This is a genomic window from Oscillibacter sp. UBA6647 (assembly GCA_002455655.1).
Taxonomy (GTDB): domain Bacteria; phylum Bacillota; class Clostridia; order Oscillospirales; family Oscillospiraceae; genus Oscillibacter.
This window is the reverse complement of the sequence record DKLF01000044.1, coordinates 1-57,671: the sequence shown is the minus strand read 5'-3', so window position 1 is coordinate 57,671 and position 57,671 is coordinate 1. Positions and strand designations below refer to the sequence as shown.

Here is a 57,671-nt window from a genome sequence, read left to right as displayed (position 1 = left end):
AGTGCCGATAAGAAAATATGTGCCGCTTGTCGAGAGGTTTTGAAGGTGGACTTGGTCAATATGGTGTTAGACCTTGAGCCTGTTTACCTGTCAGAGAGTAACCGAAATAAAAACGGGCGAAAGCAGAAGCTGACAGCGACACAGAAAAATGATATATATCACGAATACAGGCAGGGGCACGTTTCAATGAATCAGCTTGCCAAGAAATATGGGGTATCCAAGACCACAATCTATAACGCGGTTCATAATAAAGCTTAAAATCAACCGGAATAATCAAAACTTTATTAAAAAGGGATTGAGGAGATATCCTCAATCCCTTCCCCTTCATGGAACGCTGTAAGGCCCGTGGTTTGGCAATCTCTGCGGGCGAGGCTTTTGGCTTTGGGGTATCTGAACCTTCTCCAACATTCTCTTTGGGTGTATTGCTGGCAATGGGGACTGTACACAAACTGCTCCGATAATTGTTAGCAGGGTCAACTTAAACATTATTGCGGAAGTATAATTGACTGAAAACACCAGTGAAATTGATTTGCTCAAAAATAACGGCTACTATTGGCGTAAAAACGCCATGGAGGTAGGCCGGATACTAAGGAGTGAAACAATTCTCATGATACAGGAGTACAGGGCTGGAAAAGCGTCTACGCCATCGGCAAGGAACTCGGAATATCCAAGAAAACCGCCCGCAAATGCATAGAGGGGAGGGAAAACTCGTCGCCGAAAACAGACTACTTTTTCAAGCTGGACACATAAAAAGAAAAGTCCAACTTCATTTTACAATCGACCGAAATTTTATATAATTTAAGTAGCCGCAAATCAGGTTGCGCGGTCTCCCTGCATTTTAGGAGACAAGGGTGTCAAGAACGCTCTTGAGATCGGCGATAATATCGTCAGGGTCTTCCAATCCGACGGAGATGCGGACCAAACCCTCGGAGATCCCGGCGGCCGCCAGTTCCTCCGGCGTATATGTTGAGTGGGTCATGGTTGCGGCATGTTCCACCAGCGTCTCGGCGTCGCCCAGAGATACCGCGATGCTGCACAGCCCCAAATTATTGAGGGCATTGGCAACCTCCTCACGGCTGGCCTTGAGTTCAATGGACAGCATGCCGCCAAAGTCCTTCATCTGCTTCTGGGCGACCTCGGAGCCTTTGAAATCGGGAAGGCCAGGATAGTAGACCTTGTCCACCGCGGGGTGACTGTGCAAAAACTCCGCCACCTTACGGGCGTTGGAGCAATGCCGCTCCATGCGGATATCCAGCGTCTTGAGGCCGCGGGCGATCAAAAACGCGTCAAAAGGACTCATCACCGCGCCGGTCATGTCTTTCAGGCCAAAGGTCCGACACTGACCGATAAACTCCGCCGTACCGACGATGAAGCCCGCGATCACGTCCCCGTGGCCGTTGATATATTTGGTGGCGCTGTGGACCACCACATCTGCGCCAAGCTCCAGCGGCCGCTGCAAATAGGGAGAGCAGAAGGTATTATCCACGATGACGCGGATGGAGGGGTTGTACTTATGGGCAGCCTCGGCAATGGCCTGAATGTCCAGAATCTTCAGAGTCGGGTTGCAGGGCGTCTCAAAATAGACGACCTTGGTTTTGGGCGTAAGATGCTCCTGGAAGTTCTCGAGGTTTACCATATCAATAAACTTCGTATCCACGCCGAATCTGGTCATTCCGTGGCAGAGCAGGGAAAACGTGCAGCCATACAGTGTGTCGCTGGCCAGAATCTCGTCACCCGCGACCACGCTCGTCCACAATGCCGCGGAGATAGCGCCCATGCCGGAGGCTGCGGCCAGCGCGGCCTCGCCGTTTTCCAAAGAGGCCAGCTTCTCCTCCGCCTGCGTCAAAGAGGGATTGGAAAGGCGGGAATAGATGTAGCCCGGCTCCTCGCCGGCAAAGCGGGCACCGCCCTGCTGGACGGTCTCAAATTCAAACGTGGACGTCTGATAAATCGGTGTGCACAGTGCGCCGGATGCGTCTTTGATTTTCCCAACATGAATCTGGCGGGTTGCAAACCCCAGCTTTTGTTTGTTTTCCATCATGCGCTTCCTTTCTCATATCCGCCACAGCGGGTTACTGTTCTTTAATTTTCCCGACCTGCCGCCAGCTCGTAGATATCGTAATGCGCCTGCTTGTCCAGCGCCACAAAGCCGCCGGTTTTCCCGTCGCCAATGTGATTCATCTCCACCAGCTCCGAAATACTCTCGGGGTCTGCGCCAATCTCGGCAAAGGAAAGCGGCATCCCGATTGATTTGAGAAAAATTTTGAATGCCTCGATACCCTCCAGTGCGGTATTTAACGGATTTTCATAATCCATCTGGCAGCCGAAGATGCGGGTTGCCATCTGCGCAAGGCGGGCTGGGTCATGATGATGGGCGCAGTAGGTCATCCAGGCAGGCATGACGACCGCAAGGCCCGCGCCGTGTGCGCAGTCGTATTTGGCGGAGAGCACATGCTCCAGATGGTGGCTGTTCCAGTCCTGCTGGCGGCCAACACCCATTATGTCATTGTGGCAGACCATGCCGGCCCACATGATGTTGGCCCGGGCCTCATAGTTGCTTGGGTCGGTCATTATGCGTCTGCCCTCGTGAAGCATGGTCAGCACCACGCCCTCCAGCAGTCGGTCGGTGATTTCCACATCTCTTGTATTCGTAAAATACCGCTCAAACGCGTGGGCGATAATGTCTGTCACGCCGCAGGCTGTCTGATAGGATGGCAGACTCTCCGTCAGGGCGGGATTCAACACGGAGAACTTCGGACGCAGGCAGTTTGCCTCCGCCGCGTTTTTCTCCAGCGTTTTTTCATTGGTGATAACAGAATCGGGAGAACCCTCGGAACCGGAGGCCGCAATCGTCAGCACGGTGCCGACAGGCAGTGCGTTTTCGGGGGCCCTTCCGGTAAAAAAATCCCAAAAGTCACCGTCGTAGACGGCGCCCATGGCAATGGCCTTCGCGGTATCAATGACGCTGCCGCCGCCAATCGCCAGCAGAAAATCGATTTTCTTTCTTCGGCACAGCTCGATTCCCTCATAGACAAGGCTGCCGCGGGGATTGGGACGTACCCCGCCCAGCTCCTCCGTGTGCACACCTGCATCTTCCAGCGATTCCTTCACCCGATCCAAAAGACCCGACCGCTTTGCGGACTGTCCGCCGTAAACCACCAGACAGCGGCTGCCGCCGAACTTTTTCACGTAGGTGCCTGTTTCCCGTTCCCGTTCCTTTCCGAAGATAAAGTAAGTAGGGCTGTAAAAATCAAATGAATCCATACAAAGCGCTCCTTAATAACCGGTTTTCTTTCCCGGCGTCTGGCCGTAGGTCTTGAATTTTTCAAGCACCTTGTCCATGTTCTCTTTGCTGAGGACATTCGGCGTGCCGATGCACATGGCACGATACTGCAGTTCGGCGATGTACTCCATGTTGCAGGCAAGAGAATAGGCGCTTTGGATATTGCCGCCGCAAACCACCAGACCGTGGTTGGCCAGCAAGACGGCGTTGCTGTTTCCGCAGACTTTAATAGCAGTCTCCGCCAGTTCCACAGTACCGAATGTCTGATACGGTGCGCAGGGCACGGTGTCCGTATTCGCGTCGCCGATTACATAGTGAACGGCGCGCACAGGCTGACCCAAAACGGCAAAGGTTGTGCAGTACATAGAATGCGTGTGGACCACGGAGCGTGCCTCCGGCTTGTTCTTGTAAAAAACAGTGTGCAGCGCCCATTCGCTGGAGGGCTTGCGCACGCCGTCCACCACATGCGCATCCAAATCCGTGATGACAACATCCTCGGGCTGCGTAGAGAAATAATCCATGCCCGACGGACTGATGGCCATGAGCCCTTTCTCAGCGTTATAGATACTGATATTTCCGCTGGTGCCGGTACTCAGGCGCGCCGCGCTCATCTTTTTTCCGTACTCGACGACCAGTTCTCTTTCTTCCTGCATTAACATGGGAGGTCCTCCTGATTTCTGTAAGTATTACGTATGATGCTTAGTTTGCCTTGTTTCGATTTTCAAGCCACTCCGGGTAATACTGATGGATCAACTGCCCTTCACGGGGACGATAGACGATTTTCGGCTGCTGTGTCAAAATATTCGCTTCTCCCAAGCATTCGTTGCAGACCTGCGTCAAGCCCTGAACAGTGGCCTGGTCGAAGCCGGCGCGAAGATGCAGCTTGCTGCCGGTCAAATCACTGAGCATCTGGCACAGCGTCCGGGACTGAAAGCCGCCGCCGCAGCCCAATACGCAGTCGGAGCGATTGCCTGTCAGCGCACGGAGATTGGTATACTGCTCATAGATGGAGCAGGCAATGTCGCCCAGTACCGACCAGAGAAAATCGGTCCGATCCACCGCGGAGTCCAGCGGGGAACGCATAAAAAACCCGCCGCGTCGCAAGCCTTTGCGCTCATAGAACAGCAACGAAGAGAAAGAAGCCGTGCACCGGAAGGCTGTCTTCTTGGAATAAGCCTCCTCCAGTGCTTCATACTCCAAGTCCCCTGCCAGCATGGAGCAGATACGCTGATAATTCAGCCCCGTAACGCCGGGGTTCATCTCGATCTGATAGGTCTGCCCGCCCAGATTGGCATCTGTCCAGACACGCTGAAGTGGGTCATAGAATTGTTCCTTCATCAGCGTGACCACCGGCGAGGTGGTGCCGGAGACGACGGCAATGTCGCCCACGCCGATGTCCGTCTGTCGAAGCGCGATCTGCGTGTCGGCGCCGCCAATCACAAAAACAGCGTCCTCCGTCATGCCCAGCAGCCTGCGGTATTTCGGGAGCACTGGGCCTGCTTTCATCCCGGCAGAGCATAGTTCCGGTAAAATCGCCATGTCGAAGCCGTAGCAGCCGCACACCTTTTCCGACCACTCGCGTGCTCCGATGTCATAGAGCTGCGTTTCACAGGCCTGAGACGGCTCGATCACAATGCGTCCCGTAAATATCTGCGCAATCCACTCGCTGAGGCTGGTGATTTTATCAATCCTGCGGTACTGCTCCGGATAGAGTTTTCGAAAGCCCAGCAGCTTTGCGGCGGCAAAGTCCTCGGTCACCCATTTGCCGGAAATGCGGTAAATTTCCTCCTGATCGGGCACCTCGCCCATATAGGCTCTGCCCCGGTTGTCGATGTTGGGCAGTCCGTAAAACGCCTTGCCAGACCGGTCCAGCAGAACAATGCTCTGCCTTGCCCCGGCTGCGGAAACTGCGCTGACGTGAATTTCAGGGTGCGCGCCGCACAGTTCCCGGCATCCGCGAAGAATGGTTTCCTCCCATTCCCCGGGCAGAAAATACTGCGCGTCCTCATACCGCTCGTCGCGATAGTAGGTATTGGTGAAAGAACGCATATCCATGATGGTTCCATCCGAGGAGGCGAGCGCCACGCGGGAATTTCCGGTTCCCAGATCCACCGCCAGATAATATCTGCTCATGATGTTCCTCCATATCCGGCGGTCATTGTTTCAGCACTTCCCGGTTATAAACGACCGTCTCCAACTGCTCTCCGGCCATCCACTTGCGGATTCCGTCCACCAGAATATCGGACTGATGATCCGTCACCTCGTAGGTAGCCCCGCAGGTGTGCGGCGTGAGCAGCACATTGGGCAGCTTCCCGATGGACGCATCCTCCGGCGTGGGCGGTTCGCTGTCCAGTACGTCCAAAATTGCGCCGCCAATTTTCTCTTCCTCCAAAACGCTGCGCAGCGCCTTGTAATCCACCAGCGCGGAGCGGGCCGCGTTGACGAATAGCGCGTCCTTTTTCATAGACCACAGCAGCGGTTCGGTGATCATGCCGCGGGTGGTGTCCAGCACCGGCAGATGCAGCGATACAATGTCGCTCTCGGAGAAAACCTCCTCAAGCGTGCGCTTGTGGTAATGCCCCTGATCGCCAGAGATAAACGGATCATAAAAGGAAATGTCGCAGTCAAAGCCGTCGAGAATTTTGGCAACGACCCGGCTGATGCGGCCAAAGCCCACAAGCCCCACTTTTTTTCGTTGCAGTTCATTGCCCATCCAGAGATAATAGGGCGTTGTACCCGCGACCCACTTGCCATCTTCCACCCATTGAACGGAGGGGAGGAGCTTGCGGTAAAATGCCAGAATCAGTCCCACCACCATCTCGGCGACCGCCTGCGTGTTGCGGCCCGGTGTGCACAGGATCGGCACACCGGCAGCAGTGCAGGCGTCCACTTGGATATTGGCGGGCGTTCCGCGGCAGTCCCCGATGAATTGTAGCCGGTCGTAGCCCTTGAGGACCTTTTCCGTCACGCGGTCCAGCTCCGTAATCAGCGCATCGGGCTGTTCTTTTAGAAGATGCTCCAGCATTTCGTCCTCATAGTAGCGCTCGCCGGTCACGGTCCACGGCTCGTAGATCACCGTGTCGAACATTCTGCGCAGCGCGTCCAAGCCCTCATCCGAAAACGGCGCTCTTACATACAGCTTCATGTTAAAACTTCCTTTGCCAGATTAATAAAACGCCTTGACCTGCCGGTCAAAGTAGTGGTTGAGCACATAGGGCGCGTAAACTCCCTGATCGGTGACGACGCCGGAAATGAGATGGGGAGGAACCACGTCGAAGGACGGGTAGACGGCCTTGACCTCCGGTACGGTATTGGGAATCCCGCGATAGCTCAAAACCTGAGCGGGGTCCCGCATCTCGATCACGATGTCCTGCTTGCTCATCTTGTCCCGATCGGGAATGCCTGTAACAAAGTAAGGAATCCCGAAATACTTGGCCAGAATGGCAATCTGAAACGTGCCGATCTTGTTGGCGATATGCCCGTCCCGGGCAATGGTGTCCGCCGCAGAGGTGAAGAGGTCGATGCCCTCATGCTGCATGGCGTAGGCCACCATATTGTCGGTGATGACGGTGGTATCAAATCCCATCTGGGCAAAGCAGCCGGAGGTCAGCCGCGCGCCCTGCAAATATGGCCGGGTCTCCGCGCAGAAAACGCGGAAGGTTTTATTTTGCTTTCTGGCGGCCCGGATTACCGTTCCGATGATGGTTTCGCCGAAGCACTGGGTTAGGATGGTTCCGCCGGACGGAATCAAATCCGCCAGATGGTCGCCCACAATCTGCATAGTGGAGTAGCGGCGGTTCAGAGATTCCACAGTGGCTTCCACGATTTTTTCAATGGGGTCTTCCCCATTTTCCAACGCCTGCGCTGCAACGTCTGCGCAGTGGTTCGTAATGATGCCGTAGCGGTTGGCGGTCGTGGGACGGGCGTGGGCCAGATCATAGGCCGCCTGCTTCATAAAGGCCGCCTGCTCCGCCTTGCCCTTGTCCCGACACTCATAGGCCGCCAGAGCCATGCCCATGCCCACCGCAGTATAAGGCCCGGCGCTCTGAGTTACCATGTCCGCAATGGCCTGTACCACCTCGTGGTAGGTAACGCACTCCACAAAGCGGACTTCGGTGGGATAAATGCGCCGATCCAAAATCCTCACCCTGCCGTTTTCATACCATGCCACATGTTCGTATTGCAGCAAAAACGGCATGTTGTCATCACAGCGATGCATGATAAGTGCCTCCTTATGCCAAAATCAGGCGGAATTGCTCGGTCAGCTCCGCGCCGGTGTGAAAAATTGCCCGCTTTTTAATCAGGGCCACGCCCTGCTTGATGAGAGCCCGTTCCATGGGAATCCGAACAGCAGGATCGGTGACGCTTGTTACCTCCATCACCTTGGAATCCCCCACAACCCGGCGGACGATCTCCGTTCCGGCATAGCCGACGGCATCCGCCATGACACTGTCCAGATACTGCTTTTTAAAACCCGTGGTGCGGTAGAACGGAAAGCTCACCAGCTCGTCGTACTTAGTCTCCAGCTTTTCGCGGGTCTTGTCATACAACTCGGCAATGGTGGTTTCCAGCGCTGCCAGCACCTCCTTTTCCACAGGCATGGTAAACGCCTTATTCGCCCACGAGAAAAAGAGATTTCCAATAATATTCCCGATATCATAGCCCATCGGGCCGTAAAACGCAAACTCCGGATCAATGACTTTCACGCCCTGCGCGTTTGCAAAAATGGAGCCGGTGTGCAGATCGCCGTGGATCAAAGCCTGCGCATTGTTCATGAAATTGTTGCGGAGTAGGGCAACCTCAGTCTTCAAGGCCTCATCCTCTGCGAGAAACTCATGGACAAACGCCTCGTTGCCGGGAGTGATGATGTTTTTGTTGTGGGGATTGTAATAGGGCTCGTAGTAGGGTTCCGTCAAAACCAAATCCTCTGTGATGTCGCACAGCTCCGGATTGATAAAGAACTTGACCTGCTTTTTCTTCTCTTGCGGGTCCATAACAAGATCGGTGGTGGGCAGCAGCACATCGGCTAAAAAGGTGGAGAGATTTTCGCCCAGATGCGAATAGACGTGATTTGCCATCAGCTCCTTGCGGAGATTGCCATAGGCGGAGATATCCTCCATAGACAGTGCCGCCATGGTTTCGTCATAGCGAAGGACCTTCGGAATGTAATCAGGCGCCAGCTCACTCTCCAGCATCAAAATCTGAGCCTCGATCTTGCTGCGGTAGATGTCCAGCGGACGTCCCGAAGATCGAAGCAGCTTGTCCGCCTGCTTGACGATGATTGATCTTCCGTCCTTTTCCGTCCAGGCCCGAAACACATAGTTGATATTTCCATCACCGATCTCAACACACTGGATGTCGTCGCCCGGTTGAAAATAATGCAGAACGTCAACGGTATAGCGCCTGATATCATTGACCTTCATTAAGAAAAACTGACCAAACTCAGACATTGGATACATCCTTCCTCTTCTGTTGAGGCGGAAAGGATAGGGGGCGATTCGATCCCCCCTATCCTCTCCGCGCCGGATCAGAAATTACGATCTGCTCTTAGCGCGCTTTGTCTATTTATTTTATATCACTTTGCAGCTTTTTTTGCATCCTTTTTCCCACTGCTGGAAGGAAGGCCCTTGGGCCAGCCGATTAAAATAAAGAAAATGCCAAAAACAAACATCAAAATGCTGTACCAGCAAAACGGAACGATGGACAGCGTGGAAACCCCGGCCAGACCTGCGGCGGCCAGAATCTGCCCCGCCCAAGGGCACACACCGTTTCCGGCTGAGGAGAACAGGTCGAGAATGCTGGCGGTACGTACGCGGGAAACGCCGAACTCATCGGAGATATCCTTGGCAATGGGGCCGGCGGTGATGATGGAGATGGTGTTGTTGGTAGTCGCCAAATCCAGCAATGTGACCAGCGCCGCAATGGATAGCTCTGCTCCGCGGCTGCTCTTAACCCGCTTGGTCAGCTTGTTCAGAAGCCAGTCGATCCCACCCAGATAGCTCATCAGCGCCACCAGGCCGCCAACCATAACAGCAATTGCAGCGGTGTCCTCCATGCATTTGATTCCATCGCCGACGGTAGAGAGCGCTGTGGCCAGTGTGAAACTGCCCTGCGCAACACCGATTACGAGACCCGCCAATATAGCGGCGCCCATGGCCAAAATGACATGCACGCCCATGAGCGACAGCACGATGACCAGCACATAGGGAAGCAATTGCACCAGATTCCAGGTTAGTGTGCTTTTATCCAGAGACGCGGCGCTGGATTGGAAGATACACAGGGCAAAGGTAATAATCACAGCGGGCAGGACCATCAGGAAGTTGGCATTAAACTTATCCTTCATCTGCACCTCCTGCGTCCGGGTGGCGGCAATCGTCGTATCGGAGATGAAAGAAAGGTTGTCGCCGAACATGGCCCCGGAAACGACAATTCCGCAAACCAGCGGCAGACTCATGCCGGTCTTGGCGGCGATGTCGATGCCAATGGGCATCAGGGCGGTGACCGTGCCCATAGAGGTTCCCATGGAAAAGCTCAGTACACAGCCAATCAGGAACAGGCCGGGCAGAACCATGTTTGCCGGCAGCAGCTTCAATCCCAGATTGGAAACGGAATCAACCGCGCCCATACCGCCGGCCACGCAGTAAAAAATACCAGCCTCCAGGAAAATGAAAAACATCAGGATTAGCGTGTCGTCGCCGCCGCCTTTGCAGAAGCTTGTAACCATGTCATCGAATTTCAGGCCGTCGGCCCTGCACTTTTTGTGGCAGAAAATAAATGCGAAAATAATTGCAATGAGAATACCAACGTTCAGAGGCATCGTTCCGGCATCGCCGGTAATCGCGGTGGAAATGATGTACAGCGCGATAAAAATGATCAGAGGCAAAAGACCGATAAAGTTTCCCTTCTTATTTCCATTGTCCATGATTTTCCCCTTTCGTTTTGCATTTTCAACAATCCGATGTCTGTAAGGCGGGCCAATTGGATATGTGCAGTGGTGCTACTCATTTGCTGCGATTTTTTGACAGCCGAAGCGAGCGACCATCTCCCTCCTTTCGCTTCGCTCTTCCACATCAAAATAATAAAACAAAAATTAACATAAATCAACATACAATTTTGCAATTTGCACATTTTATTACAATGTGTATGAATGATTATAGGTAAAGTTTTGCAATATAAACATATAAACGTTGATTTGTGTTGATATTAAGCGCAATTATCTTGCAATTCCCAAAAATATCTACTATACTTGTGGGAACTGGGGGAATGTCTGTGCTGAAAATTGATCGTCAGACCGCCATTGAGCAGGAGCTGACAAAGAACGGAAGCGTATTGATCCCAAACCTGAGTAAGAAGCTGCAATGCAGCGAAGAGACCATCCGCCGCGATTTAAAAGAGCTGGAATCCATCGGTAAACTGACCAGGACACACGGCGGCGCCTATCTGATGGATAAATACGACAAGAGCTATCCGACCAAGCTTCGCAAGGTGTATTACCCGGATTTGAAATCCCGACTGGCCCGTCAGGCACTGCGCTATGTGCGGGAAAACGACGTGATTATGCTGGACTCCAGCACGACCTGTCTTACGCTGGCGGAGCTGCTGCTGAGCAAAAAACTCAACATTACTATTATTACGAACTCTCTTTTGATCTGCGACCTATGCAACGATCAGATTTCCAACATCAATTTGATCTGTCTGGGGGGCTCTTTCCGCAGCAGAACTTCTTCCTTTGTCGGGTATCATACCACGGACACGCTCTCCGGCTACTTTGCAGACCGCTCCTTTATCAGTTGTCCGAAGGTCACGCTGGAGCAGGGTATGTCGGACAATCACTTCGACGAATCGAAGGTTCGCGCAAATATGCTGCTCCATTCGCAGCAGAAGATTCTTCTGCTGGACCACACCAAGTTCGACGCCAGCGCCAACCTTCTGTTTGGCAACCTGAAATCCGTTGACGTTATCATCACGGATGCGTATCTGCCAAACCAGTGGACAGAGTTCTGTCGGGAAAATCAAATTCATCTCGATTATGCTCTTGATACCGGCGGAGAGGTACCTGTTTGACGCAGGATTCCGCTTGAAATTTGCCATTAAATAAAGGAACGCTCCCACGGTAAACGCAAAGATGCGTTCACTGTGGGAGCTATTTTCGGGGTCAGTGCAGCGTGACAGATTTTCCTGCAAAGAAAGCCGCCCAACTCCGCATGGAGCGGCAATATTGGGTCAATGGGGATCTTGGAAATAGTCTTACTCTGCAGTCTTCCCCCTTATATATCCTTTCCCAAGCGCCGCTTGAAATCCTCATAACCAAATTCGGTCAGCCGGACAAGCTGTTTTTCCTTGTCCAGCTTCCAAATATCCGGCAGAGGCATTCCGTTGAAGGTGTTATTTTTGCAGGTTGTATAAATGGCCATATCGCCGAACAACACCATGTCCCCCGTCTTGAGACGCCGCGGAAAATGATACGCTCCGATCACATCTCCCGCAAGGCAGGTAGGCCCAGCCAAGCGGTACGGATAACCGTTGGAGGGATCGGTACTCGCGCAATAAACCGGCGGCTGGTAGGGCATCTCCAGCACATCCGGCATATGGCACGCGGCGCTGGCATCCAGAACTGCGATTTGAACGGCTCCGTTTTCGATCACGTCCAGCACACGGCTGACCAGATAGCCCGCGTTTAAGGCAACGGCCTCTCCCGGCTCCAGATAGACCGCAACGCCCCAAGTGTTTTGCGCGTAGGCGATTGTTTTTTCGAGAACTTCCATATCATAGCCCGCTTGGGTAATATGATGTCCTCCCCCCATATTCAGCCACTTCATGCGGGGTAGAAATTTTCCAAAACGTTCCTCCACGGCTTGCAGCGTGCGCGCAAGATCGTCCGCGTTTTGTTCGCAAAGCGTGTGAAAATGAAGTCCGTCCAAAAGGCAGATCAGTTCCTCGGTCATTTCCTTGTCCCAGAGCCCGCGCGTCGTCCCCAGCCGGCTTGCCGGCCCACAGGGATCATAGATGCCATGGCCTTCCTGCGTGGAGCACTCGGGATTGATTCGCAGGCCAACGCTCTTTCCCCGCCGCTTTGCCTTTCCTCCAAACCGTCTCAGCTGATTGGGAGAATTGAATACAATGTGGTCGGCATAGTCCAGCAACTCCTCAAAGCTGTCCTCCCGATAGGCAGCGCAAAACACATGGACCTCCCTGTCGCCCATCTCTTCCTTGCCCAGCCTCGCTTCGTACAGCCCGCTGGCCGCTGTCCCCGCAAGACAGCCTTCCAAAAGCGGGTAAAAATCAAAGTTGGAAAAGGCCTTTTGCGCCAAGAGTACCTTGCACCCGGTGCGTTTTGCCAGAGCCGCAAGACAGGCGCCGTTGCGCTCCAGTTGTTCTTCGTCAATGACATAGCAGGGCGTCGGCAAGGCGGAGAACAAAACGCCCGGGTCCTGCCATGCCAGCCCCGAAAAAACCTGCGCCGTGGTAATTTCCATCAGTCCACCGGCACTGGGTTGTGGCTTTCACTGTGGGGCAGTCCGTATTGATCCAATGCGGCGAGGAAGGGGTCCGGGTCAAACTCCTCCACCGTGTGCACGCCCGTCTGATTCCACTTTCCGCTCAGCAGCATCAGTGCGCCGCACATGGCGGGTACTCCGGTGGTGTAGCTGATTGCCTGACTGCCCACCTCTTTGTAGCACGCCTGATGATCGCAGACATTGTAGATATAATAGGACTTCTCCTTACCGTCCTTTTTCCCCGTAAAAATGCAGCCGATATTGGTTTTTCCGTGGGTGCGGGGGCCCAGACCGGCGGGGTCCGGCAGCAGCGCTTTCAGGAACTTGATCGGCACGATTTGCTGCCCGTTAAATTCGATGGGCGCGGTGGAGAGCAGCCCCACATTCTCGAGGCACTTCATGTGGGTCAGATAGCTCTGACCAAATGTCATGAAAAAGCGGATGCGCTTTACCTCCGGAATGTTTTCCGCCAGAGACTCGATCTCCTCATGGTGGAGCAGATACATATCCTTTTGACCAACCGCGTCAAACTCATATTCCTGCTTGATGCTCATCGGTGGAATTTCCACCCAATGCCCGTCTTCCCAATAGCTTCCGGGTGCGGAAACCTCCCGCAAATTGACCTCGGGATTGAAATTGGTGGCAAACGCATAGCCGTGATCTCCACCGTTGCAGTCGAGAATGTCTATTGTGTCGATGGTGTCAAACTCGTGCTTTTTCGCGTGGGCGCAATACGCCTGCGTCACACCGGGGTCAAACCCGCAGCCAAGGAGCGCTGTCAATCCGGCCTTTTCGAATTTTTCGCGGTACGCCCACTGCCAGCTGTAATCAAAATAGGCGGAAAAGCCCTTTTCCTTGCAGCGCTTTTCATAAGCATCCCGCCACAGCGGATCGTCCGTGTCCTCCGGTTCATAGTTGGCCGTATCCATATAGTTGACGCCGCAGGCAAGGCATGCGTCCATGATGGTAAGATCTTGGTAGGGAAGGGCAATGTTCATCACCAGATCGGGCTTGTAGCGGTTGATGAGGTCGATCACCTGCTGTACATCGTCCGCATCCACCTGTGCCGTCGTAATCCGGGTGGCGGTTTTCCCTTCCAATTCGGCCGCCAGCCGGTCACAGTTCGCTTTGGTTCTGCTGGCAATGCAAAGGTCCGTAAAGACCTCGCTAACCTGACAGCACTTTTTAATTGCCACGGATGCAACACCGCCGCATCCAATCACCAATACCTTGTTCATTTGATTTCTCCTTTCAAAAATAAGCGGAGGGACCTCCGCATGTTCCTTTCGGGTAATTCGGCCGTCGCCGGGCGGTTTTTGCTGTAGATATTTTGCATCTTTTGGGCGTCAGCTACCGAGCCGCCGCCAAATTTCCGTACAATCGGCGCCATTGATCCTACTCCTTATCCTTGGTTTTCCGAGAGGCAGAGCAGCAGCTCCCGCAGTACCTTGCAGGCTGTCGCGGTCGAGGCTCCGCTTGGGTCCAACATCGGCGCGAGTTCATTTAAATCCGCCCCGACGATATTTGTCCGGCCTGCTAAACGGATCGCGTTCAGCAATTCCATAAAGGTCACTCCGCCGGCCTCCGGAGTTCCCGTGCCGGGAAATACAGCCGGGTCAAGGCAGTCCAAGTCAATGGTCAAATAAACCGGCGCATCCGAGGCGCGCAATTGCTCAACCAATCCCTCCAGACCGCCGAAGCAGAAGGGATGCAAATCCGTGTGTTCCTTTGCAAACTGATATTCCGTCCGGTCGCCGCTCCGAATGCAGAATTGATGGATTCGTCCATCCCCTAAACGATCATGGCAGCGGCGGATCACACAGGCATGGCTCAGCTCGGCGCCCAGATATTCGCTGCGCAGATCCGCGTGGGCGTCAAAGTGGATGAGGTGGAGCTTTGGGAACTTTCGGCTCACGGCGCGAATAGCCCCCAGCGTGACCAAGTGTTCTCCCCCTAAAAGCAGGGGGCGCTTCCCGTCCCGCAAAATTTCAGCCGTCCGTTTTTCAATGTCGCCGAGCGCAGACTCCGCGCTTCCAAAGCAAAGCTCTAAATCTCCGCTGTCGAAAATGCGGCAGTCGGACAAGTCCCGGTCCTGATACGGGCTGTATGTCTCAAGACCAAAGCTCTCGTGTCTCATGGCGGAAGATCCGAATCTGGCCCCCGGCCGGTAACTGGTGGTGGAATCAAAGGGCGCTCCGAACAAAACGATCTCGGCGTCCTCATAAGCACAGTCGCAGCCAATAAACGTTTCAACATTAGGCCTCATGATTTCTCCTCCACCTCCAACAGCAGTTTTTCCAAAAACGCAGGCAGGCAGAAAGCCCCGGTGTGAAGGCGGGCCGTATAATACTGCGTGTCCAAATGCAGTGCGCGCCATCTCTCAGCATCGAGATCATCCACGGGATGGTATTTTTTGCTGGCGAAGCCAAAGAGCCAATAGCCGGCGGCATAGGTCGGGATATGCGCCTGATAGACCCGGCTGATGGGGAATGTGCTGACAATCCGCTTATGGCTGCGCTGCATGGCCTCTGAGTCATGGCGGTAAAAGGGGCTGCCCTGCTGGTTGACCATAATTCCGTCCTCGCGCAGCGCATTACAGCAGCTCCCGTAAAACTCTCTTGTGAAATAGGGCTCCGACGGTCCGAACGGATCGGTGGAGTCCACGATGATCAGGTCGTACTGCGCTTTGCGGCGGCGGATGAAGCGCAGGGCGTTGTCAAAATAGATATGCACCCGCTCATCGTCCAGCCGGCAGGCGTTCTCCGGCAGATAGATCCGGCATGCCTCCACCACTTGTTCGTCCATTTCCACCAGATCGATGGACCGGATCGTGTCGTAGCGGGCCAGTTCCCGCACTACGCCGCCGTCTCCCGCGCCAATGACCAGCACATCCTGAATGTTGGGGTGGACCGCCATCGGAACATGGGTGACCATCTCATCATAGATAAATTCGTCCCGCTCCGTCAGCATCACGTTCCCGTCAAGCGCCAAAACCCGTCCAAACTCGGGCGTATCATAAATATCGATCTGCTGATACTCACTTTTGTGCGAGTACAGGTGCCGATTAACCCGAATGCTGAGCTTGACATCCGGCGTGTGAAATTCGCTAAACCAGAGTTCCATCAGTGTTCCTCCTGTAAGATATTGATTTTCTCAATATTGGGGTCTTCGGGTCCGGTCATGGAGCACCCCTTTGCTTTCGCGTATTGGATATATTGGAGCACCTCGGACGTGATGCGCTCCCCGGGTGCGACAACGGGAATCCCCGGCGGATAACACATGACAAACTCGCTGCAGATGCATCCGGTGCTCTCCACCAGCGGAACACTTTTTTTCGAGGCGTAAAACGCATCCTGCGGGCTCATGACAACCTCGGGCGCAATGTATTCCTGATTCATCAGTCCGCCGCTGTCCGTCTGATAGCGTCTGCGGATCTCCGCCAGCGCACTGACCAGCCGCTCCACCTCCTGCGGACGGTCCCCGATGGAGAGGTAGGCGAGGATATTGCCGATATCGCCAAATTCAATTTGAATATCATACTCGTCGCGCAGAAGGTCGTACACCTCGATCCCGGCCAGTCCGATATCACGGGTGTGGACACTGAGCTTGGTGGGGTCAAAGTCAAACACAGAGTCCCCGTTCACACACTCTCTTCCAAACGCATAGTATCCGCCGACGGCATTGATCTCCTCTCTGGCATACTCCGCCATCGCCGTCACCTGCTGAAACACAGTCCTGCCGCGCAGGGCCAGATTGCGGCGGCTGATATCAAGGCTGGACATCAGCAGATAACTTCCGGAGGTGGTCTGTGTCAGGTTGATGATCTTGCGGACATATCCTTCCTGCATCCCCGGCCCGATCAGCAGCAGGCTCGACTGTGTCAGACTGCCGCCGCTTTTGTGCATGGAAACAGACGCCATATCCGCTCCCGCTGCCATAGCGGAAACGGGCATGTCCTCTCCGAAGTAAAAATGCGTGCCATGCGCTTCGTCTGCCAAACAGTACATCCCGGCCTCGTGCGCCATTTTCACAATTGCCCTGAGGTTGCTGCAAATTCCATAGTAGGTCGGGTTATTCACCAAAACCGCAACCGCGTCCGGGTTTTCCTGAATTGCCTTGGCGACCTGTTCCCGTTTCATCCCCAAAGAGATTCCCAAGCGCTGATCCACCTCCGGATTTACATAGACCGGGATCGCGCCGCACAGGACCAGCGCGTTGATGACGCTTTGATGCACATTTCGCGGCAGGATAATCTTATCGCCGCGCTTGCAGGTGGAAAGTACCATGCTCTGCACCGAGCTTGTGGTTCCTCCCACCATCAAAAAGGCATGGGCGGCGCCGAATGCGTCCGCCGCCAGCTCTTCCGCTTCCCGGATCACAGAAATCGGGTGGCAGAGGTTATCCAGCGGCTTCATGCTGTTGACGTCAATGCTGATGCATCGCTCGCCCAGAAATTCCGTCAACTCCGGGTTGCCCCTGCCCCGCTTGTGTCCCGGAACGTCGAACGGCATCACCCGCATCTGGCGAAATGTCTGCAAAGCCTCGTAAATAGGCGCACGACTCTGATTTAGCTTTGTTTCCTTCTCCATATAACACCTCGTAAAAACAAAAAACACAAGCTGTCATTACACAGCTTGTGTTTGAAACCTGTTCTCACAACTCCATCGTATTTTTCGAAAAAATCCTGCGGCATCCCCGGGACAATCTCCCGCAAAGCCATAAAATCAAAATCCGAAAAGAACAGAGCGGATATTCAGAGGGTACTTTAGAGTCTATATAGCAATCATACTTTTACTACTCTTTATTGACCGTTTCACAAGTCTGCGCAATCACGCATTTTGGTTATGAAGTAACCAACTTATAAAATTTGAGATTTTAACTCAATCAATAAGAGGCGGAAAACCACCAATCGGCAGTGGACCCGGCTGTCCGTATGGCCTCAACTCCCGAGGGAGTGGTCCCAGTATTCGCTAATGAACTCTTTACTCCTCATTTTTATAAGATGCGCATAAATATGACATGTTTTCGACAATTTGTCAATAGATTTGTGAATGAAATTTTTTCCTGCAGTTCTATTTGCGGCGCAGGGCCCGCCAATCCTGCGAATATTTTTCTCCACTGATACATTGACTGCCGGGAACTAAAATTTACGCGGATCGGTTTAAAACGGTAATTGCTTTCCATGCGTTTTCTTGACAATTCAGCCGAAATATGATATAAATTTCAAGCTAAATAGTAATTAAACAGTCTGTGGTATCATCGGTGACCGCCCAGGCAGAAATGGAGATTTGTATTATGGAAAGAATCAAGACGCTTGAAACCCGTAATCTCTGCGAAAGCGCCAAGCACGGCGGCTGCGGCGAGTGCCAGACTTCCTGCCAGTCCGCCTGCAAGACCAGCTGCGGTATTGCCAACCAGAAGTGTGAAAACGCTGGCAAGTAAGAAAAGCTGATAAAAAATGCCGCCGGAACGGCGGCATTTTTTTATAACGGATAACATGGAGGAACTATGGTACATCAATATCAGCTCAATGGCTGCAACATCGTTTTGGACACCTGCTCCGGCGCGATTCACGCGGTGGACGAGGTGGCTTACGACGTGATTTCCTTATACCGCGAAAAAAGCGCCGATGAAATTATTACTTATCTGCTGGAAAAATACAGCGACCGCCCCGACGTCAATGAAGCGGAGCTTCGCGTGTGCCTTGAGGATGTGGCGGAGCTGGAGCGCGTCGGCAAGCTTTTTACTCCCGATACATTTGAGCCGCTGGCCGACATCTTTAAGGAGCGCAGCAACGGCGTGGTAAAGGCGCTGTGCCTGCATGTGGCCCACACCTGCAACCTCAATTGCGCCTATTGCTTTGCAAGTCAGGGAGAGTATCATGGGGACCGCGCGGTGATGAGCTTTGAGGTGGGAAAGCGCGCGCTGGACTACCTGGTGGAGCACTCCGGCAGCCGCACAAATCTTGAGGTGGACTTTTTTGGCGGAGAACCGCTGATGAACTGGGACGTTGTAAAGTGGCTGGTGATGTATGCCCGCAGCATCGAAAAGGATGCCCATAAAAACTTCCGTTTCACCCTTACCACCAACGGAATGCTGATCGACGACGATGTAATTGACTTTTCCAATCGAGAGATGAGCAATGTTGTTTTATCGTTGGATGGGCGTAAAGAAATTCACGACCGCTGTCGGGTGGATTACGCCGGCAACGGAAGCTGGGAGCGCATTGTCCCCAAGTTCCAAAAGCTGGTGCAGGCCAGAGAAAACAAAAACTACTATATGCGCGGCACCTTCACTCACGCAAATCCTGACTTTCTCAACGATATCCACGCGATGCTGGATATGGGCTTTACCGAGCTGAGCATGGAGCCGGTCGTCTGCGCCCCATCCGCTCCCGCCGCCCTGACGCAGGAGGACCTTCCCATCGTATTGGAGCAGTATGAGCGGCTTGCCAAGGAGATGCTGGAGCGGAAGCAGTCTGGCCAGCCCTTTACCTTCTATCACTACATGCTTGACCTTTCCGGCGGGCCTTGTATTTACAAGCGCATTTCCGGCTGCGGGTCCGGAACAGAGTACATGGCCGTGACGCCTTGGGGAGATTTGTACCCCTGTCATCAGTTTGTCGGTGATGAGCAGTTCCGGTTGGGAGACATCTGGAACGGTGTTGACAACTCCGCAATTCAGGAGGAATTTCGCAGCTGCAACGCATATTCCAGACCCGAATGTGCGGACTGCTGGGCCAAGCTGTATTGCTCCGGGGGATGCGCTGCCAACGCATACCACGCCACCGGCTCTCTCTGCGGCACATACGCTTATGGCTGCGAGCTGTTCCGAAAGCGCATGGAGTGCTCTATTATGATTCAGGTGGCGGAAAGTCTGGGCAAATAAGCAGAAAACCGGGAGGTACACAGTATGGAAACCCCCATTGCGGACTTTGTAAGCGCCTATCTGCAAAGCGACGCCTCCCGGCTGCATATGCCCGGGCACAAGGGCCGCGGGCCGCTGGGTTGCGAGCAGTTGGACATTACGGAGATTGCGGGCGCGGATGCGCTGTATCAGGCCGACGGCATCATTGCCCGCAGCGAGCGAAATGCTGCCGCCCTGTTCGGAACCGCTGCCACCTTCTACTCCACGGAAGGCTCGTCTCAATGCATTCGAGCGATGCTGTATCTGTCCATGCTCCACGCCCCGTCCGGCGGCGAGCGCCCGGTGATCGTCGCCGCCCGAAACGCACATCAGTCCTTTGTGCTGGCGGCTGCTCTGCTGGATGTGGAAATTGTCTGGCTCTGGCCGGAGGATGCTTCTTTCTCTCTGTGCCGATGCAGTGTATCCTCCCGGCAGCTGGAGGAGGTTCTCAAGCGTCTGTCCCGTCCTCCTGTTGCGGTGTATCTTACCGCGCCGGACTATTTGGGAAACACGCCGGACATTGCGGCGCTGGCAGAAACTGCCCATCGGTTTGGCGTTCCTCTTGTGGTAGACGGCGCGCACGGCGCTTACCTCAAATTTCTGCCCCACAGCGCCCACCCCATTGATATGGGCGCCGATCTGTGCTGTGACTCCGCCCATAAAACACTGCCGGTGTTGACCGGCGGGGCGTATCTTCATGTGAGCCCGCAGGCTCCGGCGGATTTTATAAAAAACGGAAAGCGCGCGTTGGCGCTGTTCGGCTCCACCAGTCCCTCCTATCTGATTCTGCAATCTCTGGATCTTGCAAATCGCCATCTGGAAGAGGTTTACCCAAACCGTTTGGCAGCCTGTGCGGCGCGGCTGGAGGACCTTCGAGCCACCCTGCGGGACAACGGCTGGAGCATTGCCGAGAGCGACCCCATGAAGCTCACGTTCGCCGCCGCAGAAAGCGGTTGGGACGGGAAAGAGCTGGCGGCGCTGCTGCGGCAGGGCAAGGTGGAATGCGAGTATGCCGACCCGGGCTTTACCGTGCTGATGGCCACGCCGGAAAACACAGAGCAGGATTTCACCCGGATTTTATCCGCCCTCGGGAGAAACTCTCGCCAAAAGGCGCTTCTGCGCCGTTGTCCGCCTCTTCTTCCACCGGAAGCGGTCTGCTCTCCCCGAAAAGCGGCCTTCGCACCCAGCGAATCCGTTCCCGCTTCACTGGCGGCAGGCCGCATTCTAGCCGCGCCCACCGTCGGCTGTCCTCCCGCGGTTCCCGTGGTGGTGGGCGGCGAGCGCATTTCCCAGAGCGCGGTGGAGGTGTTTGCTTACTACGGAATCTCCTCCGCTGAGGTTATCAGAGAGCGCTGAGCGTGCTCTATACTGCCCGACCTTGTATAGTGCTGCGGTCAAGACGGCGGCAAAGGGGAACGCACACCTCTTTCTGATTCTTTCAAAGGGAACAGGCTTCGCCCCCTCCAATCGCCCACCTCCCTATGCCGTTTAACCTAATGTGCGCGCCCGCTTCCGGGTGCCTTACGGGAAAAATGCCCGGTGGACAAATTGCAAACAAAACGCCAATAGCCCCCGATTCCAGACGGAATCGGGGGCTTTGATTTGCTCTGAAAAGTTCGGAAAAGCAGCCGCTTTTTGATTACTTTTTGCTCTCTGCCACGGCAACGGCGACGGCAACAGTTGCGCCGACCATGGGATTGTTGCCCATGCCAAGCCACTGCTTTTAGAAATTTTATTGGTTCTAAATGTTGCTTGTTTTTCTCGTTCCCAGGTTATTACCGCATAAATCGTGTGTAATTAATTCTGGCTGTTTCATAGAATTTCCATGATTTCTCTGCAACGGTTAACAAAATGGGGACAGGCAGGTGTACGTCCCCAAATTAATAAGGTCAGCGGGCATACGCGAAATCGTACGCAATGATTATCAACTTTCGACCGCCGGGGTCATGAGCTGTTTGAAAGAGCTGTGTGCAATGCAAAGTCGGAATATTCCATTTAATTAAAATAGTAAAGCACGACATATGAATCCAAGTAAATGATCCACAGCAGGCAAAAAAGAAGCTTAATGCGCCCCCATTTTGGTATGAAATTGTTCCAGCCTATCCAGCAGATAAAACCACTGGGAAGGCAGTAATTTGAGGGCTACCTTTACCCTGCTGTCGGCGTAAACCGTCATATGCTTCAACAGCTGGCCGCAGAAGTCATCGAACTTTTTTCCGTGACAATCTTTTGAATAGCTGCCTTGATATAACGCTGGGTACTCGTTGTGTTGGTGTCCAGCTTCCGGCGCTTTTCAATGGCGTCCACCTTTTCTTGCAGGCCGACGTTGCAAGCATCGTACCGCTCATTCATGAACTGATAGTCTGCGACGATATTTTGGAGCTTGCTGGAATGAATGGCCGCACCGATGCCGACAGTATGCGGCAGTGCTATTGCATAATTGCCAAGAAAAAATACCGGCATGAACCGCTGAAGATAATTTCCAATGCCCCTGCGCTGAACTACAACCCCAACCTCTCGGTCTACGATGGCTTGACGGCAGGAGGTGGGGCTCATGGATGAACAGATTGAGCAGATGATGCGGACTCTGAAACTCGGCGGTTTGGCAAAAGAATGGCGCTCCGTGGAGTACATGAACCCCGAACAGTATGTGACCGACCTTCTGATGGTGGAGATGCGAGAGCGAGAGGCCAACCGCATTAACCGCATGGTGAAGACAGCCGGATTCCAAGTGCTGAAAACGCTGGATGACTTTGAGTGGAAATCTGATCTTGAGATTTTTGTTGGTCTGACGCGGGAGTACATGGAAGATTTACAGTTCCTTGCGCCGAAAGAAAACCTCGTTTTTATGGGTGCTGTTGGCACTGGCAAGACACATTTGGCAACTGCCCTCGCCTTGAAAGCCTGCCAAGAAGGACGGTGGGTACGGTTCTTTACCGCCCCAGCCCTTGCTAACATCCTGCTGGAAAAGAACAGACGTGGTACGCTGAACAATTTCTTGGGGACGCTGAAAAAGGTGGAGCTGATGTTATATATTCAAATTACTTTTTTAAGCTACACAAGAAACCCCACATCGTAGAATTTCTTTTTCAGGGAGATCCCCTCGGTCAGCCTTCCTTTCATGATGGACACAATTTGCTCTGAGGTGTGTCCGTTTCCAAAGGGGTTTTCCACCGTGGAACAAAGCTGGAGAAATGCGGGAGAGAGCGCCTGCGCGATGGCCGCCGCAATGGATTCCTGCTCCGCTTCGCAATGGATAATCGAGGCCGCCGCAAGGCGGCCTTTTTGCCGGTCGCCGATGTCCACGGTGGGCACATGAAAGGCCGGCGCTTCCAAAATACCGCTGGAGGAATTGCCCAGCACCATGGTGCAGCCCTGCATGGCGCTTAAATACCGCAGATAGCCCATGCTGGAAAAGGCAATGGCCCGCTGGGGATGCGCGTCCACGTACGCGTCGATCAGGGCGTTGATTTCCATGCCCCCGCTGTCGGCGTTGGACTTGGTGAAAAGCAGGCGAAGCTGCGGGAACTGCTCCAGCGCGGCAAACAATGCCTGCACCTGCTTGCCTTGGGTCTGCTGCTCCAAGGTGACGGGATGGAACGTAATGAGGGCATAGGGCTCGGCCAGTGAAAAGCCAATCTGCGCACCTGCCTCTTCCTTTGTCAGCAGCGACAGCGTCCGAATGTTCTCCACCCCCAGCGCGCCTACGTTATACACCCGGTCAGGTTGCTCGCCCAACTGAATGACTCGCTTGCGATATGCCGCGCAGGCTGTAAAATGCAGGGCGCTCATTTTAGTAATAGAGTGGCGAATGGCCTCATCCATGGCGCCTTCGGTGGTTTCTCCCCCGTGGATGTGGCAGATGGGGATTTGGCAGGTCAGGGCGACGATGGCCACGCCCAGCGTTTCATAGCGATCACCCAGAAGCACCACCATGTCCGGCTTTCGCTCCATAAAGTAGGCGGTAAAGGCGGTGATGGTGTTGGCCATGACGCAGGAAACGTCCTGCTGGGTGTCCCCCTCCGTCAGAATGGGCAGGCAGGCGTCAATGGGCAGGTTGTCCTTTCGGATTTCCTCCACCGTGTTGCCGTAGCGCGGTTCCAGATGTGCGCCCGTCACCGCCAGCAAAAGCGTCAGGGTTTCGTCCTGCTGCACCCGACGGATGAGGGGACGCAGCAGACCGTATTCCGCCCGGGTGGCGGTGACAATGCAGATTTGATACTTCATACCTCGATCAACTCATCCTCAGTATAATCTCGCGCAGCCCGCTGACCCAGCACTGTTTCCCAAAGCATGGGGGAACAGCCGGTGCCGGGCCGCTTTGTGGTCAGATTTTCCTCGGCAAAGACCTCGCCTCTGGCGATGGCCCGTTTTGCCACGATGCTTTTCCGCGCGATGGGCAGGTTTTTCTCCTCCGAAGCACTGGGGCGCTTCTCCCCTGTTCCCATGGCTTTTTCAATATTGCGGATGGCGCAAACCATGGCGGTCAGCTCCTCCGGTGAGAGGCTGGCCTTGTGGTCGGGGCCGTCCATGGTTTTGTCCAATGTGAAGTGCTTTTCGATGACCACGGCGCCCATAGCAACTGCGGCAATGGGCACTTCGATTCCCTGCGTATGGTCAGAATAGCCCACGGGCAGCCCGGTGGCCTTGGAAATGGTTGCCATAGCGGACAGGTTCACGTCCTCCATGGGGGTTGGGTACTCCGTGTTGCAGTGGAGCAGGGTGATTTCCGGCGTGCCGAACCGTTTCAGCAACGCTACCGCCGTCTGGATTTCCACCAGCGTGGACATGCCGGTGGACAGCACCACCGGCTTTCCCGTTTGCGCCAGCTGGCGCAGATAGGGATAGTTGGTGATCTCCCCAGACGGGATTTTCCAAAAGGGCATGTCCAGCGTTTCCAGAAATGCGATGCTGTCGCCATCAAAGGGCGTGGAGAGAAAGGCGATGCCGATGGAGGCGCAGTAACTTTGCAGTTGAATATACTCCTCGGGTTTTAATTCCAAGCTTTTCAGCATGGAAAATTGGCTGTCATCATTTTTGGTGTTTTCAATTTGATAGGCTGCTCTTTTGGCACTTTTTGTTACAAGGTTTTCCGCCTTAAAGGTTTGAAATTTGACAATATCCGCGCCCGCTTGTTTTGCCACATCCACCAGTTTACAAGCCAGCTCGAGGGAACCGTTATGATTTACACCGGCTTCCGCAATAATTAAAATGTTATTTGGCATGATATCCCTCGTTATTTCTGAAATGTCTGGGTTTCACCGGCAAGGCCGTTCAAAATAAAATCATTGACCAGCGTATATTGTTTTCCCCCGATCTCAACATAAGCCCCTGAATACGGGGGGAACCAGAAGGCCTGAATCTTCGTATCCACATCATCACCTGGCAGAACTCTCATCATTTCCAGCATCTGGAATTTATTAATATACAGGCCGCTCTCACGGCTTTGTCTTTGGGCCTCCAGCCGACCCTTTTCTATCACGTCTGCAACGACGCTTCTGTAAAGGTCCTGCTGCAAAAGCAGGGTTTTCTTCTCTAAAGAGAAGGCTGTTTCAAAGCGATAATCGAAGTGAAAGCGATACACGCGGATAATAGAGCCGGTGTCGATTGACGCATCTACATAGTGCGCGGTCGCTCCCCATTCCGGCAACTTGTTTAAAATGGCAACGTTGTAGCCTGCAAGTCCGCGATAGTCCGGTAAAATGGCAGGATGAAAATTAATGCAGCCATATTGGGGCACATCGATCAGAGGATGCTTTAATTTTCTCCAAAACAAATAGGAGACGACCACATCCGCAAAGTTCTCATCCCGGCCCATTTCCTCCTCTGCCTCTTCCATGGACATCAGACGGAGATCATGCTTTTTTGCCACAGCCATCGTGGGCGACGAGGGAATGTGAGCGTCTGTGACAACGCCTACAATCTCCACGCCCTGAGAGATTGTCCATGAAAGCATTTCTGCGCCACTTTGCTTTCTTCCCATAAAAATCATTTTCATCGCAGCAGTTCCTCCTGCACAGTCAATTTTTCCAACCCTCCTATGACATACTCACGCCCAGCTGACGGCACATCTGCTCCATCTGCTCCATCTGCCCCATATCCATCCAGCTCTTTTCACTGATGGGATAGGCGCCCACCGGAAGGTCCTTTTGGATGTACGCTTCCGCCACCTCCGGCATCCCGATGAAGCGGTTTTCCTCCAGTTCCTCAATCACGCGGGGCTCAATGAAATAAATCCCCGTATTCACCAGATAGGAAAATTCCGGCTTTTCCTGCATGGCGGCGATCTGTCCGTTTTCCCGCATACGGATCACGCCGTATGGAATCGTGACATTCTTCATAGCGGAGACAATGGTGATTACATTGCCGGACGCTTTGTGGTAGTCGTAAATGCAGGAGTAATCGCAGTCCAGCAGAATGTCGCAGTTGGTGACGATGGCGGTGTCGTGAATCTGTCCCTTCAAAAGGGACAGTCCGCCACCGGTACCCAAAAACTCCGACTCGTCCACATAATGCACCTGATAAGGGTGGGGAACGTCGTTGAAATAGGCCTTAATCATGCTTTTTTTATAGTTGATGATAAGATGGAAGTCCTCGCTGCCGTAAGCATAGAAACGATTCATAATATGCTCGGCGATGGGAAGCTCCCCGATGGGGATGAGGGGCTTGGGTAGTACCTTGGTATAGGGATACAGCCGCGTCCCCTTCCCCCCTGCCATCATGATCACAGGCAGGGGCTTTTGAAACCGGTGGATGGGAGCTTCGCCGGGCAGGTCGTTCCAAAAAATGGCGTCTGCCAGCCGCCCCTGCTCGTCCACCAGCGGAATACCGACGCACTTCTCCCGCTCCATGCTTTCCAAGGCGTCCGCCTTTTGCTTCACGGGGTAAGTAACGGGCGTTTTATTCATTACCGCGCCCACAGGGGCGGTGAAATCCCCCTTGGCCAGCATATACCGCCGCATATCTCCGTCGGTGAAAATGCCCAGAAGCGTCCGGGCGTCATCCACCACGAAAATCATCTTTTTGCCGCCTTCGTCAATGCACTTGACCGCCTGATTCACCGTGCAGTTTGGACGGACACACAGCTTTGAAAGTTCCATGTTCCTTCTCCTTCTCAGGATTTAGGCGAACGCCCCGATAAGCGTGCACACCGCCCGCACATCCTCCTCCGAAAGATTGGTGCTGCAAGGCAGATTGACGATGCGGGCATAGAAATCCTCCGCCTTGGGGGTGGGCATGGCAAAATAGCCTCGGAAAGGCGTTTGCAGGTGGTTCAGCTTCCAAATCGGCCGCACCTGCACCTGATTCTGGTTCAGATACTGCAGCAGAGCGTCCCGTTTTTCCGCCGAGGGGGTGTGCAGGCAAAAAGAGTAGAACCAATCGTTGGCCTGCTCCGCGCCAAAGGGCAGAATGGTTCCCGTGGGGTCGTCCTTCAGCAGGCTTTGATAGAGCGCATAGTTTTTCCGCTTAGTCTCCAGAAAACCCTCCAACTGTTCCAGCTGGGCAAGCCCCAGTGCCGCCTGCAAATTGGTCATGCGGTAGTTATAGCCGTACTCCTCGTGGACGAAATACATCACATCGTCCTTGGCCTGTTGGGAGAGGTAGCGGATATGCTCCACCGTGGCCGGGTCGTTGGAGACCACCATGCCGCCGCCACCGGTGGTGATGATCTTGTTGCCGTTGAAGGAGAACACGCTGGCATGAGCGATGGTACCGGCCTGCTTTCCCGCATAGCGGCCGTGGCTGACCACGGAGCCCAGCGCCTCGGTGGCATCCTCGATGACCACCAGATGGTACTTCTCCGCAATGTCCATGATGGCGTCCATGTCGCACAGGTCGCCGAACACATGAACAGGCACAATGGCTTTCACGGTTTTGCCGCTTTCGGTCTCGGTCAAAGCGCCCTGTGCAAAGGTGCAACGGGCGTCAATGTACGTCTGAATCTGTTTTGCATCCATGCAAAGATGCTCGTCACAGTCAAAAAACACCGGGGTGGCGGACTGATACATCACGGCGTTGACGGTGGCGACGAAGGTCAGGGTGGGGACAAGAACGATGTCCTCCGGCCCCACGCCGAAATGACGCAGGCACAGATGCAGACCGGCGGAGCCGGACTGACAGGCACAGGCCGTGTCCATGCCCAGATAAGCGCCAAATTTTTCCTCAAACTCCTTAATGCTGCCTCCTGCGGTGGAAACCCACTGGGATCGCACGGCCTCTACCACATACTTCTCTTCATTTCCATTCAAATTGGGGATGGACAACGGAATAAAATGACCCATGCTTGTACACTCCTGTCTTGGCCGATCTCAGCGGCTTTTTGTTAGTTTATTGAGGTCAATGGTATCTTTAATGGACGCGTAATAGGCATACAGCTCCGCAATGGCCTGCTCCATTTTGGTATAGTGAACCGATGGATATTCCGCCAGCAACCGCGCATTGCTTCCGGTGTACTCCAGATTCCAGCCGTCCTTTAAAACGGTCAACTCCAGATCCTTGCCGCTGACCTTGCGCACCAGCTCCGCCAGCTCCACCAACTCCACCGGCTGACCGGTGCAGATGTTATAGTCGTGATAGCGCAGGTCGCTTTCCAGCGCCCATTTCACCATGGCCGGGAAATCGTCGATGTACAAAAAGTCAAACTTGCAATTTTGCCGCACCGTCATCGGCAGACCGAACACCGCCTTGCAGCAGAGGTTGGAGAGAAATTTCAGCTCCCAGTTTTCGTATTTCCCGAAAATGCCGAACAGCCGCAGATTGTAGATGTTCTTGGATTTTCTCGCGTCCTCGTTGAGGATGTATTTATACAGGCCGTAGTAGTCCGCGGGTACGGTTTCGCCGATCTGCTCCTCCCGCACCATGGATACGTCCGTCCGCTTGTCGTACTCCGCGCCGCTGCCGAAGTAGAGCATTTTGTCCACCATGGGGGCAAACTTTTGCAGATGATAGTACATCTGCAGGTCATACTGCATGGCATTTTCCAAGCCGCAGTGGACTGGGCTGTGGTTGGCGCTGTGGATGATGTGGGAGATCTGATGGCTGTCCATGTATCGCGCCACCGCGTCGTAATCGTATAAATTCAGCTCCTGGCTGGAGGGGGTCAGCAGGTGGTACTCCCCTGCCAGATACTCTTTAAGATTGCGGCCGATGAACCCTCTGGGGCCCGCGCCGGTCAAGAAAATCTGTTTCATGCGTGTTCTCCCTGTGCTAATTTCATCACCCGCATGGCATGGTCGATGCTGTTCATGGTGCGGGGCGCCTGCTGCAAGACCAGAGGCAGAAAATAGGCCATCTCGTTTTCATACATTGCGTTGTGTTCCTCCCAGCAGTCGATGGGGGGCGTGCCGTCGGAAAAAGAAATACGGGCATTGGTAATGTCGCCGTAAATGGTGCGTTCTTTGGTGAACAGCTCGATTCCCCGTCGGGTCTCCCGCCCAAAATAGTCCAGATGCAGCTCCACCAGCTTGTCCGGATACCGCGCGATATACACCGCCAAGTCCTCGCTGGTGATCTCCAGATCGGAGAAGGTGCCGGCGAGCAGGTGACTTTCGAGCGGAAAACCGAAGAAGTCGGTGAGATAATCCCACTCGTGAATGAGGTCGATGCACACACCGCCCCCCTCTTCCTTTTTGGAGCTGTACACCTTGCGGTAATCCACGCCCGGCCGCCAATCCGGCAGATAGGAAGAGCACATGGCGCGGGCGCAGTAGACATCCTGCGGCGGCACCAGACGCTTCAACGTTTGCAAAACGGCGCAGTGCCGCAAGGGCGCGGCCACATAGCACACGGCATCCGGCACAAAGGGAATGGCGGGCAAATCCACGTCCAGCCGGTCAAACACCGGCTTTTCCAGAAAGAAATACCGCGACCGATTGCCCAACTGCATCAAGGTTTCATAGTGGAGATAGGTGGGATTGGTGATAAAGATGGCATCGTAGCGTTCATCCAGCTCGCCTGCATCGGAAACCTGTCGGCTAAGATGCTGCTCCACAAACGGCGGGAGGGGCTGCTGGCTGTGACTGCTTCGCAGAGCGTGCACTTCCAGAGGGAGGCCGTGCTGCTTTCCATACGCAATCAGATTTTCAAAATGTCGCTTTCCGATGGAGCCAAGCCCCACAAAACAGATCTTCATTGTTGCTCGCCCCTAAACCATTCTGGCCTGCGCCTCAATTTGGTCGATCAGTGCCAGCGTTTTCTTGTCGTCCGCAAAGGTATACCGCGGCGTCGCCGTTCCCTCGATGACACCAAAGAAGGTGCGAAGCTCCTCCTCATAGGCATTTTCGATGATGTTCTGGTTATTCCGGTAGCCCTGGTTCCGCTCCACCTCGTCATAGGTTTTGATCTGCTCCATGGCTTTGGTTTCCAGATTACAGGAATACAGCTCGTTGGGGTTGCCCTCCCACTTAAGATACAGTTCCTGGGAGTAGGCCTCCAGCGAACGAACCGCCTTGCGGGACACAATGTCCACGGCGATGGTGCCCTTTGTGCCGTTTTCATGCACCATCTGCAACAGATAGTTGTCCGGATACCGGATTTCCAGATCCGTCAGATTGCCGCACAGCACGGAAATCTCCTTGACAGGCCCCATGACAGAAAGAATCCAAGGCATGTCTATGGCAAAGATTTCTCTGCAGCCATCAGTGGCGGCATTGCTTACGAAAAAATTTTTATAGCTCTCCCAAGGGTGCCAATCCGGCAGAAACTGGCCGGAATGATAGTGGTAGTTCACCTTTTTTCCATTCACAGCCTGCTGGATATACTGCACATCTCTGCGATACAGAAACGTGGAGGAGAGAAATAACTTGCGGTTTTTTTCCGCCGCAAGCGCCATCATTTCCTCGTAGCCGTCAGAGATGAGATTCAGCTCCGTGAACACATGGAGTCCATGCTGCAACAGCGTGGGAATGATGCGATGGTGAGAGGCCGGAGAGGTAGAAACAATGGCCGCATCCGGCTGAAATTCCCGAATTCCCGCCTCCAAATCCACGTAGGAGACATCAAACTCCCTGCCCAGAGATTCCTCTGCTCGCTGGGGATTGGCGTCTACCCCGCACACCACCATCTCCGGGTCGATCTGTTTCAACAGGCGGGCTCGTCGTTTTCCCATGGAGCCCATGCCGACAACCAGTACCTTTTTCATTCTAATTCCTCGTTTCTTACCAGAGCATCAGGGAGTCGTATTCCGCTTTGTCAATAAAGGGATACATATCCTGCAGGGCCGGCGTTTCAAAGGTGCCGTCCGCCCTTTGCCGGGACATGACCTTGGGACTCACCGGGTCGTCCAGGCGCTGGGAAACCTCCAACAGAGCGTAGCCCTCCGTGGCGTACAGCCACTCCAGCGCCTCCCCCAGTTCTGCATTGGTGCTGCATTTGCGATAGGGGAAACCAAAAACATCGGCAATTTTTTCAAAGGACGGGAAGCTGATGCCGCTCTTGGATGAGCATCCCACCTCCATGCCGTGGAAGAAGTTCTTCGCCGTCTGGCGAATGGCGTTGTACCCATCATTTTCGAAAATTACCAGCTTCACCGGCAGATGATACTGCGCGATGGTTTGCAGCTCCTGCAAATTCATCATCACACTGCCGTCACCCGTGAGACAAGTAATCGGTTGATTTACGGCAATGGCAGCGCCCACGGTCTCCGGCAAATCAGCGCCCATGGATCCGCAGTTGTTATTGGCAACAATCCGCTGATGCTCTTTCAGCACGCCAATCTGCAGCTTGGCGCTGTTGGCGGTGTTGTTGCCCAGAATAGAGATGTTGTCCCCCGGCTCGTACTTCTCGTACTCCTTCCAGAACTGATAGGAGCAGACCCGCTCCTCCGGCTGCACGCCCTCCGCGCCTTCAAACACGGAAAAATGCTCCTTGAGATGACGGCAATAGGCAACCCAGTCCTCTGCCACCGGTACCTTGCAATCCACGGACTGCGCCACGGCAAAGAAGTTCTTCAAATCGCTCTGATAGAGCTTGGACACCCGCACGCCAGGCTTTCTGGACTCGTTGTCGTCAATGTCTACCATGAGGATTTTCGCCTTGGGGGCAAAGTCCGCCTGTGCAAAGCCGGTGGTTTTGAAGCCCAGCGGGCAGCCGAGGCTTACGATCACATCTGCATTTTGCAGAATGAAGTTACCGGGGCGGGGGCCGATGGTGCCGGAGAGTCCGAAATACAGCGGGTATTCCCGATAGCACACATCGCCTGCAATGGCGGCGGCGATGACGGGAACGCCAGTTTCCTTCATAAACTGCCGGAAGGCCGCCAGATTTCCGCTGTTGGCAATGCCGTTGCCTGCCAGAATGCAGGGGCGTTTGGCGCTGCGCAGGGTGGCCAGCAGTTCCACCATCTCCTCCTTGGAAATGGTGAGCAGCACTTCAGTGCAGGGCTGGACGGGATACAGCTCCGACTCCTCCACCAGCGTACTCTGCACGTTCAGCGGCACGTCGATCCACACCGGGCCGCGACGGCCGTTCATGGCCAGATCAATGGCCTTTTGCAATTCACGGCGCACGGAAAGAGGGTCCTGCAGCATCACGGCGTATTTCGTCATGTTCTGCACGGAGTTGACAATATCAAACTCCTGCACGCCCCGATAGCGCAGCTTCAGCTCCGGCACGGAAGCCATGGTGGTCTCATACCGCACCTGCCCGCTGATCACCAGCATGGGCAGACTGTCCTGATAGCAACCCATGACACCGGTGATGGCGTTGGTGCTGCCCGGGCCGCTCGTAACGCAAACCGCCGCCATCTTTCCCGTCACTCTGGCATAGGCTTCGGCGGCCATGGCGCTGGCCTGCTCGTGGTGGTTGAACACCTTTTCAATCTGGTCGTTCAGTCCCAGCGCATTGTCCAGATGCATGGCGCCGCCGCCCACCACGCCAAAACAGGTGGTGATTCCGTTTTCCACCAGGATTTCCATGATGGTATCCGCAACTCTTTTTTTCATAAAGCGTACCCTCTTTTACTTGGTGATCTGTGGTTTTACAGATTATATTGGTCGTATTTATACACGGACAGATTGTTCCGAATGAACTCCACCGTGCGCTGCAGGCCCACCTCAATGGGGGTCTCGGGCTTGAAGCCGGTGAGAGAGTACAGCAGGCTGTTGTCTCCCAGAAGACGGTTGACCTCACTCTTATCCGGGCGGATCCGCTGCTCGTCGCAGACGATCTTTGCCTTGGGGTTGATGAGGTCGATCATGTTTTGCGCCAAGTCCCCGATGGAGATCTCCCGCATGGTGGAGATGTTTACCTCACGGCCGATGGCGGCGTCGCACTTGGCCAGCTCCATAAAGCCCCGGGCGGTGTCCTTGACAAACACGAAGTCCCGGGTGGGGGTCAGGGAGCCAAGCTTGATGTCCTCCACACCGGCAATCAGCTGGGAGATGATGGTGGGGATGACGGCACGGGCAGACTGTCTGGGTCCGTAAGTATTGAACGGTCGCACAATGGTCACCGGGATGTCGAAGCTGCGGTAAAAAGACTCGGCCATGCGGTCGGCGCCGATTTTGGTGGCGGAGTAGGGGGACTGTCCCTGATAGGGGTGCTTTTCGTCAATGGGGACGTACCGGGCGGTGCCGTACACCTCGGAGGTGGAGGTCACCAACACCCGCTTGGTGCCCAACTCTCGGGCGGCATTCAGGACGTTCAGTGTGCCCTTGATGTTGGTGTCCACATAGGCGTCGGGGGCATAGTAGCTGAAGGGAATGGCGATCAGCGCCGCCAGATGGTACACGCAGTCAATGCCCCTCATGACGTGCATGATGAAGTTGGCATCCCGGACGTCACCGGCCACTACTTCAATCTGATCTTTAATCTCCTTGGGCAGACTGTCCAGCCAACCCCAGGAATTGAAGGAATTGTAGTACACAAAGGCACGGACCTCTGCACCGGATTTCACCAGTTCTTCCGTCAGATGGCTTCCGATAAAACCGTCTGCGCCAGTTACCAATACTTTCATAGGGTTTCTCCTTTAGTCACAATTTACAAGGATGACCGCAGCCATCTTGTCAATCATTTCGTCGGTCATACCCGGGTACACCCCCACCCAGAAGGTTTGGGAGGTAATGATGTCGGTGTTTTTCAGCTTGCCCACCACGCGATAGCCCTCGCCGCTTTCCCGCATCTGGTCAAAGCAGGGGTGGCGCAGGAGGTTGCCCGCAAAGAGCATCCGGGTCTGGATGTTGGCGGACTCCAGCGCGATGATCAGCTTCTCTCTTGCCTGAGCGCTTTGGCAGGTGATCAAAAAACCGAACCAGGAGGGCTGGGAGCCGGCGCAGGGCTCCGGCAGGATCAGCTTGTCCGCCGCCGGTGTCAGCACCGCCTTCAGCCGGTCGAAGTTGTGGCGGCGGCGTGCGATGAAGGACGGGAATTTCTCCAACTGGGCGCAGCCGATGGCCGCCTGCAAATCCGTGGCCTTCAGGTTGTAGCCGAAGTGGGAGTAGACATATTTGTGGTCATAGCCCAGCGGCAGCGTGCCGTACTGCTTGTCAAAGCGGTGGCCGCACAGATTGTCGTGGCCGGGGGGGCATACGCAGTCCCGTCCCCAGTCCCGGAAGGAACGAATGATGCGGTTGAGCAGAGGATTGCTGGTGTAGACCGCGCCGCCCTCGCCCATGGTCATGTGATGGGGCGGATAGAAGCTGGAGGTGCCGATGTCGCCCACCGTGCCGGTGTAGCGCTCCTCCCCCTCGTAGAGGTATTTGGAGCCCAGCGCGTCGCAGTTGTCCTCGATCAGCCAGAGTTTGTGCTTGTCGCAAAAATGCTTGACGGCTGTCAGGTCAAAGGGGTTGCCCAGTGTATGGGCAATCATAACCGCCTTGGTTTTGGGGGAAACGGCCTGTTCCAGCAGGGTGACGTCGATGTTGTACTGGGGAATGGTTACATCCACAAACACGGGAATGGCGCCGTATTGAATCATGGGCGCCACGGTGGTAGGAAAGCCTGCCGCTACAGTGATGACCTCATCTCCCCTTTTCACGGCGCGCTCGCCCAGCAACGGCGAGGTCAGCGCCATAAAGGCGTTCAGGTTGGCAGAGGAGCCGGAGTTCACCAGCGCGCAGTACTTCACGCCCAGAAACGCCGCGAAATTCCTCTCAAATTCCTCGGTATAGCGCCCGGAGGTCAGCCAGAATTCCAGCGCGCTGTCTACCAGATTGACCATTTCCGCCTCATCGTAAACCCGGGAGGCGTAGGCGATCCGGTCGCCGTCGTGGTATGTCTTGGGCTGACGATAGGTGCGGCAGTATTCTGCCGTCAGCTCCAGAATTTTTTCTTTTGCCTGTTGTTCAGTCATATCAGCAAACATCGTTATTCTCCTTTTTTGGTAGATTCCATTTTTTTATTTCAATACAAGCCAATATGAACATACATCCAGCTTGAATACACTGAGAAACCGTTAGTGTGTAGCTAATGCCAGCCATGGCAAACTGTTCGATTAAAAATGGCGTGAACAGGTAAGAGGCTCCGCAGCCGATCAGAAGAAGTACCATCAAGGTTTTCATCCTCCTGGTGGCGATAAAAAACGAATTGAGGCACATCACCAGTGCAGAGCACGTGGTGGAAACCACGATACTGGGTAAAATAGCCGCGTGCCGCACAATCTCAGGCGTATACAGAAGGGACAACGCCCAATCCCCCATCCAAAGGCTCAGCAGATAGCATATCCCACCGAAAACAATGGTGAATCCGACCGTGCCAACCAGCAATTGATAGCCCCGCTTTTGCTGTTGTTGAATCTGATATTCGGCGTATCTTGGCAGAAAAGGCATCATTGCGCAGGACACAAAGGTGGATATCACAACGGTTGGAGCTGAGATGGAAGAATAATACCCAAATAGCTCCGAACCGAAATGCGCCTCGTAATAAACGCGGGGGATGGCGATCAAAACAGGCGTCACCAGATGAACAGCCATCAGTAAGAGCGTTGCGGACAGGAGTTTCCATATCTGAGAGGAATCCCTGCTCAAAAAGGAATCCACCAGCCGTCTGCTATGCCGAAGATCATAAAAAGCATAGATTGCACCGGCCCCAAGTGTCATCACCAGCAGGGTGATGAGGAGATTTCCAGCGAAATAAAGAACCAAAGAAAACAGCAGGATGGACACGATCCCCTTGGCTGTCAACGACCAGAAAATATAATTAAAGTGATTGTACTTCTGAAAAAAGCCATAGCTGACGTCCGAAAAGGCCTCCACCGTTTTGAACAGCATATAGAGCAGAACCACGCCGATTTGATATCCGGAGTATCCGCTGAGACAGCAGTACAGGAAGCACAGCGCCATACCAACTGCGGCCGTGATGATGCGAGAGGAAAAATACACCTGATCGCTGAACTCTCCGGTCACATCGGACACTTGAAAGGACCGCATTCCAAACATGGAGATGCAGTAAAACACGGCGGTGATGGTCATGGCCAGCGAAAACACGCCGGCGGCTTCAAAATTCGCCAGCCGGACCACCACCACGGTCATCAGCCATGTGGCGGCCAGATAAATGATGTTTCCGCCTGTATTCCAAAAAACTTCCTTTATTTTCTGCATTGTTTTTCCGCCTTAAGAATGAACATAGGTTACTTTGGAGAGCAGACTGTATCCAAACAGCAGGGGTTTTAATAGGTGCATCCGCTCCGCTGTACGAAGAAGGTTCACCAATTTTTTTCCACTGGGACGGTCGCCAACATTGTGGATGTATTCCTTGCTCGGCACAGTCAAATGGGCTGGAAAAGATTTCCGTAAAAGCCCTTTCGCCTCCGAAAAGGCGGCTACAATTTCTTTGAAACTGGAATAGCGATAATTGTGCAGGAGATAGAAGTAATATTGTTTAATAATCAGATACTGCAAGGCCAGCCTGTCCTCCTCCAGAGGGAGGCGGTCATGCAAGGGCTTGAGAAGATCAATGGTATCCCGCACCATGGTCACCCCTGTCCAAGGGCGGTTTTTATTTTTTGCCCCCGAAGTGGAATTCTGGTTGACATAGTAATAATAGATGGGCTTTCGTATATAGGCGGCGCCTGTGGAAAATTCATTGTAGAAGGAATTAAAATCGATGTCATCTAAGTATCCCGGATGAAAGACCAGACCATGGTCTTGGATAATATCCCTGCGAAAAAGAACTGCCTGCAAATTAACCACTAACCACAGACACTGATTGTCTACAAAATTGACTGTGCGGAGCACTTCCCCTTGCTCGTTAATTTCTGTAAAAGCGCCCATTACCTTATCGATACCTGGTTTTTTTGCTTCTGCCGTCAAAAGCTCCAGACAGTCGGGAGCCATCCAATCATCTGCATCATTAAAGAGGACATACTCACCGGAAACGGCGGCAAGCCCTGCCATTCTGCCGGGCTGCAGCCCCTGATTGATCTCCACTTTTTCAAGACGATACTGCAATTCAGGATGCTGTTCCATAAAAGCAGAAAAAAGCTCACCGGTGGAATCTGTGGCGCCGTTGTTTACAAAAACAATTTCAAAATCTCGATAGGTCTGCTCGGCTAACGCATCCAAAGTCCTCTGAAGCGTCTTTTCTGCCTGGTATGCTACGATCACCACAGAAACAAAAGGCGTATTCCTTTCCAAGGTTATAGTCCTCCAAATTCTCGTTGAAATTGCTCAAAGCTCATGTTTTTCATGTCTTTCTCTGAAACAATCAAGTTTTCTCTTGCAACAGGCCACTCGATCCTTAAAGCAAAATCATTCCATAAAATTCCATGGTCATAGGAAGGTTGGTAGTTGGTATTACACTGATAGGAGACCATTGCGTCAGTCAGAGTCAAGTAGCCATGCGCAAATCCTCCGGGGAGTAACAGAGCGGTCAGACCTTCTTCGGACAATTCGATACTTTTCCACTGGCCAAAAGTTTTTGATCCCCGCCTTAAATCCACCACTACATCGAAAATCCTTCCATATAAGACACGGATCAACTTAGCCTGCAACTCGGGCGCAATAAAGTGCATACCGCGGATCACATTTTTTTGAGACTTTGCATAAAAAATCTCTTTTACAGCATGATCGAGGCCGTTTGTCTGGAAGATTGCTTCGGAGTAATCTTTAATAAAATTCCCTCGTTTGTCTTCCAAGCAAAATGGGTGCACTATTTTAATGCCCGAAAATAAACCATCCTCAAATGAAAACCCTTGCATCTCTTATTCTCCTTTAATGGGAAGAAATCCAGTCCATCGTGCGTTGAAGTCCCTCCGCGAAGGAAACCTCGGGACAGAATCCAGTATCGGCTACCAACTGTTTTGTGCTAAATCGCTTCAAAGGCAGGGATATCCCGGTAAATGGAGCCTTGCCAAAAAAAACCTCACTCTGGGGGGCGAAAACTTTTTGGATTTCAAGAACATATTCCTTTAACTTGCGGGCATTTCCACTTCCTAAAGTGTATTCGAAATCTGGTTTCCCCTTTTCTCCTATGGCAACAAATGCCCTTGCCAAATCTGTAATATAAATAAAATCGTAATTTTGCATTCCTGCAGTAAATTGAAGCGGCTCATGTCGAAGAATTTTTCGCAGCGTAGTATTAATAAACCGTGCAGAAACCTCTCCTGCTCCAAAAGCATTTGTGATGATGCCCCAGACCAAATCAATCTGCAGTTCGCTGGCCAAAGCTTTTGCCATTTGATGAGAAACACATTTGGCCGCGCCGTAAATGTTAGCTGCCAATGAAGCAACTCCTTGCAGCTGTGTGGCTTCAATTACTTCAAATTCCATGATGCTTCCTGCCACAACAATCCGGTCACAGCGCATTCTTTTCATGGAGTTCATCAAATCACACAAGTATTCCACATTTTTTAACTGTTTCTTATAGTCCCTGCGGCTATCACCACTGGTTCCGTTCCACGCGAAATGATAGGCTATATCAATATTACGATCAGGTAACAACTCCGGCAGATGCTGATATTGCTCCATCTCGCAGGCAATATACCGTACCGATGGTAAATCGGAAAATAGCTCTTCGGCTTTGGATACATCCCGTACAATCGCCAGAATTCCCATTCCCTTATCCGCTAACAGCCTGACTACGTGGGATCCGACGAAACCAGTTGCTCCGGTCACAAGAACCTTTTTCATAAACTTTGCTCCTTGTCAGTTTTGAAAGCAGGCTTGAATCTGCGCCTCCATCACGGCGGTGTCGGTGGGATTTTCAGCATAGGCCTTCGTCCATTCCACCGTTTTTTCGATGGCCTGCTGAATGTGCCATCGGGGAAGCCAACCCAGCTTCTGCTTGATGAGGGAGCAGTCCAGCTTCAAAAAGCCCGCCTCGTGGGGGCCGCCCACAAACTGATTTACCCAGGTCTGCCCACCGCCCCATGCCTTACAGAAGGCGTCCACCAGCTGCCCGGTGGTCACGCAGTCGCACTCGTCCGGCCCTACATTATAATAACCCTGCAGTTCCTTTTGCTCCCACTGCCTCTGCGCGATCAGAAGATACGCCGACAGCGGCTCCAGCACGTGCTGATAGGGTCTGGTGGAGTGGGGGTTTCGCACGATGACGGGGGCTTTCTCCATCACCGCGCGCACGCAGTCGGGAATAATGCGGTCAGGGGCGAAATCGCCGCCGCCGATGACGTTGCCCGCTCTCGCCGTGGAGACCGCCACATCCATGCCGTCGAAGAAGGACTTCTGATAGCTGTGGGTCACCAATTCGGAGCAGGACTTGCTGTTGGAGTAGGGGTCAAAGCCGTCCAGCTCCTCATTCTCCCGATAGCCCCACGGCCACTCCCGGTTGAGATAGACCTTGTCCGTGGTCACGTTCAGCACGGACTTGACGCAGGGATTCAGCCGCACGCACTCCATCACGTTCACCGTGCCCATTACATTGGTGGCATAGGTGTCCACCGGCGCGCAATAGGATTCCCGTACGATGGGCTGCGCCGCCAGATGAAAGACGATTTCAGGCTGGGCGGCGGCAAACACCTCTTTCAGGTGTGCTAAGTCCCGCACGTCCCCGGTGACAGAGGTAATCTGTGAGGACAGGCCGGCCAGCGAAAAGAGATTGGGCTGCGTGGGTGGTTGCAAAGAATATCCTGAGACCTGCGCCCCGGCCTGAATTAAAATTTTGCACAGCCAGGCGCCCTTGAAGCCGGTGTGGCCGGTGACCAGTACCCGCTTACCCTGATAGAACGATAAATTCATTACCAGTTCCTCCAAGGCGCGTTACCGCTCTCCCACAGCTCCTCCAGCTTTTGCTTATCCCGCTGGGTGTCCATGCACTGCCAGAAGCCGTTGTGGCGGAAGGCCATCAGCTCGCCCTTTTCAGCTGTTGATTCCAGAGGTGCACGCTCAAAGATGGTGCTGTCGCCCTCTATGTAATTAAAAATTTCTGGCTGAACCACCATAAATCCACCGTTGATATAACCCATATCTTCTTGACTCTTTTCGCGGAATGCCTTAATGGTATCTCCCTCCAAGTCTAGCACGCCGAACCGCCCCTCCGGCTGGATGGCGGTCATGGTCACCAGTTTGCCGTGGGATTTGTGGAACTTCACCAGCTTGCCAATGTCCACGTCGCAGACGCCATCGCCGTAGGTCAGCATAAAGGGTTCGTTGCCGATGTAGGGCTGGATGCGCTTGACCCGGCCGCCGGTCATGGTGTTCAATCCCGTGTCTACCACCGTGACCTTCCACGGTTCGGAGATATTGTTGTGGATGGTCATCTCTCCCCCGTTGGAGAAATCAAAGGTGATGTCGCTGCGGTGGAGGTAGTAATCCGCAAAATACTGCTTAATTAGGTGCTGCTTATAGCCCGCGCAGATGACAAATTCATTGTAACCGTAGCTGGAATAGTGCTTCATGATGTGCCACAAAATGGGCTGATCGCCAATTTCGATCATGGGCTTGGGCTTTAGGTGGCTCTCCTCCGAGATGCGCGTTCCAAATCCGCCTGCCAGTAAGACAACTTTCATGATGGTTACCCTCTCTCTTCTTTCGTTCCTGTAATTCCGCCGGAAACGGTTCCCGTTATTTCTCCGTAAACATTTCCATATACGGTACCATACACATTGCCCTCAATGGTTCCGTAGACGTCGCCTCGAATGTCACCGTAAATATCGCCGTAAATATTTTGTTCCACATTGCCATAGATGTTTCCGTGAATGGGCACGTAATACGTGGATGCATTCGCGTCGTATACATCGCCGTAATAATCCGAGTAGTACGCTACGGGAACTTTGGGTGCTTCGCCTTTTCGACTCATCTGCCATTGACTGTATTCGGACATGTATTCTTCCTGATCGATTTCAAACTGCTCCCGATACTCTTGAACCAAATCCTTCTTATATACCAGCTCATAGAGGGCAAAGTCTAATTTAGTATCGCCCACCATTATATTGCGTTCAAAAATATGAATCGGCTTTGCGCTATACTTCCCACTGGCAGACTGCGTTTCTCCCAAATATTCTGATTCTATATAGCTTCGGGCATTTGAAAGGTTTTCATTGGCTTCAAAAATCATCACATCGTCGCTCAACCCATGCTCATCCAAATAGTTTGACAAAGTGGGATTCAGCGCAATGACAGGTTGGATGTCATTATAAAGAGACGCCCAAACCGCATAGCAGCCAAACACATATTTTCCGTCTGCCAGCTCGCCTAAATCGATCATCATTTCCTTGTCTGTATAGGTTGGATGAAGAACAATATATTTTCCGATCAAGGTAATGTTCAACAGGCAATTACTGCATATCAGCGCACACAGAATCACGGCCCCAACATGCTCACCCTGATATACCTTCGTGTTAACTTGACGTAAGCATAGCACAAAAGCTGCGAGAAGAACAGGGAGCAATCCAAATAGAAGAACCGTCGCCTTGGCAAATAGATTGAGCTCGCCATTGACTGGATTGCTGGTGGTAAAAAGGCGTTTATAGACAATCGCTAAAATAAGCAGCGTTGCAAGTAAGGTGTAACAAATCTGAAAGGTTTTGGAAAGAATGGGATGTTTTTCAACAAATATTTCCTTAATTTGTTTCCAATCAGAACTGTATATCCATGCTAGAATCAATAGAAAATACAATGCCGGATATACCACCAAAAATTTGCGTATCACATAGTCCTCAGAAACAACGGTCTGCATCAAAAAGCCAGCAAGGAGACTCATAAGCATTACGGCATTCAGGTCTCTCTTTTTATACCCGACTGCTAAGATACGAGGAAAAGCCAGCAAAAGCACCAAAAGCAACGGCAAATGATAGAGCCCAATGTTGCTGGAAAACATCAATGCAACTCGTTTCATATAAAAAACTGGCGAAAAGAGCTGACTTCCCGTAGAAGTCGCATAGAGACTTTGACCGGCAAAACCACTCACTGTCCGCAGGATGATAGAGAAAACGGATTCTCCCCACACTGCGCGGAACAACACCTCTGATACGCCTAAGCCTATCACGATGCTTAATAAAAAAGCCCCGATTTGCTTCCGAATATTTCGTTGACTTCCGTACCAAGACAAATCAAACAGTAGTGTGATTCCCAGCGCCAAATACAGGAACAGATTGGTCACATACACCTGAAAGATCGAAATTGAGGCAATTAGCATGCACACAAAGTATTTTGGATTCGGCCGATTTTTGAGTTTCACGAAAGCGTATATTACCAAAAGTGCAAATAACATTCTTAGCCCAGTGGGTTCGTTCGTTCTGCTGGCCAGCGTATATTGAAAGCTGGTTGTAAAAATTAGCAGAACAAGCAAAAGAACCCTTCTCCGCTTTGTATCTTCGATTCCATATTGTCTGCAAAGAAGACCGGCGGTCGCACACATCAAAAGCATCGCCAGAAAACTGTAAAGAATGGCAGGCATTCGCAAACCCCAAAAATTATCCCCAAGGAGTTTCATCGATGCAACCGTTACATAATGGTTGATCAAATTCAGCTTTACACTATCGCCTGTATAATAGGAGATCGCTCCCCCTTCTGGATTTTTGGTTCCATAGGTAATCTCATTGATTGCCGTTGTGTTATAAATTCCTTCATCTCCAGGATTATAAAAGGATACGTTGATATCCGGCATGTCGCTGTCAAGGTGAATCAGTCTGCCCGAGAAAACGGCCAGTAAGATTACCATACAAAGAAGGAACCCTTTCTTTGTATCTATCTTGCTCAGAATTTTCATTTTTTTCTCCAAACTCGTTCAGTCAGAAATCTGCACCTTCATCACCATCTTCTGAATGGTTTCGGGTGCATCGGCCGCAATGCCCACCTTGTGGACGTCCTCCGGCTCACAGATTAATATCGCGCCGGGTTTCAGAAAAACCTCCTGCTGCGCCGGACCGTCGAAAAACTGGTAGTCTCCCTCTGGATGGTACTCCTCTTTTGCCGTCATAGCACTCAGGGGAGAAAGCTGCACCCGCTCCTCGCCCTGCAAAACGCAGTGAACATCATAATACGCGCGATGGGCCTCCCAGATCTTCTCCTCGGGATTTGCCGTGGTATACTCCATGCGGTTGATGTAAATTTCATCCCCGCAGACCTCATTCCGGCCTTTTTGCAGCGTTTCCGCATTGCAACGTTGCAGTGCGCAGAGCGCTTGGTACAAGCGCGACGACCTGTCCACCGCTTCCAGCGCCGTTTCTATGGTTTCATACAACATCAGATACACTCCTTATTGAATGGGCATGTTAAAATAGTTCTGCGCCATGCAGGTCGATTTCTTTCGCGGCTTGACCACGACTTCTCCCCGGTCGTTTTTCAGCACCACACAATCGTCCCCGATTGCCTGCTGATTGACCACAGCGTCCACGCCCACTGAAACTCGGTTTCCAATGGGAGAATTGCCAATGATTTTCGCGCCTGCGGCCAAAAACAGACCCTTGCCCAGCTTCAAATCCTCGCCGTTTCCCGATTCGGTTCCCGTGTTAATCGTCACGTTCTGGAAAATCACCAGAAAATCGGAATAGCTGGCATTGCCAATGATCGTCCCCACCGGATGCCCAAAGACAAAGATGTCCGGCAGTCCGCCCTTAAAGGAGTAAAACATCCCGTTGAGGATTTTGTTCAGATTGATCAGCTTACTGCACAACGTCACATTTTCCGAGGTCCGCCAAAGACTGTTGGACAGATAATACAGAAACTGGCTGTACTGATCGGAGTGGAGATGGGAAAACTTTGCCTGCCAACGCCCCTCCGAGATCTGGATGGAATATCCGCGAACGGTGATCTTTTCAAAACAGAACTCCGTTCGATCCAGCGCCAGAGAAAAGGCCGTTTCCACGTCTCCTCCCACAAAATCGTGGCCATCCGGCAAGAACGTATTTAATTGATGGCGAACATACTCCAACAGCTCGTCTTTTTTCAAGGACAATTCCATGTGTTTCCTCCGTCACCGATTGGTAATCAAATCCTGATCCATGGCTTCCTGTTCCTCGTCCATGTTCAGCTTTTCCTTTGCCACCACCAGCGGACGGCGGGTGACCCGATTGAGAATTTCACCGATGTACTCGCCCAGAATGCCGATAAACAGCAGCTGCACCGAACCTAAGAAGAACAATCCGATCACCACCGGGGCCATGCCCATGTCGAAGTTGTACCAGAACGCCAGCTTCATAATGAGGTAGACAAGTCCCACCAGAAAGCTCAGGCCGGCCATGCAGAAGCCAAAAAAGGTAGCAAGCTTCAAGGGCGCGGTGGAGGTGGTAATCATCATTTTGATTGCCATTTGCAGATAGGAGAAGAAGTTGTAGCTGGACTTCCCCGCCCGGCGTTCCGGTTGGACGAAGTCCACAAAGCCCACCTCGTACCCGAAGTCCGCCACCAGATGGCGGAAGCTGGGGAAGGGGTCGTTCAGGGAGCGCATCAGCTCCAAAACTTCTTTGTCATAGAGGCCGAAGCCCGTCACCTGCTCATACTGGGGAACATCGGAAAACCGCTTGATGACCTTATAAAACAGGCCCCGGCACAGCTTCATCACAACGCCCTCCCGGCTGCCAGTCTTTCGGCCCCAGACCACCTTATAGCCGTCCTCCCAGAGGTGAATAAACGTGCGAAGATATTCCGGCGGATCCTGAAAATCGCAGGCCATGCAGATGTTGGCATCTCCCGTACAGTGATAAAAGCCAAAGGCGCCGGAGCGCCCCGGCCCAAAATTTCGGTTGTTCAAAATCACTTTCACATGGGAATCCTTTGCCGCCAGTTCCCGCAGCAGCTCTTCCGTGTCGTCCGTCGAGGCGTTTTCACTAAAGATGTGCTCGTACTCATATTGGGGCATCTGTTCCATCTCGGCCTTGACCGCCTCATAGAGCGCCACCACGTTTGCTTCTTCGTTATAACAAGGCGTAAAAATGCTGATTTTAGCCATACTGTTCGTCTCTTTTCTACTTGGTTTCGTTCCGTTCATATCGGTTCAGGGAAAGGGATTCCCACGTCTGCGTCACTTGATACTCGTTTTCCAGCTCTGCCACCAGTGCTTCGGGCAGATTGCCGTAGCCCGCGTCCACATAGAGTACCTCATAGTCCTCCAGCTCCTGGGGAGACACCGTTTCCGCGTCTAAGGTAAGGGCGGCAGGGGCGGTTCCCCCCTGCTCCAGATAAAACCATGCCCAACCGGGCGTTGAACTTCCCAAACTGCTGACCACCGCCGTGGTGGGCGCATACAGATCGTCCTGCTGCACCAGTACCTCCGCTGCCTCCCGGTGATAGTAAACGCCGAAGGGACTGTCCCTCGACGCGGTTTGCCACAGGCAGAGGGGGATGGTGGCCACCAGAATCATGGCAAACATTCCGTTTTTATACCGGCTCCACCGCGCCATTAACCAGCAGCCGCCCCCCACTGCCAAAAATACGGTGCAGGGAAACAGACCGGTAAAATACCGCTTGACCCACAAGCTGGCCTGCTCGCCGCGGAGCAGACTATAAAGAAACACCGCTGCAATCAACACTGCGCCCAAAAACAGGCACAGCTGCTGCTCCTGCCCGGCGGGAGAGGGGAGCTGCCGTTTTTTCAGCAGCGCACCCACCGCCAAAAGGCAGCCAAGGGCAAACAGGGCACACACCAGCAGGTGATTGCCGCACAAAAAGATCACCAGTTTGGCCACATCCCAGAGGGAGGGCTTGGTCATCCAGTCCGCTGTGGCCGCCATGGCGGACGAGCCCGCCTGGGACAGAAAATACAGACCCCAGGGCAAAAACGCTGCCCCGGCAACCAGATAGGGCAAAAAGGTTTTGGGCGACAGCTTCTTGCGCAGAATCAAACTTCCGTCCCACACGCCCAAGAGCAGACACAGCACCACTCCGAACAGATGGCAGTAAGCAAGGCCAATCAGGGAGAGTGCATAGCCGATGGAAAACCGGTTTCCCTCTTGCCGTCCGTGGAAATACAAAACCAACACGGCAAACAGCAGATAAAAACCATACCCGCGGAACTCGAAGCCGCACTGCTCCATAACCATGCGGGAAAAGCCCAGCAGCACCGCACCCAGAACACCGCCACGAAAGCTGTATCGCCGATGGCACCACAGTGCCATTACCACCATGGCACCGCCCACTGCCAACTGGGGTAACAGCAGCAGCCAGCGCTCGCTCACCGGCACAAGGCGCATCCACAGATTGGCCACCAGTGAGAACAGCGGCGGCGTGGGATCGGCAATTTTCAAAGTGTGCAGCAAGCTCTGAGGCGGAGCGGAATAGCAGATTTGCGCAAATTCATCGTACCAAAAACCGTTGGTGTTTCCGGAACAGACCATCCATAAAACAGCTGCCAGCGCAAGACCGACATAGACCAGCCACTGCCGCTGGGTAGGTGGATTTTGTTGGTTCATGGCGGCCGTCTCCTTAAAAGTCGTTGGTTGATCTGACTGAAGCGGGTCTGTCCGCCGCCAATGCGACGGGACGATGCGGGCGAGTAGCTCCCCGATCAGCGGATCTCGCCGCCACAGGAGTACCGCCAGCCACACCAATCCATACACCCCGGCGCTCAATAGCAGCTGCGCCGGCAGCCAGCTTAGCCGATTGCGGGACAGATACAACAGCGGAATGGGAGCCAGCGCCGCCAGCGCAGGTGTTTTCCACTCGATTCCGCGCAAAAGAGGCGGCAGCTCCCGACGTAAAAACCACATCTCCGTACTAAGAACCGTCATTTCCGCAATTAAGGTGGCTACGGCGGCACCCACCACCGACCACTGGGGAATCAGCACGGCATTGAGCATCAGATTCATCCCGGCACCGGCCAGATAGGCCACCATGGCCTGCTTTTCCCGGTGAGTGGGAGTCAGCATCTGACTGCCAGCCACACCGGAACATCCGATGAGAAACACCGTGGGCAGCAGCACCCGCAGCAGTGTGCCGCTCTGCCCGTCCCGCATGCCGCACACCACTTCCATGCACTCCTCGGCCATGACGCCGAAAAAAGCCAGAATGGGCAGGCAGAGCAGCAGGGTGAACGCAATCGTTTTAGATAGGGCGCGCTGATACGCCGCCTGCTCCTGCTTTGCAATGTAATAGGACAGCTTGGGCAGCAGCACGCCGCTCATGCCCGTGACCAGACAGGAGAGAATCAGCTTGATTTTGATCCCTGCGTCATACAGTCCCACCGCATAGTCGTTTTGCAAAAAGCCCAGCATCACCGTATCCATGCTGGTATAAACGGTAATGGCCATCGCCTGCACAAAAAATACCAGAATCGGCCCCAGATGGGCAAAAGCACCGGAGAGGTTTCCCGGAGATGATAGATATCCGCTGCGGGTCAGACGGAAGAGGTTGATGAAATTGGTGACCACGGTGGCGCCGCACAGCAGCAGCGCATACCACAGATAGTCCTCTCCCCTGCGCACCAAGAGGAAGATCAGAACCGTCATGCCCGCTTTCACCGTCATGGTGCGCAGGGCAATGTAGCCAAATTGTTCCAGCGCGGAAAAGACCCAATCCACCTGAATGGCACTGACCGCAATCAGCACCACCTGAATCAGATAGAGTCGTCCCTCCCCTTGCGCCTGGGGCAGAAACCGAAGGGACAGCAGATACAGCGCCAGCGCCAGTAGCGTGGCGCAGCCCTGCAGTGCCAGCAGCTGCCCAGCGGTGTGGGAGAGCTGGCGGGGGTCATCCCGCACCTTGGCGCATTCCCGGATGCCGTAGACCGGGATGCCCAGAACGGCGAGCATGACGAAAAGGCCGGAAAAGGAGGTGGCAAAGGAAATTTTTCCGATTTCCACCGACCCTAGAATACGAAAGACATATGGGTAACTGAGAAAGGAAAAGAAAGCCCCCGACACCTTCACCAAAACGTGCATACAATAATTAAATTGTGTGGAGTGGGTTTGGTTGTTGTTCATCTGTGTCACGTCGGGAGAGTGAAGTTCACTCCCCTACGTCCTTTCCTTGTGCCATCCGTCGTTTCAGTCGTCCGCGCCGCAGACGGTTCAGTATGCCCACAGGAAGCAGTCCCACCGCCAGCGGCTTAACGACATAGGGCAGCGCGCCGGGCAGCAAACCCAGTCCCCAAAATCCCCGATACCGCACCCTCACCTCGTTCCAGCGGGCGGAGAGGGGGCGCTTTTTCTGCTCGGTGCCTGCCAGAGAATAGCCGAAGAGTGCCTCGCTTACATTGGCGCCCTGAAACCCGGCCTGATAGAGCCGCAGCAGAAGATCGTAATCCTCGCACAAATGGCAGACCGGAGACTCGTCATAGCCCCCCACCTGTTCAAGCGCCGCTCTGCGAAAGAGCAGCGTGGGGTGGATGTAGGGCATGGCGAAGAAAAAATCCCTTGGCGTGGGAAACGCGGGAAAATTGGAGTGTGTCACGCCATCCCCCAGTAAATAGTCCACCTGACAGCCCACAAAAGCAATTTCGGGATGGGACTGCAAAAAGGATATCTGCTGGCGCAGCCGCTGGGGATAGGACAGGTCGTCATCGTCCATCCGGGCGATCCACTGTCCATGCGCCGCTGCAAGGCAGGCGTTCAGCTTTTCCGGCAGCAGCTTCTTTCCCTGTCCTCGCACCAGGCGCAGACGTGAATCCTCCCGGGAATGCTGCTCCAGATACGCTTGCGCCGCCGCAGAGGAACCCTCGTCACAGACAATCAGCTCCAGCTGCGTCCAATCCTGATGAAGGATGGAGACAACGGCCTGCATCAGCGGCTCCAATGAGGGCTTGTGGTAATACACACCCATCAGCACGGAAATCAACGGTTGCTCCTGCATATCAGGCGCCCTCCATCTGCTTCGGCAGGCCCTTTGCTTGCCGCTTCAACCGCTTGAGAAAACACAGTCCCCCTGCAACCAGCCCAACGCCAAAGCACCGGAGAGCAGCTGCTGCCATGCGGTACATTCCGGACGGGGAACGGGACAGATAGGGGACGCAATGTGCCATGGCGCGCTCCCCTTCCTTCCGATCAGCGGGGGACAGCTCGGGCAGCTGCGCAAGAAGCAGCACCAGTTCATGCAGTAGCTTTTCCCGCAGCAGCGTCCCCACCGCGCTCCCATCGGTCAGGTCGTAGGCAGACTGAAATGCAGAGAGAAAGTCCGTCACCCGCTGCAAAGAACGGTTGTGACTCAAACTCCCCCCCTGCTCCACCAGATAGTGATAATAGGGTCGGTGGATAAAGCCCGTGGCTTCCGCCGACAGAATTGCCCTGGTCATAAACAGCAGATCCTCGCCGCAGGACAGCCCTTCCTGAAACAGCAGGGACTGCCCAGCGAGAAATTCCCGCCGGAACGCGCAGCGCCACACATTGGCATAGGTACCCTGCTCCGAAAGATAGGCGCGCAGGGGCTGTTCCCCGTATTGGGGCGCACCGGCGGCAATATTCCTGCTGGCGCGCAAGACATGCCCCCCGGGGGTCATCATATTAAAATCGTTGAACCAGATGTCCGGTGAGGGTTTCCCCTGCCGCACCTGCTGCAAAAAGGCGGAAAAGGCAGCGGTGTCCACCGTGTCATCTCCGTCCACAAAGCAGAGATAGTACCCCCTTGCCTGAGCAATCCCGCGGTTTCTCGCCGCAGAAACACCCCGGTTTTCCTGAACGAACAGGCGGATGTTTGCGTGAGCCTTTTCGTAGGCTGCACACAGCATAGGAGTGTTGTCCGTAGAGCCATCGTCAAGCAGCAAAACTTCGTCCTGCTGCTCCAATGCCGGAAGCAAGCTGTCCAGGCAGCGGCACAAAGTGCGCTCTGCCTGATACAGGGGAAGAATGATACTGAACAATAATGACACTTTCCTCTCTACTCGGTGCTCTTGATTATTCCATTTAGCCATTTTATTTGTTAATAATATCATATTAGCACTATTATGGCAAGGTTTGTGTTTTTGAATAATCTACTATGGCAATGCCGCACAACGGCGTAAAAAATCCACACTGTCAGCGGGTGCGGGCGGACAGTGTGGAAAATCTCTGATATTTACTTGCGGAGGCAACCTAAATCAAGCAACTAGGCAACGCCTGTCAGCCAAAATCAGATTTGCCAACGCAAACATCATATTCAATTTGGAGGTCTGTTTTCGCAGACCTCGATATCGCGTCTTTCGGTAGCGAAGCAATCCTTTCACAACACCAAAGACATGCTCTGCTTTTGCCCAGACGGATGATTTTTTATGCTCTCTGCGCTTAAGCTGGGCCCGCGATTTGGCAGAGCCCTTTTTAATCTGCGAGGGACGTCGATTTATCTTATAGCAAATGTGTTTACCGGAATAGCTCTCCACGATGGCGTCATCACGCTTTTCCGCTCCAAGGTAACCGCTGTCTCGATATACAACTGTTTCTTCTCCGGTCAGCAGCTTGGAAGTCATGGTGACATTATGGACATGGGCGGCTGTCACTTTGAGCGTGTGAACCAGTCCACTATCTTTGTCCACGCCAATATGTGCTTTGTAGCCAAAGTGCCACTCATTACCCTTTTTTACCTGATGCGCCTCGGGGTCCCACTGCTTTTCCTGATTCTCCGTAGAAGGCGGCGCGGCTATGTTTGTGGAGTCCACAATGGTGCCTTTCTTCAAGAGCAGGCCCTTTTGTTGCAAAAGATTTACCACCTGAGCAAATAGCAGCTCCTGCAAACCATTATGCACGAGAATATTCCGAAAGCGGCCCAGCGTACCACCGTCCGGCACCTGATTGCTGGAGTCCACGCCGCAGAAATCCGAAAAGGCACGGCTGTCTACCGCTTCGGCAACCGTTGCTTTATCGGACAAATTATAGAGATTTTGCAGCAGATACAACCGCAGCATCAGTTCCAGTTCATAGGGCTTGTTCCCGCGCTCTCCCTCATAGTAGTACGGCTTGATTATGGGTACCCATTTGCCCACGGAACAATGCGCTCAATCTGCTCAAGAAACTCTCTCTTCTTTGTCCGCACCTGCGCTAATTCATCGTTCAGGCCAGACAGACTCATTTGTTTATCCATAAATTTATTCTATCACATTGTAGCATTTACTGCACTTAATTTTTTGTGCGGTATTGCCCTATATTAATTTTAGTTCATGGCCTATGGCATTTATCGTCTTTCTTTCACATCCAATTTATTTAGTTATTTAAATTCTGAAAACTATCTACTCTTTATGATTTTGAGCAACTCTGCAGTAAAATACTGCATTTCCCTAATTTTCTCCCAATCACTGTCAGCGCCGCCACCACATCCACGCGATACCGCCTGTCCCAGCCCCGGGCGCTGTAGTTCAAAGCCAGCGCACACAGTCGATTCCCAATTTGCACTGCCACAAAATCAGTCTCCGTAGTGCCCTGTAATGCTTGCCCACAAAACTTTCCCATCCCGTCGGGCAGGAAGCATCCACGACAGGTACATAGAATCTGATACAACATCTCGTTTTTCTTTAGCTAAACCTTTTCAGCTATTCGGTCTTGTTCCTCTGGAAAGGTCACCTCCGTAGCAAGTCAAAGATTGACGGATTTCTACGTGATAAACCAGACAGCAAGCAGGTACAAATACATGCTCCTTGTTATCCCCCTCCACGCATTTGTAAAATTGCAGCATTTTCTCCCCTCTCCTCGGCACCCATTCACCTCCAACTTGCCCGCGCTGGAATCCGAATTCCCCGCTTTTCGGGATATATATTATACCAGTAGAGGCCCCGGGATAGCTTCCCGGGGCCTCATTTTGTTATAACGGAGGAAGTTGAAATGATGGAAACCTTTACCTGTGACCACTGCGGCGCGGAATTTCCCATTGGAGCGCAGACCATTTTTGACGAGCAAACACTGTGTGAGACCTGCCTTGAGGAGCTGACCGCCGTCTGCGACCGCTGTGGCGAGCGCATCTGGTCCGACGACAGCGAGGGCGATTCCAACACCATACTCTGTCAGGATTGCTATGATGACTACTACCACCGCTGCGCCGATTGCGGTCGCTTGATCCGGGGCGACGATACGTACTACGTGGACGACGACAGCGACGTCCCCTACTGCGACAACTGCGTCGACCAGCACCGTGGGGGAATCCAGTCCTACTACTACAAGCCCGCTCCCATCTTTTACGGCGAAGGCCCCTGTTATCTGGGCGTGGAGCTGGAGATCGACGACGGCGGCGAACGGGACTCTGTGGCGAAAAAGCTGATGGCCATTGGAAACCGGGACGCGGAGCACATCTACATCAAGCACGACGGCTCTCTGAACGAGGGAATGGAGATCGTGACCCACCCCATGACGCTGGACTATCACAAGACGCGGATGCCGTGGGCCGCCGTAATGGAGGCGGCATTGGCAGAGGGCTATTACAGCCACCGCGCGGAGACCTGCGGCCTGCACGTCCACGTCAACCGCAACAGCTTTGGCGAAACTGAGGAGGCGCAGGAAGCCGCCATCGCCCGCATTCTCTTCTTCGTGGAAAACCACTGGAATGAGCTGCTGCGATTCTCCCGGCGCACGAAACGGCAGCTGGAGAAATGGGCGGCCCGCTATGGACGGAAGGACAGCCCCAAGGAGGTTCTGGACAGCGCGAAAGCCTCCTGCGCCGGGCGCTACGCCTGCGTCAACCTCACCAACGACCGCACCATTGAATTTCGCATTTTCCGCGGAACTCTGAAATACAACACACTGATCGCCACGCTGGAGCTCGTTGCGGAGCTTTGCAGCGTGGCGATTTCCTGTTCAGACGGAGAAATGTCGGAGTTGACTTGGACGGAGTTTGTATCCCATTTATCGCCCCAACGGCACCCAGAGCTAATCCAGTATCTGAAGGAACGGCGGTTGTATGTCAACGAGCCGCTCTCCGCGGCGGAGGAGGTGTGAGTATGTGCTGTCTCTTTGGAATGGTGGACTATGGACACGTCCTGTCGCAAAAACGGAAGCATCAAATTCTGACGACTCTTGCCGCCGAATGCGAGGTCAGAGGAACCGATGCCAGCGGCATTGCCTACAACTCCCGGGGCGTTCTGCACATCTACAAAAGGCCCGTACCCGCCCACCGGCTGGGCATGGCGCTTCCGCCGGATGCGGCGGTGGTGATGGGTCACACGCGGATGACGACGCAGGGAAACGCCAAACGAAATTGCAACAATCACCCGTTTCGGGGCGTGGCGGGACAGATACCCTTTGCGCTGGCGCACAACGGCATTCTCCACAACGACGATGCGCTGAAACGGCAATATCGGCTGCCTGACAGCAAGATTCAGACCGATTCCTACGTGTCCGCGCAGCTGCTGGAGAAAAAGCACGGGCTGGATTGGGACGCGCTGCGCTTCATGGCGGAGCATCTGGAGGGCTCGTTTACCATCACGATTCTGGACGGTTCTGACAATCTTTACTTCATCAAGGGCAACAATCCCCTGTGCCTGCTGGACTTTCCCCGGCTTGGATTCTATCTCTACGCGTCCACCGAGGAAATCCTCCGCCGCGCACTGGATAAGCTGCGATTGGGCCGCGAGAAGCAGGCGCGCGTTCCGGCAGACTGCGGAGAGCTGCTGAAAATCTCCCCAAACGGCGAAATTTCCCGCAGCACGTTCGACGACAGGAATCTGTTTCTGCCGTGGTACGGCGACTTCTGCTCTGACAGGGCGTGTTCGGATGACCGCTCGCGGCTCGTCCCCCGCTGGGACGAGGAGTACCTCGCAGAGCTGCGGGCGGTGGCGTCATCCTTCGGCTACGCCCCAGAGGACATCGACACGCTGCTCCAGCAGGGCTTTTCGCCGGAGGACGTGGAGGACTTTCTGTACTGTGGGGAATGTTGAGAGCATGCAGGCAGTAAGCAGTTCATCCCGATCTCCGAGCCGACAGCAGTGGCAATATCAAGTAAATTGGGGGCGGGTATCACGCAAAAAGGATACCCGCCCAATCGTTTACATTGTTTTCAAAAAGGCGCACAGCGCCGCCTGCTGCTCCTGCGTCAGCTCTGAAACCAGCGCGGTCAATTCACCGCGAACCTCGCTGCCGGTGTAGGAAAAAAAGTCCTGCAAGCTCACATCCAGCACCTTGCACAGATACTCCAAATTCACCACGGTGATTCCCTTTTCTCCCAGCTCCACAGCCCGCACAAAGCTCTGCGAAAGGCCGGATTCGTTTGCAAGCTTGTTGGTCGTGTACCCGCGCTGCTCGCGGAGCTGTGTGATGCGTTCTCCAACTGTCATAAGCCAACCACCTATCTCTTTTGAAATAGGTTAGCAAAATATCGCAATTTTATTTACATTTTTAAATATAAGTTATATATTTAAAAATATATTACATGAAATGGAGGGTGGGTACAGGATCGTTTCCGCGATCAGTACCGGATGAATGGAACTGTCGATCATGCAGAGGGGCTTTTCACCCAGCGCAGAGCGCATCGCGTATAACAGCTGCCGCAAAGAATTTTCCAGTCTGGCCGATCAGGCGGTATCCCGGTTTACGGAGCTTTATCAGAGCAACGCCTCCTTGGAGGATGTCATTCAAAACGCCCCGGAGCAATTTCAGAAAGCGCTGCAGCCGGTGCTGGAGCACTGCGTGGCAATCCTCATGGAGCACGATGTGCTCACGGTGGACACACAGCTTCTGCTGGATACATACGGCGAACAGATAGACGCGTGGTCGCCCTGCTATATGAAAATCCGCGACCAATATGCGGAAATCGTGCTGAGCGAGGAGGACTTGGATCAGTACCGCCGAGAACGCCGCCAGAACCGGGGCAGAGTGATCGGCGGCGGTTTTGGCTTTTCCGGAGCGGTCAAGGGGATGGCGACAGCGGGAGCCATGAATATGGCGCTGGGTGCGGGGCACATGCTGATCAACGGCTTGGGAAAAATCACGTCCAGCATTGCCGCCAGCTCCAAAAAATCAAAGGTCTTCCGCGACCCGGACACACTTGGCACTTTGCAACAGGGCGTTGGCAGAACGGCGTTCACCTGCCACTATGCCCTCATCGCGGCGCTAAAGCAGTTTAGCGGGGACGCGACGGCATCCAACGGGATGGTAACGCCCGAAGCAGCCCGGGCCGCAGCCGCCATGGTGCAGAACGCGCAGAAGGTCGCCGACCCCCAGCGGGCGCTGGACATGCTCATGCAGGCGCTGGAGCTGAATCCCTATCATCCCCAGTGGTACCTTTACATGCTGGAGCGCTTTGGCGATACGGACGGAAATCTAGAGCGGGTGGCGGACTATTTTGGAATGAGCGCCATCCGTGAAAAGAAAGCGGAGCAGCTACACCACTTTGCCGCGTCTCTGTCATTGGAGACGGAGGAACAGGCCGTTCACGCCCAGCGTCAGGTGCGGGAATACAGCCGACAGCTGGGTCTTTGCGAGGAGACGGTGGACATGCGCCGCATCGACGACGCGGTGGCGCAGTTCGACCGGGCATACCGCACGGTGGAGGAGCTGGAATTTACCACCCGTGAGGAAGCGGACAGGGCGCGGGCGGAGCTGAATGAAATTCTCCCCATCATGCAGCAGACCGATTTTGAGCGTCTCGCGTCGGTGCAGTCGGGATGTCGAGCGCTGTCCGGATACCAAACGAAAGTCGGCGCAAAGTATCAGCAGATTCTGCGAGACAGAGAGCGTGAATTGATCGACCAGATGCGGTCAGTCGATCCACTGCTGCCCAATGTCGCGCCCATTCTCTGCGCGAATGTAGACGAGGCCGCCAGAATGCGGCAGGAGGCAGACCGTCTGCACCGCCAGCTGCTGGACTGCCAGCGCGCAGAGGATGAAATGGAGGCCAAATTGCTGGCATTTCAGCAGGAGCTGAAGCAGGTGGACAATCCCATCCGACGGGTTTATCTGACGGAGGTGCAGCAGGAGCTGGCGCAGATTGACCTGTCCTGCCGGACAGCGCTGGGCAGAGAATATCCCACCAGAGACGCAGCCGCAGCGGCGCAGCATACGTATGAGGAAATTCGGGAGGAATTTATCTCGGAAGACCTCCGCAGAAATGCGGACGCGCTCCGGCAGCGAATCCAACAGGGCGATTTTTCGGAGGAGGTCAGGCAGGAGCTGAACGACGAGCTGTTCCAATACGAAAACGCCAAAGAGCTGACGACCGCAAAAACCTTCTCAAACTTCAGTACCGTTGTCATACTCGCCATTATCATTGGGAGCTTCTTCTTCGCGATTGCTGCCACCCCGGAATTTGCCCAAAAGGACGTGGTGGTTTTACACACATCGCTGTTGGTGCAGGGTCGTGAGGTCGTCCCTGAGCTGAGCTTTCTGGACGGCCTAATAAATGGTCTGGCGGTGTTCGGGCGAAGTATCGGGGAGATGTTCACCGTGGGCTTTCACGAGTATATGGCCGGTTTCGACCACGGCTTGGCCGGCAATATTCTCTGGTGCTTCTTCGGGTTCTTCTGGCAGGTATGCAAGCAGATGTTTGTGGTCATCCCCAAATATCTGGTCTCGCTGGTACTGACCTGCACACAGCACGCCAGCGTTGGCTACTACGTGGGCTACGTCATTGGCAGTGCCATCCCGTTCTCTGTCTCTCAACTGAACTTTAACGAGGAAAATTCCGAAGAAAATGTGGAGCGCATCAAAAACTGGACCTTTGGGAAAATTCTGCGCACCATCTTGATTGTGCTGGCGGTAGCGGCAGTGGCGCTATACTTCCTCGTCAACGGCGGCTGATGAAAAAATCCGCTGCACCGAGCAGAGAAGGACGCTCTCTTTCAGCTTTGGCTGCCGCAGCGGGACAGACTCGGATTCCAAATTTCGCACAAAAAGCAATGAACTACTATATATCAACCCGCAGAGCTTTTCAAACGGCTCTGCGGGTTCCTTTTATGCAGGAGGACTGACTATGAAAATACTTTTAATTGAGCCTGAAAAGGCTCCGCGCACGATGGAGCTCGACGGCTCCCTGAAATCCATGCAGGCGCTGGTGGGCGGAACGATTCAGGCAATTTACCCCTTTGCGGAAGAAATTGCGCTGGTCTGCAACGATGACGGCAAGCTGCTGGGTCTGCCCCTGAACCGGGCGCTACGCGAAGACGCCACCGGCGCTGTCTATGAGATTATCGCCGGGACATTCTTCCTCTGCGGTGCTCCGGCGGATGCAGAGAATTTTGTCTCGCTGACCGAGGAGCAGCTGAACGCCTATGCCACACGATTTCAGTTCCCCGAAATATTTCTCCGGCTGAACGGGCAAATCGTCGCGGTGCCGGTCAGGGAGGTGTGAGCTATGCTGGAGGATTTATTTTACGGAAACCTGCATCCCTGTGATCTGGACAGCCGCCGCGACCCGCGCATTCGCCCTTTGATGCAGAATCTGGCGGATGCCGAAGATGCCCTTGGGTCAACGCTGGATGGCACGGGCAAGAAACAGCTGGACGCTTTCGCCAACGCCAATGCAGATTTGAATCTCCTTATGATGAAGCTGGCATTTGAGGACGGCTTTCGCATTGCGGCGGGCCTTGCGGCCGACCTGTATGCCGCGCGGGACCATTCCAATGGGCGGCAGGCTCCCGGGCAAGGCAGGGACTGAGGTTACAGGGCGCAGCAGCAAAAGGCTTGAGGTTGACAATCCGGCAGAGTGCCGATATAATTTAAATGACAGGAGGCGATGGTATGCTGGATGAAAAAGATTTGCAGGCAATTACCGAGATCATGGATTCTAAGCTGGCCGCTCAAAAGCAGGAGATTATGGGCGAGGTGCAGGTGCTAA

At 53.7% G+C, this 57,671-nt stretch carries 51 protein-coding genes and 2 pseudogenes; 11 read left to right on the top strand and 42 right to left on the bottom strand.

The window, feature by feature from the left end; all coding sequences use genetic code 11:
- The first annotated feature begins 60 nt into the window (after positions 1 to 60).
- On the top strand, positions 61 to 258 hold the full coding sequence (locus B2W96_RS11815; protein WP_397354674.1) for a helix-turn-helix domain-containing protein: 198 nt from the start codon (positions 61 to 63) through the stop codon (positions 256 to 258).
- 580 nt (positions 259 to 838) lie between these two features.
- Here B2W96_RS11815 and megL read toward each other — a convergent pair.
- The 8 genes from megL to B2W96_RS03715 all read right to left on the bottom strand — a co-directional run bounded on the left by megL (position 839) and on the right by B2W96_RS03715 (position 10,205).
- The gene (gene megL / locus B2W96_RS03750) at positions 839 to 2,038 is read right to left on the bottom strand and encodes a methionine gamma-lyase (protein WP_293008691.1); all 1,200 of its coding nucleotides are present in this window, start codon (positions 2,036 to 2,038) and stop codon (positions 839 to 841) included.
- Between the two features lie 44 nt (positions 2,039 to 2,082).
- Complete coding sequence (locus tag B2W96_RS03745; RefSeq protein ID WP_293008689.1) at positions 2,083 to 3,264, bottom strand: iron-containing alcohol dehydrogenase; 1,182 nt, start codon at positions 3,262 to 3,264, stop codon at positions 2,083 to 2,085.
- 12 nt (positions 3,265 to 3,276) lie between these two features.
- Entirely contained in the window at positions 3,277 to 3,942 is a 666-nt protein-coding gene (locus B2W96_RS03740) for an L-fuculose-phosphate aldolase (protein ID WP_293008687.1), read from the bottom strand.
- Between the two features lie 40 nt (positions 3,943 to 3,982).
- A complete protein-coding gene (locus tag B2W96_RS03735) occupies positions 3,983 to 5,416 on the bottom strand; it encodes an FGGY-family carbohydrate kinase (RefSeq protein WP_293008685.1) in 1,434 nt (477 codons plus the stop codon).
- A 22-nt stretch (positions 5,417 to 5,438) separates the two neighbouring features.
- Positions 5,439 to 6,428, bottom strand: a complete 990-nt coding sequence (locus tag B2W96_RS03730) for a 2-hydroxyacid dehydrogenase (protein WP_293008683.1) — start codon at positions 6,426 to 6,428, stop codon at positions 5,439 to 5,441.
- 21 nt (positions 6,429 to 6,449) lie between these two features.
- Positions 6,450 to 7,502: an S-methyl-5-thioribose-1-phosphate isomerase gene (locus B2W96_RS03725; RefSeq protein WP_293008681.1), complete on the bottom strand. Its 1,053-nt coding sequence runs from the start codon at positions 7,500 to 7,502 to the stop codon at positions 6,450 to 6,452.
- A 13-nt stretch (positions 7,503 to 7,515) separates the two neighbouring features.
- Positions 7,516 to 8,733, bottom strand: a complete 1,218-nt coding sequence (gene mtnK, locus B2W96_RS03720; RefSeq protein ID WP_293008679.1) for an S-methyl-5-thioribose kinase — start codon at positions 8,731 to 8,733, stop codon at positions 7,516 to 7,518.
- Between the two features lie 125 nt (positions 8,734 to 8,858).
- Positions 8,859 to 10,205 carry a Na+/H+ antiporter NhaC family protein gene (locus tag B2W96_RS03715; protein WP_293008677.1) on the bottom strand — a complete coding sequence of 449 codons (1,347 nt, stop codon included), beginning with the start codon at positions 10,203 to 10,205 and terminating at the stop codon, positions 8,859 to 8,861.
- 347 nt (positions 10,206 to 10,552) lie between these two features.
- On the opposite strand from B2W96_RS03715, the gene B2W96_RS03710 reads away from it, so the two are divergent.
- Positions 10,553 to 11,347 carry a DeoR/GlpR family DNA-binding transcription regulator gene (locus B2W96_RS03710; protein WP_293008675.1) on the top strand — a complete coding sequence of 265 codons (795 nt, stop codon included), beginning with the start codon at positions 10,553 to 10,555 and terminating at the stop codon, positions 11,345 to 11,347.
- Between the two features lie 203 nt (positions 11,348 to 11,550).
- Here the strand turns inward: B2W96_RS03710 and nspC are convergent, their stop codons facing one another.
- From nspC to B2W96_RS03680, 6 genes are read right to left on the bottom strand one after another with little or no spacing between them, the layout of a single operon-like run.
- Positions 11,551 to 12,759 carry a carboxynorspermidine decarboxylase gene (gene nspC / locus B2W96_RS03705; RefSeq protein WP_293008673.1) on the bottom strand — a complete coding sequence of 403 codons (1,209 nt, stop codon included), beginning with the start codon at positions 12,757 to 12,759 and terminating at the stop codon, positions 11,551 to 11,553.
- On the bottom strand, positions 12,759 to 14,018 hold the full coding sequence (locus B2W96_RS03700) for a saccharopine dehydrogenase family protein (RefSeq protein WP_293008671.1): 1,260 nt from the start codon (positions 14,016 to 14,018) through the stop codon (positions 12,759 to 12,761). Before B2W96_RS03700 ends, nspC begins: the two co-directional genes overlap by 1 nt.
- A complete protein-coding gene (locus tag B2W96_RS03695) occupies positions 14,015 to 14,170 on the bottom strand; it encodes a hypothetical protein (protein WP_293008669.1) in 156 nt (51 codons plus the stop codon). Before B2W96_RS03695 ends, B2W96_RS03700 begins: the two co-directional genes overlap by 4 nt.
- Before the next feature lie 12 nt (positions 14,171 to 14,182).
- Positions 14,183 to 15,046, bottom strand: a complete 864-nt coding sequence (gene speB / locus B2W96_RS03690) for an agmatinase (protein ID WP_293008667.1) — start codon at positions 15,044 to 15,046, stop codon at positions 14,183 to 14,185.
- Positions 15,043 to 15,903: a polyamine aminopropyltransferase gene (gene speE / locus B2W96_RS03685; RefSeq protein ID WP_293008665.1), complete on the bottom strand. Its 861-nt coding sequence runs from the start codon at positions 15,901 to 15,903 to the stop codon at positions 15,043 to 15,045. The genes speB and speE overlap by 4 nt, the downstream gene beginning before the upstream one ends.
- On the bottom strand, positions 15,903 to 17,369 hold the full coding sequence (locus B2W96_RS03680; protein ID WP_293008663.1) for an aminotransferase class I/II-fold pyridoxal phosphate-dependent enzyme: 1,467 nt from the start codon (positions 17,367 to 17,369) through the stop codon (positions 15,903 to 15,905). Before B2W96_RS03680 ends, speE begins: the two co-directional genes overlap by 1 nt.
- Before the next feature lie 706 nt (positions 17,370 to 18,075).
- On the opposite strand from B2W96_RS03680, the gene scfA reads away from it, so the two are divergent.
- The 3 genes from scfA to B2W96_RS03665 all read left to right on the top strand — a co-directional run bounded on the left by scfA (position 18,076) and on the right by B2W96_RS03665 (position 21,042).
- Positions 18,076 to 18,222 carry a six-cysteine ranthipeptide SCIFF gene (gene scfA / locus B2W96_RS03675; protein WP_040658547.1) on the top strand — a complete coding sequence of 49 codons (147 nt, stop codon included), beginning with the start codon at positions 18,076 to 18,078 and terminating at the stop codon, positions 18,220 to 18,222.
- A 66-nt stretch (positions 18,223 to 18,288) separates the two neighbouring features.
- Positions 18,289 to 19,668, top strand: a complete 1,380-nt coding sequence (scfB, locus tag B2W96_RS03670) for a thioether cross-link-forming SCIFF peptide maturase (protein WP_293008659.1) — start codon at positions 18,289 to 18,291, stop codon at positions 19,666 to 19,668.
- A gap of 24 nt (positions 19,669 to 19,692) precedes the next feature.
- Entirely contained in the window at positions 19,693 to 21,042 is a 1,350-nt protein-coding gene (locus B2W96_RS03665; RefSeq protein ID WP_293008657.1) for an amino acid decarboxylase, read from the top strand.
- Positions 21,043 to 21,325: 283 nt separating this feature from the next.
- On the opposite strand, the pseudogene B2W96_RS03660 reads toward B2W96_RS03665, so the two are convergent.
- Both B2W96_RS03660 and B2W96_RS03655 read right to left on the bottom strand, forming a co-directional pair.
- Positions 21,326 to 21,397, bottom strand: a pseudogene (locus tag B2W96_RS03660) (GGGtGRT protein); the annotation flags it as partial.
- A 470-nt stretch (positions 21,398 to 21,867) separates the two neighbouring features.
- Positions 21,868 to 22,149, bottom strand: coding sequence for a hypothetical protein (locus tag B2W96_RS03655; protein WP_293008655.1), 282 nt, complete (start codon positions 22,147 to 22,149; stop codon positions 21,868 to 21,870).
- A gap of 91 nt (positions 22,150 to 22,240) precedes the next feature.
- Between B2W96_RS03655 and B2W96_RS03650 the strand changes: the two genes are divergently transcribed.
- Complete coding sequence (locus tag B2W96_RS03650; protein ID WP_293008653.1) at positions 22,241 to 22,765, top strand: ATP-binding protein; 525 nt, start codon at positions 22,241 to 22,243, stop codon at positions 22,763 to 22,765.
- On the opposite strand, the gene neuC is transcribed toward B2W96_RS03650, so the two are convergent.
- The 25 genes and pseudogenes from neuC to B2W96_RS03525 form a co-directional block, all read right to left on the bottom strand.
- Positions 22,741 to 23,913: a UDP-N-acetylglucosamine 2-epimerase gene (gene neuC, locus B2W96_RS03645; protein ID WP_293008651.1), complete on the bottom strand. Its 1,173-nt coding sequence runs from the start codon at positions 23,911 to 23,913 to the stop codon at positions 22,741 to 22,743. The two genes, B2W96_RS03650 and neuC, sit on opposite strands and share 25 nt — an antisense overlap.
- Positions 23,910 to 24,911, bottom strand: coding sequence for an N-acetylneuraminate synthase (gene neuB / locus B2W96_RS03640; RefSeq protein ID WP_293008649.1), 1,002 nt, complete (start codon positions 24,909 to 24,911; stop codon positions 23,910 to 23,912). The genes neuC and neuB overlap by 4 nt, the downstream gene beginning before the upstream one ends.
- Before the next feature lie 11 nt (positions 24,912 to 24,922).
- Complete coding sequence (locus B2W96_RS03635; protein WP_293008647.1) at positions 24,923 to 25,684, bottom strand: formyltransferase family protein; 762 nt, start codon at positions 25,682 to 25,684, stop codon at positions 24,923 to 24,925.
- A gap of 40 nt (positions 25,685 to 25,724) precedes the next feature.
- Positions 25,725 to 26,786, bottom strand: a complete 1,062-nt coding sequence (locus tag B2W96_RS03630; RefSeq protein WP_293008645.1) for a sugar phosphate nucleotidyltransferase — start codon at positions 26,784 to 26,786, stop codon at positions 25,725 to 25,727.
- A 21-nt stretch (positions 26,787 to 26,807) separates the two neighbouring features.
- Positions 26,808 to 27,968, bottom strand: a complete 1,161-nt coding sequence (locus B2W96_RS03625) for a LegC family aminotransferase (protein ID WP_293008643.1) — start codon at positions 27,966 to 27,968, stop codon at positions 26,808 to 26,810.
- Positions 27,969 to 27,995: 27 nt separating this feature from the next.
- Positions 27,996 to 28,877 (bottom strand): NAD-dependent epimerase/dehydratase family protein, encoded by an 882-nt coding sequence (locus B2W96_RS03620; RefSeq protein WP_293008641.1) that lies wholly within the window; start codon positions 28,875 to 28,877, stop codon positions 27,996 to 27,998.
- Positions 28,874 to 29,818 (bottom strand): Gfo/Idh/MocA family oxidoreductase, encoded by a 945-nt coding sequence (locus tag B2W96_RS03615; RefSeq protein ID WP_293008639.1) that lies wholly within the window; start codon positions 29,816 to 29,818, stop codon positions 28,874 to 28,876. Before B2W96_RS03615 ends, B2W96_RS03620 begins: the two co-directional genes overlap by 4 nt.
- 12 nt (positions 29,819 to 29,830) lie before the next feature.
- A complete protein-coding gene (locus B2W96_RS03610; protein ID WP_293008637.1) occupies positions 29,831 to 30,826 on the bottom strand; it encodes a Gfo/Idh/MocA family protein in 996 nt (331 codons plus the stop codon).
- Positions 30,827 to 30,842: 16 nt separating this feature from the next.
- On the bottom strand, positions 30,843 to 32,627 hold the full coding sequence (locus tag B2W96_RS03605) for a thiamine pyrophosphate-binding protein (protein ID WP_293008635.1): 1,785 nt from the start codon (positions 32,625 to 32,627) through the stop codon (positions 30,843 to 30,845).
- 35 nt (positions 32,628 to 32,662) lie between these two features.
- Complete coding sequence (locus B2W96_RS03600; RefSeq protein ID WP_293008633.1) at positions 32,663 to 33,640, bottom strand: NAD-dependent 4,6-dehydratase LegB; 978 nt, start codon at positions 33,638 to 33,640, stop codon at positions 32,663 to 32,665.
- Positions 33,641 to 33,652: 12 nt separating this feature from the next.
- Positions 33,653 to 34,987 (bottom strand): lipopolysaccharide biosynthesis protein RfbH, encoded by a 1,335-nt coding sequence (rfbH, locus tag B2W96_RS03595; protein ID WP_293008631.1) that lies wholly within the window; start codon positions 34,985 to 34,987, stop codon positions 33,653 to 33,655.
- Positions 34,977 to 36,221, bottom strand: a complete 1,245-nt coding sequence (locus tag B2W96_RS03590) for a lipopolysaccharide biosynthesis protein (RefSeq protein ID WP_293008629.1) — start codon at positions 36,219 to 36,221, stop codon at positions 34,977 to 34,979. The genes rfbH and B2W96_RS03590 overlap by 11 nt, the downstream gene beginning before the upstream one ends.
- Positions 36,222 to 36,233: 12 nt before the next feature.
- Positions 36,234 to 37,256 (bottom strand): glycosyltransferase family 2 protein, encoded by a 1,023-nt coding sequence (locus B2W96_RS03585; RefSeq protein ID WP_293008627.1) that lies wholly within the window; start codon positions 37,254 to 37,256, stop codon positions 36,234 to 36,236.
- A gap of 2 nt (positions 37,257 to 37,258) precedes the next feature.
- Positions 37,259 to 37,819, bottom strand: a complete 561-nt coding sequence (gene rfbC / locus B2W96_RS03580) for a dTDP-4-dehydrorhamnose 3,5-epimerase (RefSeq protein ID WP_293008625.1) — start codon at positions 37,817 to 37,819, stop codon at positions 37,259 to 37,261.
- Positions 37,820 to 37,832: 13 nt separating this feature from the next.
- Positions 37,833 to 38,750, bottom strand: a complete 918-nt coding sequence (locus B2W96_RS03575; protein WP_293008623.1) for an NAD-dependent epimerase/dehydratase family protein — start codon at positions 38,748 to 38,750, stop codon at positions 37,833 to 37,835.
- Positions 38,751 to 38,765: 15 nt separating this feature from the next.
- A complete protein-coding gene (gene rfbG, locus B2W96_RS03570) occupies positions 38,766 to 39,815 on the bottom strand; it encodes a CDP-glucose 4,6-dehydratase (RefSeq protein ID WP_293008621.1) in 1,050 nt (349 codons plus the stop codon).
- Entirely contained in the window at positions 39,815 to 40,585 is a 771-nt protein-coding gene (rfbF, locus tag B2W96_RS03565; protein ID WP_293008619.1) for a glucose-1-phosphate cytidylyltransferase, read from the bottom strand. The genes rfbG and rfbF overlap by 1 nt, the downstream gene beginning before the upstream one ends.
- A gap of 5 nt (positions 40,586 to 40,590) precedes the next feature.
- A complete protein-coding gene (locus tag B2W96_RS03560) occupies positions 40,591 to 42,786 on the bottom strand; it encodes a glycosyltransferase family 39 protein (RefSeq protein WP_293008617.1) in 2,196 nt (731 codons plus the stop codon).
- Between the two features lie 18 nt (positions 42,787 to 42,804).
- Positions 42,805 to 43,263, bottom strand: coding sequence for a YhcH/YjgK/YiaL family protein (locus tag B2W96_RS03555; RefSeq protein WP_293008615.1), 459 nt, complete (start codon positions 43,261 to 43,263; stop codon positions 42,805 to 42,807).
- A gap of 12 nt (positions 43,264 to 43,275) precedes the next feature.
- Positions 43,276 to 43,980, bottom strand: coding sequence for a hypothetical protein (locus B2W96_RS03550; RefSeq protein ID WP_293008613.1), 705 nt, complete (start codon positions 43,978 to 43,980; stop codon positions 43,276 to 43,278).
- A 12-nt stretch (positions 43,981 to 43,992) separates the two neighbouring features.
- A complete protein-coding gene (locus B2W96_RS03545; protein ID WP_293008612.1) occupies positions 43,993 to 44,967 on the bottom strand; it encodes a glycosyltransferase family 2 protein in 975 nt (324 codons plus the stop codon).
- A gap of 16 nt (positions 44,968 to 44,983) precedes the next feature.
- Positions 44,984 to 47,893 carry an oligosaccharide flippase family protein gene (locus B2W96_RS03540; protein WP_293008697.1) on the bottom strand — a complete coding sequence of 970 codons (2,910 nt, stop codon included), beginning with the start codon at positions 47,891 to 47,893 and terminating at the stop codon, positions 44,984 to 44,986.
- Positions 47,894 to 47,960: 67 nt separating this feature from the next.
- A complete protein-coding gene (locus B2W96_RS03535) occupies positions 47,961 to 48,803 on the bottom strand; it encodes a glycosyltransferase (protein ID WP_293008610.1) in 843 nt (280 codons plus the stop codon).
- Position 48,804: 1 nt separating this feature from the next.
- On the bottom strand, positions 48,805 to 49,806 hold the full coding sequence (locus B2W96_RS03530; RefSeq protein WP_293008608.1) for a glycosyltransferase family 2 protein: 1,002 nt from the start codon (positions 49,804 to 49,806) through the stop codon (positions 48,805 to 48,807).
- Positions 49,807 to 50,022: 216 nt separating this feature from the next.
- Positions 50,023 to 50,999: pseudogene (locus B2W96_RS03525) on the bottom strand (IS5 family transposase).
- Positions 51,000 to 51,733: 734 nt separating this feature from the next.
- Between B2W96_RS03525 and B2W96_RS03520 the strand changes: the two are divergent.
- Together B2W96_RS03520 and B2W96_RS03515 are read left to right on the top strand one after the other, a co-directional pair.
- Complete coding sequence (locus tag B2W96_RS03520; RefSeq protein WP_293008606.1) at positions 51,734 to 52,840, top strand: amidoligase family protein; 1,107 nt, start codon at positions 51,734 to 51,736, stop codon at positions 52,838 to 52,840.
- Positions 52,841 to 52,842: 2 nt separating this feature from the next.
- Positions 52,843 to 53,778, top strand: coding sequence for a class II glutamine amidotransferase (locus B2W96_RS03515; protein WP_293008604.1), 936 nt, complete (start codon positions 52,843 to 52,845; stop codon positions 53,776 to 53,778).
- A gap of 108 nt (positions 53,779 to 53,886) precedes the next feature.
- Here B2W96_RS03515 and B2W96_RS03510 read toward each other — a convergent pair whose 3' ends face one another.
- Positions 53,887 to 54,174 (bottom strand): helix-turn-helix domain-containing protein, encoded by a 288-nt coding sequence (locus B2W96_RS03510; protein ID WP_293008602.1) that lies wholly within the window; start codon positions 54,172 to 54,174, stop codon positions 53,887 to 53,889.
- 145 nt (positions 54,175 to 54,319) lie between these two features.
- Here B2W96_RS03510 and B2W96_RS03505 point away from each other — a divergent pair, with 145 nt between their 5' ends.
- From B2W96_RS03505 to B2W96_RS03495, 3 genes are all read left to right on the top strand, one after another.
- Entirely contained in the window at positions 54,320 to 56,635 is a 2,316-nt protein-coding gene (locus B2W96_RS03505; protein WP_293008600.1) for a hypothetical protein, read from the top strand.
- A 172-nt stretch (positions 56,636 to 56,807) separates the two neighbouring features.
- A complete protein-coding gene (locus B2W96_RS03500; RefSeq protein WP_293008598.1) occupies positions 56,808 to 57,185 on the top strand; it encodes a DUF3846 domain-containing protein in 378 nt (125 codons plus the stop codon).
- A 3-nt stretch (positions 57,186 to 57,188) separates the two neighbouring features.
- A complete protein-coding gene (locus B2W96_RS03495) occupies positions 57,189 to 57,491 on the top strand; it encodes a DUF6809 family protein (RefSeq protein ID WP_293008596.1) in 303 nt (100 codons plus the stop codon).
- Positions 57,492 to 57,671: the final 180 nt, after the last annotated feature.

Coding starts and splice junctions, on each gene's coding strand:
- B2W96_RS11815 (WP_397354674.1), top strand. CDS start 61: ATGGTGTTAGACCTTGAGCCTGTTTACCTGTCAGAGAGTAACCGAAAT.
- megL (WP_293008691.1), bottom strand. CDS start 2,038: ATGGAAAACAAACAAAAGCTGGGGTTTGCAACCCGCCAGATTCATGTT.
- B2W96_RS03745 (WP_293008689.1), bottom strand. CDS start 3,264: ATGGATTCATTTGATTTTTACAGCCCTACTTACTTTATCTTCGGAAAG.
- B2W96_RS03740 (WP_293008687.1), bottom strand. CDS start 3,942: ATGTTAATGCAGGAAGAAAGAGAACTGGTCGTCGAGTACGGAAAAAAG.
- B2W96_RS03735 (WP_293008685.1), bottom strand. CDS start 5,416: ATGAGCAGATATTATCTGGCGGTGGATCTGGGAACCGGAAATTCCCGC.
- B2W96_RS03730 (WP_293008683.1), bottom strand. CDS start 6,428: ATGAAGCTGTATGTAAGAGCGCCGTTTTCGGATGAGGGCTTGGACGCG.
- B2W96_RS03725 (WP_293008681.1), bottom strand. CDS start 7,502: ATGCATCGCTGTGATGACAACATGCCGTTTTTGCTGCAATACGAACAT.
- mtnK (WP_293008679.1), bottom strand. CDS start 8,733: ATGTCTGAGTTTGGTCAGTTTTTCTTAATGAAGGTCAATGATATCAGG.
- B2W96_RS03715 (WP_293008677.1), bottom strand. CDS start 10,205: ATGGACAATGGAAATAAGAAGGGAAACTTTATCGGTCTTTTGCCTCTG.
- nspC (WP_293008673.1), bottom strand. CDS start 12,759: ATGGAAATTACCACGGCGCAGGTTTTTTCGGGGCTGGCATGGCAGGAC.
- B2W96_RS03700 (WP_293008671.1), bottom strand. CDS start 14,018: ATGAACAAGGTATTGGTGATTGGATGCGGCGGTGTTGCATCCGTGGCA.
- B2W96_RS03695 (WP_293008669.1), bottom strand. CDS start 14,170: ATGGCGCCGATTGTACGGAAATTTGGCGGCGGCTCGGTAGCTGACGCC.
- speB (WP_293008667.1), bottom strand. CDS start 15,046: ATGAGGCCTAATGTTGAAACGTTTATTGGCTGCGACTGTGCTTATGAG.
- speE (WP_293008665.1), bottom strand. CDS start 15,903: ATGGAACTCTGGTTTAGCGAATTTCACACGCCGGATGTCAAGCTCAGC.
- B2W96_RS03680 (WP_293008663.1), bottom strand. CDS start 17,369: ATGGAGAAGGAAACAAAGCTAAATCAGAGTCGTGCGCCTATTTACGAG.
- scfA (WP_040658547.1), top strand. CDS start 18,076: ATGGAAAGAATCAAGACGCTTGAAACCCGTAATCTCTGCGAAAGCGCC.
- scfB (WP_293008659.1), top strand. CDS start 18,289: ATGGTACATCAATATCAGCTCAATGGCTGCAACATCGTTTTGGACACC.
- B2W96_RS03665 (WP_293008657.1), top strand. CDS start 19,693: ATGGAAACCCCCATTGCGGACTTTGTAAGCGCCTATCTGCAAAGCGAC.
- B2W96_RS03655 (WP_293008655.1), bottom strand. CDS start 22,149: ATGCCGGTATTTTTTCTTGGCAATTATGCAATAGCACTGCCGCATACT.
- B2W96_RS03650 (WP_293008653.1), top strand. CDS start 22,241: ATGGATGAACAGATTGAGCAGATGATGCGGACTCTGAAACTCGGCGGT.
- neuC (WP_293008651.1), bottom strand. CDS start 23,913: ATGAAGTATCAAATCTGCATTGTCACCGCCACCCGGGCGGAATACGGT.
- neuB (WP_293008649.1), bottom strand. CDS start 24,911: ATGCCAAATAACATTTTAATTATTGCGGAAGCCGGTGTAAATCATAAC.
- B2W96_RS03635 (WP_293008647.1), bottom strand. CDS start 25,684: ATGAAAATGATTTTTATGGGAAGAAAGCAAAGTGGCGCAGAAATGCTT.
- B2W96_RS03630 (WP_293008645.1), bottom strand. CDS start 26,786: ATGGAACTTTCAAAGCTGTGTGTCCGTCCAAACTGCACGGTGAATCAG.
- B2W96_RS03625 (WP_293008643.1), bottom strand. CDS start 27,968: ATGGGTCATTTTATTCCGTTGTCCATCCCCAATTTGAATGGAAATGAA.
- B2W96_RS03620 (WP_293008641.1), bottom strand. CDS start 28,877: ATGAAACAGATTTTCTTGACCGGCGCGGGCCCCAGAGGGTTCATCGGC.
- B2W96_RS03615 (WP_293008639.1), bottom strand. CDS start 29,818: ATGAAGATCTGTTTTGTGGGGCTTGGCTCCATCGGAAAGCGACATTTT.
- B2W96_RS03610 (WP_293008637.1), bottom strand. CDS start 30,826: ATGAAAAAGGTACTGGTTGTCGGCATGGGCTCCATGGGAAAACGACGA.
- B2W96_RS03605 (WP_293008635.1), bottom strand. CDS start 32,627: ATGAAAAAAAGAGTTGCGGATACCATCATGGAAATCCTGGTGGAAAAC.
- B2W96_RS03600 (WP_293008633.1), bottom strand. CDS start 33,640: ATGAAAGTATTGGTAACTGGCGCAGACGGTTTTATCGGAAGCCATCTG.
- rfbH (WP_293008631.1), bottom strand. CDS start 34,987: ATGTTTGCTGATATGACTGAACAACAGGCAAAAGAAAAAATTCTGGAG.
- B2W96_RS03590 (WP_293008629.1), bottom strand. CDS start 36,221: ATGCAGAAAATAAAGGAAGTTTTTTGGAATACAGGCGGAAACATCATT.
- rfbC (WP_293008625.1), bottom strand. CDS start 37,819: ATGCAAGGGTTTTCATTTGAGGATGGTTTATTTTCGGGCATTAAAATA.
- B2W96_RS03575 (WP_293008623.1), bottom strand. CDS start 38,750: ATGAAAAAGGTTCTTGTGACCGGAGCAACTGGTTTCGTCGGATCCCAC.
- rfbG (WP_293008621.1), bottom strand. CDS start 39,815: ATGAATTTATCGTTCTATCAGGGTAAGCGGGTACTGGTCACCGGCCAC.
- rfbF (WP_293008619.1), bottom strand. CDS start 40,585: ATGAAAGTTGTCTTACTGGCAGGCGGATTTGGAACGCGCATCTCGGAG.
- B2W96_RS03560 (WP_293008617.1), bottom strand. CDS start 42,786: ATGAAAATTCTGAGCAAGATAGATACAAAGAAAGGGTTCCTTCTTTGT.
- B2W96_RS03555 (WP_293008615.1), bottom strand. CDS start 43,263: ATGTTGTATGAAACCATAGAAACGGCGCTGGAAGCGGTGGACAGGTCG.
- B2W96_RS03550 (WP_293008613.1), bottom strand. CDS start 43,980: ATGGAATTGTCCTTGAAAAAAGACGAGCTGTTGGAGTATGTTCGCCAT.
- B2W96_RS03545 (WP_293008612.1), bottom strand. CDS start 44,967: ATGGCTAAAATCAGCATTTTTACGCCTTGTTATAACGAAGAAGCAAAC.
- B2W96_RS03540 (WP_293008697.1), bottom strand. CDS start 47,893: ATGCACGTTTTGGTGAAGGTGTCGGGGGCTTTCTTTTCCTTTCTCAGT.
- B2W96_RS03535 (WP_293008610.1), bottom strand. CDS start 48,803: ATGCAGGAGCAACCGTTGATTTCCGTGCTGATGGGTGTGTATTACCAC.
- B2W96_RS03520 (WP_293008606.1), top strand. CDS start 51,734: ATGATGGAAACCTTTACCTGTGACCACTGCGGCGCGGAATTTCCCATT.
- B2W96_RS03515 (WP_293008604.1), top strand. CDS start 52,843: ATGTGCTGTCTCTTTGGAATGGTGGACTATGGACACGTCCTGTCGCAA.
- B2W96_RS03510 (WP_293008602.1), bottom strand. CDS start 54,174: ATGACAGTTGGAGAACGCATCACACAGCTCCGCGAGCAGCGCGGGTAC.
- B2W96_RS03505 (WP_293008600.1), top strand. CDS start 54,320: ATGGAACTGTCGATCATGCAGAGGGGCTTTTCACCCAGCGCAGAGCGC.
- B2W96_RS03500 (WP_293008598.1), top strand. CDS start 56,808: ATGAAAATACTTTTAATTGAGCCTGAAAAGGCTCCGCGCACGATGGAG.
- B2W96_RS03495 (WP_293008596.1), top strand. CDS start 57,189: ATGCTGGAGGATTTATTTTACGGAAACCTGCATCCCTGTGATCTGGAC.